Source organism: Zobellia galactanivorans, from assembly GCF_000973105.1.
GTDB lineage: Bacteria > Bacteroidota > Bacteroidia > Flavobacteriales > Flavobacteriaceae > Zobellia > Zobellia galactanivorans.
The window spans coordinates 3302420-3360090 of the sequence record NC_015844.1 but is presented as its reverse complement, the minus strand read 5'-3'; the positions used below and the strand labels follow the sequence as shown (position 1 = coordinate 3360090).

Here is a 57671-nt window from a genome sequence, read left to right as displayed (position 1 = left end):
AGCGGCTCGTTCATTCAATCGGAAATGGTCGTCAACGACAATACGCACACCTTTACTGGTGTTGCCCCGGGCGATTATATAGTGGTCACCAGCACTACGGATGGTTGTACCGACAGTCAGACCATCACCGTGGATGAAATTCCACAATTGCAACTGACCGCTGCAAACCAAGAGAATATTACGTGTACCGCAGGTGTTATCAACTTGACCCCTTCGGGCGGTACCACAGGCTATCAATATGCGATTTGGAGTAAGGACGGCATCGCAAATTACGCCGATGAAAACAGTATCCCCGATACGGATTTTACCGCTAACTCGAACTTTTTATTCGGTTACCGGGGAAGTCCCGCTGCATATTTCCCCAACGAAGATGGCGACTATGTTTTTATTGTTAAAGATGACAATGGATGTTATGGATTCTCCAATATCGTACATATGGACGATGTGGGAACCGTTAGTATTTCTGCCACTAACACCGATATTGTTTGTGCAGACTCATCTACCGCGGTCTTGACGATAAACGCTTCGGGCGGTACCCCTCCCTACCAATATAGTTTGGATGGAGGCACCACCTACCAAAACGAAAATTTCTTTAACGGCCTTGCTAGCGGCAACTATACGATTACTGTAAAGGATTCAAGCGGTACGGGCAGCAACGAATGTGTGGCTTCCATAGACTATGAAATCGTTCAACCGTTTAGACTTACAGCATCACCGGCTATCCTAGAAGACGCTTCTTGCAATCCTTCAGGGGCCTTGATCAAAATTTTAAATGCCAATGGAGGGCAATTGCCTTATGAATATAGTTTTGATGGAGGTAGTTCGTTTCAAGCTACGAACGAAAGAAGGCTTTCTTCGGGCACCTACCAATTGGTACTTAAAGATGCCTTGGGCTGTACCTTCAATATGGAAATCACCGTACCGAACAGTCCGACCGACCCCAGCTTCGACAGTGACGTCACCTATAACTGCGATGGTAACGGCGTTATTACCATAACCCCGTCGAACACCACGGACTTTGAATATACCTACCAAATCGACGGATCGGACAATTCGCCAGTTGACAGTAATATCTTCAGCAATGTAACCCCTGGTACGAAAACCGTTACCGTAGGCTACACAAGCACCTTGGCCGCCGGTCAAAGTACCTTGTTTTTCGAAGATTTTGGCACGGGTATAAGCACGGCCATCGGAGAAATCGGGCCTGGCTATTGTTTTGAACCGCAAAACGGTAGTGCAACCACCTGTAACCTTGGTCCTGCAGGCATTTTGGTCAACGGGGAATATACGGTCACCACAGCGGTTACCAACCCCAACACCTCATGGAGAACCCCTAACGACCATACCGGACTAACGGATGGCAGATTCATGGCCATAGGGGTAAGTACCTCAGCGGGCAGCAACAATATCTTATGGTCTAGGTCTGGATTGGAAGTCCTCCCCGACCAAGACATTACCATATCTTTTTACGCCTATAACCTATTAAAAACCGGTGCTTTGGGCAACGACCCTGAAATTCTTGTAGAGCTTGTAGATGCTTCAGGAACCCTTATTAGTAGCACCGCCACTACGGCAATTCCTAAAAATAACAATGCCGATGATTGGCATTTAAGGGAGGTTACCTTTAATCCTGGAGCAAACACTAGCGTTGGTGTGATATTACGCACCAACTTGGATAGCGACTATGGAAACTTCTTGGTCTTGGACGATATCCAGGCCTCCCAGATTCCTGAACTATGTGAAAAAACCCAAGACATCACGGTTTCCGTAGAAACAGGAAAAGCCTTTGAAGTGGCTATATTGGGAAGCACTAACCCTACTTGTAACGGCAATACAAACGGAAGCATCCGTTTTGAAGTCAACAATTTCGACCCTGCCTTCGGCTATGAATATTCTTTGGACGGGGGTACGAGTTGGATCGCCGAAACTACCTCCCCAATTACCACCCCTGCTACACTGGGCGATGGTACATATGGAATAATGGTTAGAAAAGTAGATGACAATTCATGTACGGCAACTTCGGCCACATCGATAACCCTGACCGCTCCAGCGGCCATAGTACCCAGCCTACAACAAACAGCAGAATATACATGCCTCAATACAGGAGCTACATTAGAAGCTTCGGCTACGGGTGGTACACCAGGTTATGAATATCAATTGGAAGATACTTCGGGCACCCCTGTTGTAAGCTATCAAACCAGCACCATCTTTAACAACGTGGCCGACGGCGATTACCTAATTCGTGTCAGGGACACCAATGGTTGTGAAGTACTTTCCACTGTTCCGGTAACGGTTTCCGCTCCCGAAACCATAGATTTCGATATCACCTATACCGAATGCTATGACGGTGCAAACAACGCTACCATTACCGTTGATGTCACCTCCGGTAATGGCGACTACACCTTCAGTCTAAACGGCGGCGGCTGGGTTACCCCGGCATCGGCTACCCCTACGACCTATACGTTCTCGGGCTTGGCCAACGGAACATACACTATTGATGTAGAGGATGCTTATAGCTGTGGACCTGTACAAAAAAGTGTTACCATTAGTCCGCAATTGACCGGCAACGCCACTTTACAATCGGACAAAACATGTACCGACGATGCCGAGATCAACCTCAACATCACCGGTGGTTCGGGAAGCTATACCTATGAATGGTCCACTTCAACGACGGGACCATGGGATGCTACCGGATTTACCGCAGATACTTTTTCTACAAGTACTGCAGGCACCTATTACTTTAGGGCCACCGACACCTCAACCCCTACGCCGTGTACATTTGTTACCAATGCCGTAACGGTTACGGAAGCCGTTTCCCCGGCAATAACAACTATTACCCCGACCCACCTAACCTGTAACGGAGACAATACCGGTGCCTTGGATATCGACATCGATACTTCCATAGGTTTGGCACCATACACCATCAATGTGTACAACACGACTACCTCAACGGATTATGGCGAGAATACCACGAGTTTGGCCGCAGGTGATTATACGATTACCGTAACCGATAGTAAAAATTGTACCATAACAGGAACTACGACTATTAATGAGCCAACTATTATAAATCCGAATATTGTATCTACCGATTTACAATGTACGCCTACTGGCACAGAGTTGGGTACGATTACTATCGATGCCACTGGAGGTACTGCAACGTATACCTATAGGGTCAATAATGCCGATTTTAGCGTTTCTGAAACTTACGACACTTCTTCGGGCACCAATGACCATACCTTTACCGGTCTGAATTTTGGAGAATATACGGTTACCGTAACCGACCATAATGGTTGTGAAACCGTGAGCTCGGTTACGATTGCCACGGGTCCGGATATTTTGATTACGACCCAAGGCGCCTCTGGTTGTACGCCCGGAAGTGGGGAAATGCTAGTGGAGGCCCAAGCTTCTACAGGCCCATTGGGAGCCGGTTCGTTCTATTTCGCCGTATTCCCGGCACCTCCGTATGATCCTAGCGATCCCGCTTGGTTCCCGGAAGATGCGGTATTGGACAACAGCTATAATTTTACTGGCTTAACACCGGGTGTAACCTATACCTTTATTGTACACGATACGGATACCAACTGTGAATACATGCAAGAAGCTACGGTTCCGGTTTCTACCAGTTCCAATTTAACTTCTACCATAGACAGTACAACACCGATTACGTGCTTCGGCAGTTCCGACGGAAAGGTTGAGTTTACCATTTCGGGTTACGATGCCACTACCGTTGGCTATGAAATTTTCCATTACGCCACAAATACAAGTACCGGAATAACCGGAAGTATTTCAGGTGCTGTCGGAGGCCCCGAAACCGAAATAAAAGACCTTCTGCCTCCCGGTGAATTCTATATTCTGTTCACGGAGACGGACGGGACCAATACCGGTTGTGTAAATACTTCGGACATCTTTGTAATCGAACAGGCCCCTACCCTATTGGAAGTTTCCGCTACGGCCACTAAAAACGCCAACTGTAACGAAGATGGTACCATTACGGCTTCGGGACGCTACGGGGTGGGTCCGTATGAATATCAATATTTACCCGATACGGCTACGGCCCCGACCACAACATCAAGCGGATGGGAAACCGGTACCGTGAAAAACGTTGCCGCAGGTGATTATATCGTCTATATTAAAGATGCCCATGACTGTATCCAGCACACTTCGGTTACCGTAGGCTTTGATACGGCCCCTGAAATTGATACGATCGTCATAAGCGACTATTGTGTAGCTGAAGGCAACTATTCCGTAGAAGTGACATTGACCACCCCAGATACCGCTCCGTACAACATAAGTGTGAACGGCGGTGCCCTACAAAGTGCCAATTTTGTTGGTGGGGTTTACACTGTTACGGGATTAAGTTCCTCCACTTCGCCACAATCCATTTCGATATCCGATGTAAATGGATGTGGTAATTCGGAAAACTTCGATATAGCGCCTAAATTCCAGGCTACGGCACAGATTACCAAGTTATTGGATTGTAGTGGCAGTCCGAATGCCGAAATTACGATTACCGCTTTTGACGGCTACGGTTCCTTTGAATATGAAGTTTCCGGACCGGTCAACCAAGCAAGAACGGCAATACCCGGTCCTGCGAATACCATTGTTTGGGATGGGGCTTCAAGCGCAGGAACGTATACCGTTTCCGTTTATGATACCAACACTCCTTTATGCAACCCAATTACATTCACCTTGGAAGTAGAAGATGCCGTTGTACCCAACTTTACGGCAACAGCGACAGATGTTACTTGTAATGGAGGTACTGACGGTGCAATAGCGATTACCGAAATAAATAATGGCATTAATCCTTTGTTATATACCTTAAGTCCCGCCAGCGCAACATTCAATACTACGACAAATAGTTTTGAAGGCCTTGCTGCCGGCACATATGACGTTCTTGCAACAGGAACAAATGGCTGCACAACAACCCGTACTATTGTGGTTGACGAACGCCCGGCCATTACTTTCGATACGCCAGTTGTAGATCAATTTGGCTGTACTTCCGATAATGCGGTCAACAATGCCCTAATCACCTTGGACGAGGCTTCCCTGTCAGGTGGCAGCAGCACCTATTCCCGTTACGAGTTTGAAGATGTTGCAACAGGTACTATTTTACAAAGTGGATTAAGCCCGACATATACCTATACGGATTTTGCCGGAGGTAGTATTATTGTCCGTGTATTCGATGATGCCGGGTGCTCTGCAGAACAAACTGTTACCATAAACGCCTACGATGCCTTGGTAGATGCTACCATCACCGTAGATAGGGACATAAGCTGTATCAACAGTGGCGAAGACATCAGTATAGATGTTAGCAGCACTTTTACCGACTTTACGTCCAACCCTGGCAACTATGAGTTCAGGCAATTACCATCTGCCACATACCAAGCTTCGAACCAGTTCTTGAATTTGGCCGTGGGCACCTATACCTTTGGTATTCGAAATATCACCACAGGATGCGAAATTACCCGAACCCATACTGTCGAAGAACCCAATACTTTTGATGTCGTCGTTGAAAAGCTATCCGATGTAGTCTGTCACGGCGATAACGGCAGCATACGATTGACCCTCGTAGACGCTACGTATACCACAGGATTCTCATACTATATCTACGACACCAATGACACCCCTGCGGACCGCTCAGACGACGGACCAGCGGTAATCACGGGTAGTTCGGTCAATGTAGGGCCTACCCCGGCCATTGCCGTACCTGCCGGAAATTATTTGGTAGAAGTGGTACAAGATGATTTACCAAATTGTAGTCAAGTCCGTTCGTTTACCATTACCACACCAAGCGCACCCATAACCTTGGCAACAATCGATACGGAAGACGTAGGTTGTACCAACGATCTTGGTAGTGCCAATATCGTACCCCTAGGAGGCGAAGCACCCTATGACATTATCTTGACCCATAATGCTTCAGGCACCTCGTACACGGCCAACCAAGTACATAGTTTCCTTTTCCAAGGATTGGGCGCCGGACAGTATACCGTGGAAGTAAGCGATAACTTAGGTTGTAACCCGACTTTCGCCAATGCCTTCGAACTCGTCGTACCCGACCCGATTACGGCTACCATTTCAAGTACGACCTTGCTGTGTATTGGCGATACGGATGCCTCCGTCACGGCTGCGGTAGCCCCAAGAAATGTAACCACAAATTACAGGTACATTCTCAACACCTATGCCGATGCCACAGGTACGACCCTATTGCAAACATCGAGTTCGCAAACCACCAGTACCTTCGACAACTTAAGGTCCGGTTTCTATAGTATCACCATTTTAGATGATATGAACTGTAGCTTTGAAACCGCTGTTGAAGAAATTGTCGAACCTACCGAAGTAGGGGGACAACTGGTTACGGCACAGCGATTGACCTGCCTGTCCGATGCCGAACTGCTATTGACGGCTTCGGGTGGTACCGCTCCCTACATGTGGAGTACGGATGGAACTACCTACAATGCCATGAACGAAACCAGTGGACCGAACAGTCATTTGTTCACCAACATAACACCTGGTGTTTATGAGTATTACATTCGCGATAGTTTTAATTGTGTCTCCGTACTGACCAACAGTGTTACCATTAATCCGATAGAACCGCTACAGGTTTCAATAGACGATTCGGCCGCTACGGTCAACTGTAACGGACAAAGCACGGCAGCCATCGAGGCCGAGGCCGAAGGCGGATTGGGCAATTACCAATACGCCCTTTTCTCCGATGCCGCACTTACCAACGAGATACGGGCGAACCAAACGTCAGGCCTGTTTACCGACCTGCCAATGGGAAGCTATTTCGTAAGGGTACAGAGCGAAGATTGCGAGCTGGTTTCCCAAGAAATCCGCATAGACGAGCCAGCGCCTTTAATGGTCAACACCGAAATTAACAATGTCACCTGTAACGGTGCCAATGACGGTAACATCGTGGTGAACATGACTGGCGGAACAGGTACCTATCAATATGCCATTTCCCCGAACTTGAGTCGGTTTAGCAATACCAATGTTTTTGAAGAACTGGCCCCAGGTGATTATACCATTATTGCACAAGACTCCAACGGTTGTTTTGAGGTAATCGACGCTACCATAACCGAACCAACGGTACTTGAAGTAACTGCTACCGCATCACCCGAGATATGTGTAGGCGAGGAAAATGGAGCCATTGAATTGACCATTACCGGTGGCACGGCCCCATATAGCACACGCTTGGCCACAGAAGCCGATTTTGTTCAAGACCGTACCAGTTTGACCGGTTTGGCGGCTGGATTCTATATCATCTATGTTCAAGACGCCCAAGGCTGTGAAGAGAATATCTCGGTAACCATAGACCAAGGAGTCAACCTAGGAGCTTTTGTACAACCCGTCTACGGATGTAACGGCAATACACCTAACAATTACGTGAATATAGTTCTTGATGATACGAGCATAGAAAAAGACGTGCTGTTCGGCCTAGACACCACCGATCCATCTGAAATGCAACTGAATCCGTTCTTTAGGGATCTCGCTCCTGGTTCCCATTACATTGCCATTTCACATGCGAACGGCTGTATGGCGACCTACGAATTTGAGGTAGAGTCGTTCGAGCCATTGAGCCTAACGGTAGAACAGACCAATATCAATGAGATTACCGCAACGGTTAACGGTGGTAGGGAAGGATATACCTATTATTTCGGTGACACCAACAATGGTTCCGATAATGTCTTCTATATTACCAAAACGGATACCTACTTGGTTACCGTAGTCGATGAAAACGGCTGCGAGACTACCGAAAGTATCTTTATGGAATTTATAGATATCGAGATTCCTAATTTCTTTACGCCTAACGGAGACGGTGCCAATGATATTTGGAAACCGAAAAACATTGAAATATTCCCGAATATCTTTATCAGCATCTATGATAGATACGGTCGTACCGTATACCGGTTCAAGGACAACCAAGATGGTTGGAGTGGAATTTACCAAGACTCGGAGCTTCCTTCTGGAGATTACTGGTACATCATTAAATTGAACGGTGAGGCCGACACAAGGGAATTCGTCGGACATTTCACCCTCTACCGATAAGCACAATCAACTAAAACAAAGACAGTTACAATAGTAGCTGCCTTTGTTTTTTTACCCTTAACAACTATAAACAAGGCTTTGACAACTAATATTTGCCAACATGCTACAATTTGAGTTGATTTGACAAACATTCATTCGCTAGCGCTTCAAAATGAGACTAAAGTTATTTTCGTTTATACTCTTTTTTATGGTGTCTGCCGCAGGGTTTTCACAGCTGAGCGACCTTCATTATCTGCCGCCATTAAAACAAGGTGGCAACAACCAAGCTGTTACGCAACAGAGCATTTATTTATCCACTCCGGAAACCACGGCATTTCCCGTTAACATATATCAAGGCACGTCTACCTCAACATACTCCTCTACTACCCTATCCAAAACTACACCTCAAGAAATCGTATTGGCCAATGGGGATAATAACATTACCATGATGGTAAATGATAGTACGGGAGTGGTTCTTACAGGTGGCGGATTACGATTGGAAGCTCCAGGCGGCCAAAAATTCTACGTGAACTACAGAGGTAGGTCCGGTTCACAAGCAACTTCCTTGACCAGTAAAGGAAGGCAGGCGATGGGAACCCATTTTAAGTGGGGGGGAACCCCGAATAAAGGAACTCAAGGAAGCCTGACAAATTCATTGGGAATAATGGCTACCGAAGATGGCACTACGGTAACAGTTTCAGGTTATGACCCAGGTTGTGAGTTTCGGTTAGGCAATGATAGAGACGGAATAACTGCCGATTCTTACACCATTAATTTAGACGCCAATGAATCTTTTGTCTTTGAGGCCTATGTTGGTGAAACTCCCGCAAATGCCGACGGCTGGTTAGGAGCTGACGTGATTTCCAATAACCCTATCGTTATTAGTAATGGGGGACTTAACACAAGTGTTAGGACCGGTTACTCGGGTAGGGATGCTGCAATTGACCAACCGGTACCCCAGAATAAACTGGGAAAGGAATATGTTTTTATTAGAGGAAACGGTACCAGTGAAACAGAAATACCAATTATTATCGGTACCCAAAACGGCACCAATATCTATGTCAACGGAAGTACCACCCCTATTGCCACTATAAATGATGGGGATTATTTTGAGATTCCCGAAAGCAATTACTCGGTTTCTTCCGCAGGAGGAAATATGTACGTAACTACCTCAAAGGATGCCTATGCCTATCAACTAATGGCAGGGGCAAGTGCTATTTACACCCAAGGCTTAAACTTTATCGCCCCCGTAAACTGTTTGTTACCCGATACGGTAGATAATATTACACATATAGAAGATGCCGCAGGAATAACCATGACAGGCGGGGTAACCCTAATTGCCTCTACTTCAACCCCAGATGCCAATATTACGGTAACGGATGGTAGTGGACCGGTCGTCCTACCCGCCCCTTCCACAGTTGCAGGAACAAGCTTGTGGAAAACCTATTATGTTGCCGGCTTAACCGGAGATGTAACCGTAGAATCAACGGGACCAATTGCTGTTGGATTTATTGGTTTTAGTGGTGCCAGAGGTATTGCCGGATATTTTTCAGGCTTTGATACCGTACCGGAAGTAGACTTACAAGTTACAGGTGGCGGTTGCTTGCCCAATGCAGAGGTGGTCGTTGTCGACCCCAATTTTGACGATTACCAATGGTTTGAAAACGGCGCTTTGATCGCAGGTGCAAATAGTGCCACATATACACCAACCAATGCAGGCGATTATTACGTACGGGTTACAAAAGGAGGCTGTTCCTATGATTCGCAACCTTTGACCGCTTACTATTGTGAGCCCGATATCATTCTAAGAAAAGATGCCGACCAAAATACGGTTACCGAAGGAGATACGGTCACTTTTACGATTACGGTCGAAACCTTAGGCATAGACCCGGTCACCAACCTAGTCTTGACCGATGTTTTACCCCCTGGCCTAGAGCTCATTTCCTCTTCCGTATCCAAAGGAACGTTCACTTATCCTGATTGGAATGTTGGAGGTATGACTTCCGGTGACCTAGAAACTTTGACTTTGGTCACTAGGGCCAGTTTAGCCAATATCTATATGACAACTGCGAACTATACGAATACGGTAAGCAATAGCCAAGACCAGGTCGACTCCAATATCACTACGGACGACCCTTCCGAAACCGTGACAGTGAACAGGAGTAGCCCCACTAACGTAATAACGAATAGAAAAATCACCTACCGCGTAAATAGAAATTAATATTTTTATGTAACATTCCATAAGGTATCTCGTCAAGTACTAAGTAATCCATCTAAAAAACACTTGACGTGAGCACCATTCTAAGCGTTAACCATCTCACCAAAAAATTCGGGTACCTGACCGCCGTCAAAGACCTTTCTTTTACGATTGAAAAAGGCAATGTCTACGGTATTCTAGGCCCTAACGGAAGTGGAAAGTCTACTACACTGGGCATTGTTCTCAACGTCGTGAACCGAACCGAAGGAAATTTCGAGTGGTTCGATGGTTCTTCAACGACCCACGAAGCCTTAAAAAGGGTCGGTGCCATCATTGAAAGACCTAATTTCTACCCGTATATGACAGCGGTCCAAAACCTAAAATTGGTCTGTAAAATAAAAGAGGTGGGTGAAGAAAAAATAGAGGAAAAGCTAGAACTTGTCGGATTGCTCGACCGTAAAGACAGTAAGTTCAGAACCTATTCCCTAGGAATGAAACAACGCTTGGCCATTGCCTCTGCCCTACTCAACGATCCCGAAATATTAATTCTCGACGAACCGACGAACGGACTCGACCCCCAAGGTATTCACCAAATACGGGAAATCATAAAGAAAATCGCTTCACAGGGCACGACCATTTTATTGGCATCGCACCTGCTTGACGAAGTCGAAAAGGTCTGTAGCCATGTTATCATCTTAAGAAAAGGAGAAAAATTATACTCCGGTCGTGTAGACGGCTTGTTAGCAAGTCACGGTTTTTTTGAACTAAAGACCCATGACCTCGACAAATTAAAAACCTACCTGGAAAAGCACGCAAGTTTCGGACAAATAAAATTGGAAAACGGCCACATCACCGCCTTTTTAAAAGAAGAGATGGATGCCGGCGAACTTAACAAAACCCTTTTTGACCAAGGTATTGTACTATCTCACCTAGTGAAAAGAAAAGAAAGCCTTGAAGAGCAATTCTTGACCTTGACCAAAAACCAATCCAACTAAAAGCCATGACTCGACTCTTACAAATAGAATTCATAAAATTGTGGAACAACAGGGCCAGCAAAATCTTAATCCTCTCCTACTTTGTACTTCTAAGTTCCATTGCCTTGGTCGCCGCGGTTAAATTCGATATCGGACCGATAAAGTTTCACTTGGCCGAACAGGGGATTTTCAACTTTCCCTACATATGGCACTTCAACGCTTTTATAACCGCATTTTTTAAATTGTTCCTGGCCATTGTCATCGTGTCCATGATGGCCAACGAATACAGCAACAAGACCATTAAACAGAACTTGATAGACGGACTTTCAAAAAAGGAATTCATTCTATCGAAGTTTCTCACCGTCATCTCCTTCGCCTTGGCATCAACGGTCTTTGTATTTGTAGTGTCCCTTATTTTAGGGCTTATCTATTCCGACTTTAACGAAATCGGCATTATCTTTTCGGGATTGGAGTTCCTCCTTGCATTTTTTGTTAAGCTGGTCGGTTTTTTCTCTTTCTGCCTCTTCTTGGGCATCTTGGTAAAAAGGTCGGCTTTTGCATTGGGGTTTCTAATCCTGTGGCAAGTATTTGAGACCTTTGTACGCGGCATCATCAGGTGGCGTTTTTTTGATGGGGAGACAACCGATTTTGTTATGGGCTTTTTTCCCCTAAATGCCATGTGGAACCTGATAAAGGAACCCTTCTCCCGATTGAGCGCCGTACAGACCGCCGTCAACCAAATGGGAGAGGAAATTGTTCTAAACTATCATGTACATTGGTACGAAATACTTATTGTGTTGGCATGGACGGCCATTTTTATTTACGGTTCTTATGCCCTTTTGAAAAAACGGGATTTATAAAAGCTAATTCTTAACGTTTTCTACCGGTAATCCAGTCGAAATAGGTCGTAGTTTTCTAGTATTTATTCCTTCGAATTATTGGCGACCCACCCTTTCGATTATATTCGACCTTGGAATATAATTGAACACGATGAAATTCTTCTTTACGGTAATTTTTATTTCAAGCTTTTTCCGCGGCATTTCCCAGCAAGCAAATGACTGTATCGATGCTATTGTTGTTTGTGGAAATAGCGATATTCCAGATTACATATCCCATTTCATTGTTGCTTGTCCCTTCAATCCCCATTCGTATTGAAGAAGTAAGCATTGAGGAATCCTTCGGCAACTATATCGTTGAGATAGAAGTACGTGAAGATGGAGACTACGAGTATTCCCTTGACGGGAAAAATTACCAAGACGAAAATAGGTTCAACAATGTAGAAACCGGGTTTTATACCATCGTGGTACGTGGTAAAAATGGGTGCGGTATCACAGAAAAGGAAATCTCGGTCATTGGATTCCCCAAGTGCATTACCCCCAATGGCGATGACACGAACGATAGATGGCAAATAACCGGTGTCATCACCCATTTTGAAAACCAGGCAATCCACATCTATGGTCGCTACGGCAAACTGGTAAAGCAAATTTACCCCAACTCTACTGGCTGGGATGGATCTATGAACGGCCAGCCCCTTCCGTCATCGGACTATTGGTTTAGGATCAACTTAGAGAATGGCAAAGAATTTAAAGGCCATTTTACCTTAAAGCAATAAAATGGACCACTCATAGAATTTATATAGAACAAATATTTCGGCTTTTATAATAGCTTTCCTTCAAGTAAATACTACCCTTCTAATTACGAAGTAGGCCTGGGAAATAACACCGAAAAATCACGAAAACTACCTGAAACCGATTATTGGTACTTGTTTCAAAGCTCCGATTCGGGCAAAACCTCTACAGGTCATTTTTCAGTACTCCGATAGATGCACGGAATATTTGAATTGAACCCCTTTAAATCACACTTCTTTTGTAATTTTAAGGAATGAAATTTAAAGTAGTCTCAGAGTTCAAACCGACGGGCGATCAACCCCAAGCCATAAAACAACTTGTTGAGGGAATGGAAACCGGTGAACGCTACCAAACCCTTTTAGGGGTGACCGGTTCGGGTAAAACGTTTACCGTGGCCAATGTTATTGAACAAGTACAGCGCCCTACCTTGGTGCTCGCCCATAACAAAACCTTGGCCGCCCAATTGTACTCGGAGTTCAAGCAATTTTTTCCAGAAAATGCGGTGGAGTATTTTGTTTCGTATTACGATTATTACCAACCGGAAGCTTTTATACCCTCGTCCGGACTGTACATCGAGAAAGATCTCTCCATCAATGAAGATATTGAAAAACTACGTTTGAGCGCCACCTCATCCTTGCTCTCAGGGCGTCGTGACGTTTTGGTCGTGGCCTCCGTCTCATGTCTGTACGGTATTGGAAACCCTGTGGAATTCCAAAAGAACGTCATCTCCATCAAAAAAGACCAAGTGATCGCCCGTACCAAGTTCCTACATCAATTGGTGCAGAGCCTATACTCAAGAACTACCGCCGATTTTCGAAACGGTAACTTTCGAGTAAAGGGCGACGTTGTGGATGTCTTCCCCAGCTATGCGGACCACGCCTTTCGCATTCATTTTTTCGGGGACGAAATCGAGGAAATAGAGGCTTTTGACCCGTTTAACAACAACGTAATCGAGGTTTATGAGACTTTGAATATCTACCCGGCCAATATGTTCGTTACTTCTCCTGATATCCTCCAAGGTGCTATTCATCAAATTCAGGAAGATATGGTAAAGCAGGTAGACTATTTTAAGGAAATAGGGAAACCACTTGAAGCAAAACGCCTTGAAGAACGCACAAGTTTTGATTTAGAAATGATTCGTGAACTGGGCTATTGTTCCGGAATAGAGAATTACTCCCGTTATTTGGACGGCCGAGAACCCGGAACCAGACCTTTCTGTTTACTCGATTACTTTCCCGACGATTACTTAATGGTCATCGACGAAAGTCATGTAACCATACCACAAGTACACGCCATGTACGGAGGTGACCGTTCAAGAAAGGTGAATTTAGTGGACTATGGTTTTAGGCTTCCCGCGGCCATGGACAACCGCCCTTTAAAATTTGAAGAGTTCGAGGCCTTACAAAACCAAGCCATATATGTGAGCGCAACCCCTGCGGATTACGAACTACAACTCTGTCAAGGGGTGTTTGTAGAACAAGTGATACGGCCAACGGGACTCTTAGACCCTATAATCGAGGTGAGGCCCAGCCAAAATCAAATCGATGATCTTGTAGAAGAGATTCAAGTACGTGTCGAAAAAGACGAACGTACCCTGGTTACCACCTTGACCAAAAGAATGGCCGAAGAGCTCGCCAAATACCTCACACGGATAAATGTTCGCTGTAGATACATCCACAGTGATGTAGATACCTTAGAGCGCGTAGAGATCATGCAAGACCTTAGGAAAGGTATTTTTGATGTATTGATCGGGGTGAACCTGCTTCGTGAAGGATTGGACCTACCGGAAGTTTCATTGGTAGCGATCCTAGATGCAGACAAAGAAGGTTTTCTACGTAGCAACCGATCACTGACCCAAACCGTGGGAAGGGCCGCAAGGAACCTTAACGGAAAGGCCATCATGTATGCCGATAAAATTACCGATAGCATGCAGCAGACGATTGACCAAACCAACTACCGAAGGGCAAAACAAATTGCCTACAATACAGAACATGGAATTACCCCAAAGGCCCTGAATAAAAGTTTGGATAGTGTGCTGGCAAAAAATTCCGTATCCACCTACCATTTTGAAAAAGAAGAAATGCGGGCCGCGGAACCCGACCTCGATTACCTGACCAAAGACCAAATCGAAAAAATGGTCCGTGAAAAAAGAAAGGCCATGGAAAAAGCCGCCAAAGAACTCGATTTTATACAAGCGGCAAAACTGAGGGACGAGATAAAATCACTGCAAGAACAAGTCTGATTTCCCTATAAAAAGCAAAATGTCACAAAAATTAAGCAAATTACATATAACCTTTACATAACAATCACTAAAAAACTGATTAAAAGATAGGTAACTACATTTTTTAGACAAGACTAAATCGTATTTTCCCTATAAAAATCCATTAATTTCACACCCTTTCCGATTCCGATTTTTATCCAAGAAAAACAGTTTGTATTTTTTGAATTCCCCCCTCCCATCCGAAGATAACAAGCGAGGAAAAAACGGTAATTTAGAACTAATTCCAACAGAAAAAAAGCCCTTTAGAAAAATCTAAAGGGCTTCTTCAACTAACCAACCAACTAAATAAAACCCAATCTAAATCGGAATTATGAAAGGTCAAACCACGAAGGTCGGACCCAACAAACCACCGTTTATTTTAGTTCAATAACACGCTTTGGTTTTGGCAAAGCTTCTTCTTTTTTGGGCAAGGTGATTTTTAATACCCCATCAATATACTCCGCCTTGATCGCTTCGGAATCGATAGTTTCCGGAAGGGTAAATGCCCTCTTAAAAGACGAAAACCTAAACTCACGACGGGTGTAATTCTCCTCATTTGTTTCTTCCTCCTTCTTGATCTCGGAAGAAATAGTCAATAAATCGGCATCTACTTCAATATTAAAATCCTCTTTTTTTCGACCAGGAACCATCAAATCGAGCTCAAAATTCTTTTCATTATCCTTAATATTTACTGCAGGTGAACTGGCCGCGACATTTTCCATACCCCCAAACCAGTCGGGTTTAAAAATATCGTTCATCAAAGAAGGAAAAACCAGGTTATTTCTTTTTACTATACTCATGACTTCAATGTTTTGTATTAGACTTTTAATTTGAACTGTTATAAACAATTCACGTACCAAGCCTCTTTAACTGACTTTTTGACATTTATTTAACATTTATAACGGTCAAATTGTCATTTTTAAACTAAAAACGCGTGTCAAATGGATAGGTTAGAAGGGTTACCTCCCATATTATATACCCGATAATTGCCTAGCGATTGTGGTCGGAAGTTTAATTTGTAATACCTTGTCAAAAATTTTTGACAATGGACAATAACGATGTTTTCAAAAAGCTTAGAGTAGCCCTCATGTTGCGCGATGATGAGATCGTAGACATCTTAAAACTTGTTGATTTCAACATTAGCAAGAGTGAATTGGGTGCTTTTTTCAGAAAAGAAGACCACCCCAATTACCGGGAGTGTGGGGATCAAGTTTTACGTAATTTCTTGAACGGACTAGTTATCCACTTAAGAGGAACGAAGGACAACCCAAAAAACCCTGGCGAGGTACTGATGAAGAAACCCGTAAAGCCCTTGAAACAGAAGCGCCCGGACTTCAAGACCCAACAGCAAAAACGGATAAACAAAGATATTACCAACGTAAAATACAAGAACAAAAAAAAATCCTGAGTCCGATAATTAATCGGGTCTCAGGATCCATATTTCTTCCAACAACACAGCTTAGCGGGCTATCCGCACCGGCAAAGTATAGGTCCTGCCTGCCTTATACCCTTGCACAACTACCTTTTTAGCCTCAAGTCTTTCTTCCACAAAGGCCTTTACAACCTCGTTATCGGAATCGATCGCCAATATTACGATCTCTTGACGTTCATTCAACGTAAAACTCACACTTGCAAGCTTATCGACCTCTTGGGCGGTCAATTCGTTGTCACTTAATAGCTCAGCTATTTGATAAGCCAGACTTCCTGAAGGTTTTTCACTCTCTTTCCCATTGGCAAAAAGACTACCGACCGATAGTAGCATTACAGCCACCCATAGTAAACTTAAATTTCTCATGATTTGTTGATTTAAATGATTGATGATATACCTTAAAGACGACGGAAGTATACGATCGTTACCCAAAAAACGGTTTTTAACGTTTTATTACCAAAAAACATCATCATGGGCTCATTTTTATTTAAGCGCTATTGGCAGTACCACCAAGCAATGGTCGATTATCCTTCAAAATCTATATGTCGGCTCATTTTCTCCTCCACCGATATAAACGACTCTATACCCCTTATCCCTTCTATAGTAAGTATAGATTCTTGGTAAAGGTTACGATAGTGGAGACTATCTTTTGCATGGACTTTAATGAATATATCGTACTTACCCGTACTATGGTGAATTTTTACCACCTCCCGAATTTTAGCAAGCTCTTCCATAACCGTTTTGTACAAAAAACTCTCACGTAGGTAAATCCCCAGAAAAACCGTCATTTTATACCCCATTTTACTATAGTCCAAACTCAGGGTAGCCCCCTTGATTACCCCCATATTCTTCATCTTTCGGGTTCTCATATGAACCGTTCCCGGAGAGATCCCGGCCCTTTTGGCAACCTCGGTATACGGCATCTGTGCGTCGTCGGACAACAAGGTCAATATTTTGTGATCTACTCCATCAAGTTTATCTCTCATTTGTAGTATTTTTCGCGGTTAGTATTTGCCTCATTTCAGGGCTCAAAGCCTGACAATCAACTTTATTGATTAAAAAATCTTTCAATTTAATTTACCAAATAGATGATTTTAGTAAAAATAGTTTAATGATTTAAAAAAAACAGTTATAATTCACTAATAAAAGGCGTTTTTTTATAGATATAATTAAAAATTGACCATGTCAAATTTTGGATGCCATAAAAGTGATTTCATAAGACAATTTCTACTAATTGATAGATTTTAAAACCACCGAAAAACAAAATCTGCCATATCGGTTAAAATTGGCCAAAAAATTATCGATTCGTTAGACAATACGTTTGTAACCTACTAAAAACCAGTATTTTCAAACCATTTCACATTTTTTTTTATCAAAAACTCACCCTAATATTGTCTTGTCGTTAGGTCACAGAAATTGACAATCGACACCGTTAAGTATCCGGAACTTTTCTTTTGATATGCATTTGACCACCGTTCCCCCATGAGTAGGGCAAGGTGAGGTCGGACAAATGAATACTGTTTAGTATCAACCAAAACACGTACTTATGAAGAAAGCTCTAATACTATCATTCCTCTTGTTAAACTGCATATATGTATCATTTGGCCAAGAGCAGACTATTACCGGTACGGTAATCGACGAAGAAGGTGTTGTACTACCCGGCACCGACATCATTATTAAAGGCACGACAAAAGGGGCCACTACAAATTTTGACGGGGAGTATACCATAGATGCCCCGGCCGATGCCATTCTTATATTCTCATCATTGGGTTACGGCACCAAGGAAATACCCATAAACGGACAGACCACATTAAACGTCACCTTGGTTATGGCAGCGGAACAACTACTTGAAACGATCGTAATCGGCTCAAGGGGACAACCCAGAACCAAGCTAGACACCCCGGTGCCAGTAGATGTCATCGACATAAAAAAAGACGCCATCAATATGCCACAGCAAGATCTTTCCCAAATGTTAGCGGCTTCGGCCCCTTCATTTACGGCATATACCAGCGGTGGAGGAGACCTTTCGTCTTTCGTTAGCCCACCAAGCCTCAGGGGATTGGCGCCTAACCAAATGTTAGTATTGGTTAACGGAAAGAGAAGGCACACCTCGGCCATCTTATCGGCATCACAGACCGGTACAGCTTCTAATGCCGTAGATATGAAATTTATACCTTCCATTGGCATTGACCATATTGAAATACTTAGGGATGGCGCTTCGGCCCAGTACGGCTCCGATGCCATTGCCGGGGTAATCAACGTAGTTACCAAAAAAGGAACCGGTGAATTTACGGGAACCCTTACCGTTGGAGGCTACCCGAACAAGTCCCCCGACTTTAGCGATTCTGACCTAACCGATGGGGAAAAAACCTTGAACAGATCCTCGGGCGATTGGGACGGATTCAACTTTCAATTCGACGGCAATTACGGTGTAGGTTTCGAAAACGGAGGCTTCTTTAACGCATCAGCTTTAATAAGCCAATCGGAACGTACCATACGCCCCACAGTTCTTGAGATAGACAGAGCCCCCCTTTACAGCGACAACTATTTGAACAATGAAACTACCGATGTTAGCGGTAGACCCGTAATAACCAACCCAGAACTTATTGCCGCCCAAGCAAACGGTGACGCCGCAGCAATTGGCTCATTAACAACTGTAGAAGGCCTCATGGCCGCAAGGGATATTGAACAGGTAGACGTCTCCACCTATTCGGGACAACCTGCAAAAACCCTCATCGGCTTTGGCTTCAACCTTGAAAATCCCTTGAGTGAAACCACGGATTTTTATGCTTTTGGAGACTTCGGCTACCAATACTCAGATGCCTACAGCTGCTTTTACAGAAGGGCCGGACAAGCAGACCGAACAAGTTACGACCTATACCCGAACGGATTTAGGCCACAGATTTACACCGACCAATACAATCTTTCCTTATCCATGGGTATCACAGGTAAACTAGGTGATTTCGATTTTGACCTGAGTAACAGTTTTGGTATGAACTCCGCCAAATACGGAATGTTCAATACCTGGAATGCCAGTATAGGAACAAGTTCCCCGACCGAAATGAACCTAGGTACGCACAGCTTCGCCCAAAACACCATCAACCTAGATTTCAATAATTATTACGATGATATTCTATCTGGGCTTAACGTGGCCTTTGGTGGGGAGTTAAGGGTAGAGAATTACTCCATAGTAGCCGGTCAAGAAGAAAGTTGGACAGCAGGCACCGCAGGCGTTGTAACAGCTACACAAGACAACCAAGCCCTCGTTGGTCCCGACGGTTTCCCCTTGGAAGACCTAAACGGAACCCCAATTGTTGACGGCTCTGGAAATGCGGTCGTACTTCCATATGCAGGGGTAAGCCAGGAATTGGTGAAAAACTACGCTTTGAACTGCCAGTGCTTCAGAGGTTTTGCTCCGGAAAACGAAAGTAACACCTACCGTTCCGTAATGGCAGCGTATTTAGATATGGAATTGGATGTTACGGAAGATTTCTTGATTTCAGGAGCCGTTCGTATGGAAAACTTTTCCGACTTCGGAAATGTAATGACCGGCAAAGTAGCTGCCCGCTATTCCATCGGCGATAATTTTGCCTTTAGAGGGTCTTTCAGTAGTGGCTTTAGGGCACCATCCCTTCAAGAATTAAACTATTCGCACAGTTATACCTTTTTCATCGGCCTACAACCATTTGATGGCACACTCTACCAAAACAGCAGTTCTGCCGCAAGAGCCTTAGGAGTAAACCAGTTACAGGAAGAACGATCAAGAAACTACAGCCTAGGCTTCACTACCAAAATCGGAAAACTGAACCTTACGGTCGATGCCTATAAAATTGACATATTCGATAGAATTTTCGAAACCGGGGAATTTGACGCAGGTCAAGCCCCCGTACTCTCCCCGATCATAGGTAGTGGTCTGGCCAGTTTTAGAATAAATGGCGGTGACATCAGCACTAAAGGGGTTGAAGCCGTAATGAACTACAACACCAATCTTGGAGCGGGACGATTAGGCGTAATACTATCGGGAACCTTTAGGGAGAACACATTCGAAGGCGTAAACCTACCTGACCTGAACACCAACCTAACCGACGAAGAATTGGCCGACAATTATGTCAACCGCAGCCTTATCGGTCAATTCGAAACCGGAACACCAAGTAGTAAAATTATTGGCACACTCAATTATTCCATTGGCAAGTTCTCGGCCATGTTAAGAGGTACACGCTTTGGCTCCGTTCAAACAAGAGACAACATCCAACGTACCTTACTTGATGGCAGCACTGGTTATGCCGACCAATTTTTTACACCTGAATTTACCACGGATATTGGTATCACTTACAACTTTACCGACAAAATCAGCTTTACCGTTGGAGGGAACAACATCTTTAACGAATATCCTGAAATCATAAGGTACGAGCTAAGAACCTTCAACCTGTATTCCAACTATCAGCAAGGATCATCAGGAGCCTACTACTTTGGGAGACTGAGCTTTACACTATAGTGACGAATATTTGGTAAAAATCTTAAAACAGAGAATTATGATAAAGTATATAAAAAACATTTTAGCAGCACTAGTGGTTACGGCAAGCTTGTTTTCATGTGAACAAGAAAGACTGGATCCTGTTCTCACTACTGCAGAAGGAGGTGGCACCTTGAACGAATACATGGCATACACGATTGAATCTACCGATCCGTCAGGGTCAAATGTAACTGGTAGAGTCGTTTTTTATAAAACTACTCTAGACCAGACATTGGTACAGGTTTCTCTAGACAGCCCGGAGTTCAGTGCACTCTATGACTCAACTGATCCTTTTGAAATTGTTTATCCTTCGGCAATTATGGGGGGAGCTGTTGGCACAGAAATTACAACAATGATGACCCTGTATGACGTCAAGATTTTTGCAGAACAATTTGACGAAGATGATACACAGTTGGATACAGATGACTATGATCGTGATGGAGATACCGAGGAATACCTTCCTCTCCTTAATTTTTATGCCGAATTTGAGGAAAACAAGTTTTATGTAATTGACGAAGCTGGTTTTTATGAAGGTATTTCGGAAATGGATTCTCATATCAACATATACGATGTTGATGGGACTACCATTATTGCGTCAGGTGATTTAGGCTTAAACGCAGAACCTGTGGAATCAAATTGAACTTAAACTTTTTAACTTAAAACACATATTATTATGAAAACATTAGACAGAAGAGCTTGGTTGAAACGAGGAGCACTTACAGCTGCCGGGGCAATAGCTGCACCGTATTTGAGTTATGGGGCATTTGGTAACGAGCCAGTGACCATAGATGCTCAAGGCAATCTTCCATATACTCCCTTTTTTAAAGAGTATTTGCCTTATGAAGTAGACAAACCTGTTGAACTTCTTGCAAAATTAAACGCCAATGAAAACCCTTACGGACCATCTCCTATGGCAGTTGATGCTATGCAAAAATATGCACCAAAAGGTAACAGATATGCCTGGAAGGAGTTATATACACTCATAGATAAAATTGCAGTATTAGAAGGAGTTGAAGCCGAAACTATTATGATGGGGCCTGGTTCTTCTGACCTTTTAGAAAAAACTGCGATGGTATTTTTCCAAAATGGAGGAAATATTGTTTCTGCGGACCCTTCATACATGTCATTGATAAAAGTAGCTGAAGCTACAGGAGCAACATGGAAGCCCATCAAACTAAAAGATGATTGGTCTCATGATTTACCAGCTATGGAAGCTGCCATCGACGCTGACACAAAATTGGTATACATCTGTAACCCGAACAATCCAACGGGAAGTATGACAGACCACGAAGAACTTATTGATTTTTGCTCTAGGGTTTCTGAAAAAGTTCCAATTTTTGTAGATGAAGCCTATTTAGGATTTTTAGATGATGCTGCTAAAAAAAGTATGGTATCTCTAATAAACGAAGGCAAGAATGTAATGATTGCACGTACTTTCTCTAAAATTCAAGGTATGGCCGGCTTACGTGTAGGTTACATGGTTGCTCAACCAGAAACATTGGCTATCATTCAAAAAATAACAAGAGGTGGTATGGGTATTTCATTACCATCAGTTTATGCTGCAATGGCAAGTATGGATGATATTGAATTTTCAAACAAAACAAGAAAATTGAATTCTGAATGTAGGGAGTATGTTTATTCTGTATTAGACGGAATGGGTTATAGCTATGTACCATCATCTACAAGTTTTATAATCTTTCCTATTGAAATGGAAGGAAAAGCATTCTTGGAGAAAATGACCGCAGAAGGTGTTGGCGTACGCGCCTTCAGCATTATGGACAAAAATTGGTGTCGTGTGAGCATGGGTACCATGGAAGAAATGAAACTCTTCACTACGGCCCTACAAAAGGTACTGGCATAATTTCAATGGCCAAGAGCCGAACGTAAAACCAACAGACTTGATGCTTTTATGCTCGGCTCCCAATAGGCCTTTCTCACTTACAGACTAAACAATAACCTTAAACTGCTTACTCATGAATTTCGCCCTTCAAAACACTTTAGAACTATTACTCATAATTGGTTTGGGCTTCCTACTACAAAAAAAGGTAGCGAAACAGGATTTAAAAGGGGTTAAAGTACTCATACTCAGTATAGCCCTGCCCGCTGTGATATTCGTTGCCTTATTAAAAATAAAACTTGACAGCTCACTTTTAATATTCCCTGTACTGGCCCTGGCATTCAACTTGATCATGCTGGCCGCATCAAAATACATACTCGGCATATCATTATCAAAAGAGCAAAGTGCAAAAAAGCGCACGATAATGATGTTGCTCCCCTCATTGGCACCCGGACTATCCTGCTTTCCTTTCTTGGCCATATACCTAGGTGACGATTCTTTGGCATTGGCGGCACTGGCCGATGTGGGCAATAAAATTTTCGTACTTATTATGCTCTATATGCTCGCCATGAACTGGTACCATCTTCGTTCGGCCCAAGAAGGCAAGCCTTCTACTTCAAATAAACTAAAAAGTCTAGGCCTTTCACTGCTCAAAGAACCCATCAACCTTGTCTTGATCGTTGGGCTCCTCCTTTTGGCTTTCGGGCTAAACCTCGATTCCCTACCACTTTTTCTAAAAAATACGGTGTTAAGCGTGAAGACACTCATGACGCCTTTGGTGTTATTGTTCATCGGCATGGCCGTACGTATAAAATCCGGTGAATTCGGACTCATCCTATCGCTTTTGGTACGCCGATCGGGCATTACCTTCCTTATCTCAGGTATATTCGTATTATTGCTTCCCACCTTAGCGGCCCCTCTGGTTCTTTTGTTGGTAGTATTCCCCCAAAGTGCCTGCAGCTTTTGGCCCTTTGCCCATATGAGCGCCGTTAGCAGCATGGAAGAGAACGACCAACAGACCGAACCGACCTTCGATATCAACTTTGCCGTAAACATTTTGGCCTGTTCCCTTCCCTTCTCCACTATTTTGGTAATCGGCATATTCTCGTTTAGCGAAGTATTTGTTAGCCCGCTTACCTTATTATTGATAGGAGCTGGTATGACCATAGTCTCGTTTCTTCCATACGCCATTAAAAAAGTCAAAAGAATCAAAAGTCCCGAAATATCAGGACAATACGGCACATATGTTGGTCTTAACACCAATCACAGGTCATCGGAAGAAAGTTAAAAAAAACTCTTTTAGCCCCAAATGGTTCGTTTTCCTTAATTTAAGTTATTTTCACTGGGGCCTTTTAAAAGTCGCCCCTGCATTATTTAGAGTCACATTTTAATCTTAAGCCCCCGTTCACTATGAAAATAGGCATCCCTAAAGAAATAAAAAACAATGAAAGCCGGGTGGGTATGACCCCCGCAGGTGTTTACGAACTTACCAAATACGGCCACACCGTATACATCCAATCCACTGCAGGCGAAGGCAGTGGATTTTTTGATAACGACTACAAGAAAGCCGGGGCCCTTATCTTAGACACCATAGGCCAAGTCTACGGCATCAGTGAGATGATCGTAAAAGTAAAGGAACCTACGGAGGTAGAGTACGCCTTGGTACAACCACAACAGATTGTATTCACCTATTTTCATTTTGCCTCTAGCGAAGCCTTGACCGAGGCCATGATCAAAAGCAAATCGATATGTATCGCCTACGAAACAGTGGAAGACGATGAAGGCACCCTACCCCTATTGACCCCCATGTCTGAAGTAGCCGGTAGAATGGCCATTCAACAAGGGGCCAAATACTTGGAGAAGCCCGTAAAGGGAAGAGGCGTTCTTTTAGGTGGTGTACCCGGTGTAGCCCCAGGCAGGGTACTGGTCCTCGGTGCAGGAATAGTCGGTATTCAGGCCGCAAAAATGGCGGCGGGACTTGGCGCCCACGTCACTATCTTGGATATCAACATGAAGCGTTTGCGTTACGTCAACGATGTAATGCCCCCTCATGTGGTCACCGAATTCTCGAACGAATTCAATATCAGAAAGCATATCAAGACCCACGACCTGATTATTGGCGGTGTATTGCTAAAAGGAGCGAAAGCCCCCAACTTGATTACCAAGGACATGCTAAAGGAAATGCGCCCAGGAACGGTTATTGTCGATGTGGCCGTAGACCAAGGAGGTTGTGTCGAGACCACGAAACCTACCACGCACGAAGACCCCATATATATTATAGATGATGTTGTACATTACTGTGTGGCCAATATGCCAGGAGCAGTGCCACATACCTCAACCATGGCCCTGACCAATGTAACCCTACCCTATGTCATTAAACTGGCCAACCTCGGATGGCAAAAGGCCACCGAAAAGGATGCCTGCCTACAAAAAGGCCTGAACATCGTAGAAGGGGAAATCGTTTATGACGAAATCAAGGAAGCCTTTCAAATCTAAACTTAGGAATACCCAATAAAAAAACGGCCACTCTAAGAGTGGCCGTTTACGTTTCCAAAGAATGGAAAACTATTTTTTCGCTACTTCTATCGGAATACGATAGACTACACCTTGTTCAAACGAACCCTTTGCAAGCCGCTCAAAATCAATTGCACTTCTAATATATTTATCCAATTGGGCATTATCGGTCTCAATGGATAAAATTCTCAAGTAATTGCCCTTGTCAACGGCCACACGTACTTCGGCCTTGGCACCTCTAATGTCATTTGGCACCTCGTATTCACCAAGCATCTGGTAAATTTGGGAAGTAAGTACCTTTGAGATTTTAGGTTTGTGTTCTACAGGGGTGTTGGCCATACCGTAATTGATACCCAACGCCATTACCAAGATTAAGGTATAAACTGCTTTTTTCATGATATTTTGGTTTGAAATGTAAAAATCCGTTCGCTAATTCAAATTAAAGATATCATAAAATAGAGCACGCATATTCACAATTTACCAAATTTTAACACTACAAAACATTAATGTCATAAAACAGGTGTAAAATCTAACGATATGTTAGGTTTTGGCACGACCTAAAGCTAGCTGATTCTTAAAAACGGTCGTATGTAAGCGCCAAGGAACGAAATGCAAGACATAAAAAAGGGGCGATATGAATATTCGCCCCTTTCCTTAAATTATATCGTATTGAATACTAACTCAAAACTTCCTTAACCTTATCGGCAGCTTCCTGAAACTGAACGGCCGAGTGTACGGCCAAACCAGAGTTGTCGATAATTTCCTTGGCAAGTTCCGCATTAGTACCTTGTAGTCTAACAATAATCGGCACTTTGATAGCGTCACCCATGTTCTTATATGCATCAACAACACCTTGTGCTACACGGTCACAACGAACGATACCTCCGAATATGTTGATAAGGATGGCTTTAACACCTTCGTCCTTTAAGATAATACGGAAAGCTTCCTCTACCCTTTTAGCATCGGCCGTACCACCAACATCCAAGAAGTTAGCGGGCTCACCACCTGCCATTTTGATCAAATCCATAGTTGCCATTGCCAATCCGGCTCCATTAACCATACAACCTACGTTTCCGTCAAGGTCAACATAGTTAAGGCCTACTGCACGGGCTTCTACTTCAATAGGGTTCTCTTCTCGCAAATCACGCATTTCGGCATATTGCTTTCTGCGGAAAAGCGCATTGTCATCGATAGACACTTTGGCATCTACGGCCATAATCTTATCATCCGATGTTTTTAACACAGGGTTGATTTCGAACATACTGGAGTCACTCTCTACATATGCTTTGTACAAGGCGGACACGAACTTTGTCATCTCTTTGAACGCCGTACCCGAAAGACCTAGGTTAAAGGCTATTTTTCGTGCCTGGAAAGGCAAAAGACCTGTAGCAGGATCAATCTCTTCGGTAAAAATAAGATGTGGAGTGCTCTCGGCCACCTCTTCGATATCCATTCCTCCCTCAGTAGAGTACATGATCATGTTTCTTCCGGTCCCCCTGTTCAAAAGTACGGACATATAGAACTCATTGGTTTCGCTATCACCTGGATAATAAACATCTTCGGCGACCAAAACTTGATGTACCTTTTTACCCGCTGCAGATGTCTGCGGGGTAACCAGGTTCATTCCAATAATGTTTCCTGCAATTTCTTCTACTTCCTTTAGGTTTTTGGCCAATTTTACACCTCCACCTTTACCACGGCCGCCCGCATGTACCTGGGCCTTTATTACGTGCCATCCGGTTCCGGTCTCTGCAGTCAATTGTTTTGCAGCCTCAACCGCTTCCTTTGAATTATGGGCCACTATACCGCGCTGAATGCGCACACCGAAACTGGCCAAAATCTCTTTTCCTTGGTACTCGTGAAGATTCATATATTAAGGTATATTTAGATTCGAAAGCAAAAATAGCAAACCCACGGCATTTAGACTAATGAATTATGGAGTTAGTTGCTTAACAATTTTTGAAGTTCCTAAGGAGTCGGATAAAATTCAGGTATATAACGAAGCAAAACACTTCGTTTAACTTCATGAATTTCAATTTAAAACTACGATTACAAATTGAAGTCCTTAAAATCCAATGGGTCGAAATTCTTGAAGTTCCCGTTCATTTCAATAGTTTTCTTCGTACGGTTCACCTCGTTCAACATAGCAATCGTAGACTCCAAATGCGATTGCATAAAAAGCATGCGGTCACTTTCCCTAGGCATTTGTAAAAGCTCGTATTCCTGCTCGAACGAGAGTCCCATTTTATGCACCAAGACATAACTGTTGAACTTCTCGAGAGGCAGGGGCGCATACGACACGTCCATAAGGTCGTACAATCGATATATCTGGTCCAGTACCGTTTTTTTTAAGGCCTTATCGGCATCGTTTACACTGTCAAGAAATTCTACGGTACCGCCAGCGTAGAGCTTGCCGGGCATCTGGTTCTCAAAACTCAATATTCGGAACACTTGACGACCGACACAGGTCACATCCATCTCCCCGTTGTCATAAGAGTTGACTATCTCCACCAATTGTACTTCGGTTCCATAGGTCATACCGTTATTGATATAAACCGGGATCCCAAAGGTCAAGGCCTCCTTCCTACAATCGGAAATAAGTTGTTTATACCGGTCTTCAAAAATATGCAGGGGTACGGTTTCCCCAGGAAAAAAAATGGATTGTAAAGGAAATAAGGGCAGTCTCATGATGCAAAATATTTAGGCTAAAAGTACAACTCAAATGAAGAATCACAAATAATAAAATTCAACACGTGTTTCAAAAATAACAATTTGTTGTATTTTTCATATTTGTGCTTGTTTTTTTGCTCATAACGCTTAATCGGGTTAAATTCGCACCAAATACTGAAGTATTATGAATCATACTGATTTGCTCAATATAGCAAAAACCTTTGGAGACCCCGTTTACGTTTACGATTCGGGAAAAATAATCTCTCAGTTTCAACGACTAACAAATGCTTTTGGAAGCGTAAAGAAACTAAAATTGAACTACGCGGCCAAGGCATTGTCCAATGTGGCCATACTCAAATTGATGAATAGTTTGGGTAGCGGACTTGACACTGTTTCCATTCAAGAGGTTCAATTGGGCCTACTTGCCGGTTTCAAACCTGAATCGATAATTTTTACGCCCAATGGGGTTTCCCTGGAAGAGATCGAAGAGGCCTCCAAACTTGGTGTCCGTATCAATATAGACAACCTTTCCATCTTAGAGCAATTCGGCAGCAAACATCCTAATGTACCCGTTTGTATTCGGATCAACCCCCATGTAATGGCGGGTGGTAACTCGAATATTTCCGTAGGCCATATTGATTCCAAATTCGGTATCAGCATTCACCAGATTCCGCACTTATTGCGCATTGTAGAGGTGACCAAAATGAACATCAACGGAATTCACATGCACACCGGAAGCGATATTCTTGATATCGATGTATTTTTATACGCTTCGGAAATCTTGTTTGAAACCGCCAAAAACTTCAAGAATTTAGATTTCATAGACTTCGGTAGCGGTTTTAAAGTACCCTACAAAGAAGGCGATATCGAGACCAACGTAGAGGAATTGGGCAAAAAACTAGGTTCGCGCTTCAATGAATTCTGCAAAGAGTACGGCAAAGAATTAACACTTGCCTTTGAACCCGGTAAGTTCTTGGTAAGCGAAGCGGGTCACTTTCTGGCCAAGGTCAATGTAGTGAAGCAAACGACCTCAACGGTTTTCGCCAGTATAGATTCTGGGTTCAACCATTTGATCCGTCCAATGCTATACGGGGCTACGCACCGTATCATCAACATATCCAATCCTACGGGCAGGGAGCGCTATTACTCTGTAGTAGGCTATATCTGTGAGACCGATACCTTTGCCAGCAACAGAAGGATCAACGAAATAAGCGAAGGCGACATTCTTTGTTTCAAGAATGCAGGAGCATATTGTTTTACCATGGCGAGCAACTACAACTCCAGATTCCGTCCGGCAGAAGTACTGTGGCACGAAGGCAAAGCGATCTTGATCCGAGAACGCGAAACCTTTGAAGACCTCGTCAAGCACCAAATCGACGTTAAAGACCTTTTCGCTCAGAAAAAGGAAAAGGCCCTGGCAAAATAAAGATCAGGTATTTTCGTTAGTTTTGGTATAGTTGTTAGACTAACCATTGAAAAAAGTAACATGAGAGTATCTGCCTTGAAAACCATCCTTTTTGTTTTTATGGGACTATCGGCCCTAACCCTGAGTGCGCAAGAAGTACAATGGTTAAGTTGGAACGAGGCTGCCGAATTGGTGGCTACCGAAAAAAATCCTAAGAAAATATTTATCGATGTCTATACCGACTGGTGCGGTTGGTGCAAGAAGATGGACAAAGATACCTTTCAAAATTCAGAGGTCGCTGCCTATATGGCGGAGAACTTTTACATGGTCAAACTTGATGGTGAGGGCAAAGAGCCCATAGAGTTCAAGGGAAAGACCTACAAGTTCGTTCCCTCTGGAAGAAAAGGCTATCACGAATTTGCAGCAGCCCTAATGCAGGGACGGTTGAGTTATCCGACTACGATTTTCCTTGACGAGGAAATGAACATGCTTTCGCCCGTGCCCGGATATCAAAAACCCGAGCCTTTCTTGAGTATTGCCAGATACTTTGGCGACAACATTTATAAAGAACAAGACTGGAAGACTTACGCCGGAGAAGGAAAGTAAAGAACCATAACGATAAGATTGTATAAAACCCGATACCACTTCAAACGGTATCGGGTTTTTTATGCCTTAAAACTTAGATACCCTATCTACTTGTATTCGTTTTTACTTTTGAGTACTTTCATTTTCCCATAGCAAATCGCGAATTTCAAAAGTTCATGAAAATATTCTTTATCGCAGCCCTTACCGGCTTATTCCTCTTTTCGTGCAAAGAGCCCAAAAACCATCTGCCCGAGTTGACAAACGGTGTTTCCTTGGAATTGGCAAATTACAGAAAAGACCAAGTTTCCGAGGTCGAGTACCGACTCAAGTTTCAAATTCCAGCAGAAAAGACGGCACCTATTACCTCCAAACTCCTTCTGAGCTTGCAAATTTCAAACCTAGACGCGCCTTTATATTTAGATTTCAAAGAAGAAAGCGACCATTTAAAATCGATTCAAGCCAATGGGCAGACCACTCCAGTCGTCCATCAAAAAGAGCACATCTCCATAGCTGCCAAGCACCTCAAACTTGGAAAAAATACCATAGAAATAGCATTTACGGCCGGCGAATCTTCACTGAACCGCAATGAAGACTACCTATATACACTCTTAGTACCCGACCGTGCGCGAACCCTCTTCCCGTGTTTTGACCAACCGAATATCAAGGCCACCTACTCCATGGAAATTACCGCACCCAAAGATTGGGCCGTGCTCTGCGGGGCGCCCGAAATCAAAAAAGAGGAAATTAACGGATTCAGCAAGCACTATTTTGGCCCGTCGGACCAAATGAGTACCTACCTATTTTCTTTTGTAGCCGGCAAATTCAAAACCACCCGCAAAAATCCGGGTAAATTCGACATGACTCTATTATACAGGGAAACCGACGATGACAAGGTCGCCTACAGCACCGATACGATCTTTCGTCTACACCAGCAATCCATATCCTTTTTAGAAGACTATACCCATCATCCATTTCCCTTCCAAAAACTCGACTTTGCCGCCATCCCCGGGTTTCAATACGGCGGAATGGAGCATGTAGGAGCAATTCAATACAAAGAAGAAGCCCTATTTCTCGACACGACTTCCACAAAAAACCAGAAACTGCGACGACTAAAACTTATAGCGCACGAAACCAGTCATATGTGGTTCGGCGATTTAGTCACCATGAACTGGTTCAACGATGTCTGGATGAAGGAAGTCTTTGCCAATTTTATTGCCGATAAAATAGCGAATCCGGCCTTTCCGGACATCAACCACGACCTTTCATTTATGACCACCCATTACCCTAGGGCCTACAGCGAAGACAGAACCCAGGGCTCAAACCCAATTCGCCAAAAACTCGACAACCTCAACAATGCAGGTTCATTATACGGAAGCATCATCTATAGCAAAGCCCCGATAATGATGCGACAGTTAGAGGCCCTTATAGGAAAAAAGGCTTTTCAGGAGGGGATACAGGAATATATTACAACTTACAAGAACAGCAATGCCGAATGGAGCGACCTTGTTCATATTCTTGACGGTAAATCGGACATAGACATTGAAGAATGGAGCGAAGTATGGGTGAACAGTCCTAGTCGCCCTATATTTCACGAACAAATTGTCTATGATGCCAACCAGAACATATCTTCCTTTGAAATAAGTCAGACCGCCGAAGACAACAGCTACCATGTATGGCCCCAAACCTTTGAACTGACCTTGGTCTATAAAGACAGTCTACAAAAGGTTTTAGTCGATATGAACGGAAGCAGTATCAACCTTCCCGAAGCCATAGGTAAGCCAAAACCCATATCGATCATTTACAACTCCAATGGCATGGGCTATGGGGTTTTTCCTATCCACAACACAAAAACCGACCTCACAATCGAAGATGACGTAGCCCGGGGCTATATGTATATCAATACTTATGAGAACACTTTAAACGGTGCCCTCTCCCCTACAACCTTACTGGATTTTTTCGGTCAAAAACTAGTTAGCGAAAAAAATGAGCTATTGGTCAATTTACTTTCCGGCTATACGACCACTATCTTCTGGAAGTACCTTAGCCCAGACGAAAGAACAAGGTACCAACCACGGCTTGCCGATCAACTTTGGTCGCAGTTGCAGTCTGAACTTCCGGCCAATATTAAAAAAAGTCTATTTTCAACTTTTGGCTCAGTGGCCTATTCCGAAGAATCGAAAGAACAATTGTACCAAGTTTGGCACAAAGACCTCCTTATACCCAACTTAAAGCTCAACCAAGACGATTATACAAAGATGGCAATGCGATTGGCCCTATTCGGCCATTCCGATTCTAAAAGCATTATAGAGCAGGCTAAAAAAGCCATCGACAATCCCGATAAACTGGCGGAGTTCAACTTCCTTCTCCCTTCCCTATCGAAAGACAAAACCGTTAGGAATCGTTTTTTCGACTCCCTTAAAGACGAGGGGAACCGACAGAAGGAATCTTGGGTCTTGCAGGCCTTGGCCTACCTGAACCACCCCTTGCGCGCAAAGGAAAGACTTGTAAATCTAAGGGCGAGCCTTGATCTATTGGAAGAGATTCAAAAAACAGGGGATATTTTCTTTCCGAAAGGATGGCTCAGCAACACCATCGGCAAACACACTTCTGCCGAAGCCTATATTATTTTAAAGGAATTCCTAAGTGACAACCCGAATTTAGAACCTACATTGTTGGGCAAGCTGATGCAAGCCTCTGACGATTTATACCGGGTACAGTCACGAAATAAAGAAGAAAAAGAATAAAGTTGCGGGGAGCGACCGCCCCCCGCATAAACTTACCTACTATAATTAGGCGATTCTTTGGTAATGGTCACATCATGAGGATGGCTTTCGTTAATACCACTAGCGGTAATCTTAACGAAACGACCGTTTTCTTTTAAGGCATTGATATCCTTTGCCCCGCAATACCCCATACCGGCACGAAGCCCCCCTACAAATTGATGGATACTTTCATAAAGTTCCCCTTTGTAAGGTACGCGACCTACGATACCTTCTGGTACCAGTTTTTTAATATCATCTTCCACATCTTGAAAGTAACGGTCTTTACTACCTTCTTTCATGGCTTCAACAGAGCCCATACCTCGGTACGATTTAAATTTTCGTCCTTCATAGATAATGGTTTCCCCAGGAGATTCTTTAGTTCCTGCCAATAGGGACCCTAACATAACCGTATCGGCACCGGCGGCGATAGCTTTTGGGATATCACCAGTATAACGGATTCCACCATCGGCAATTACCGGAACACCGGAGCCTTTGATGGCGGCGGAAACTTCGAGTACAGCCGAAAATTGAGGAAAACCTACCCCTGCAACTACACGGGTGGTACAAATGGAACCCGGTCCGATACCCACTTTTACGGCATCTGCCCCAGCTTCAACCAAATATTTGGCGGCCTCGCCCGTAGCAATATTACCTACGATAACATCAAGGTCCGGAAATTTCTTTTTTACTTCCTTTAAAACAGCCACCACACCTTTGGTATGGCCATGGGCCGTATCAATAACTACGGCATCTACACCTGCATTTACCAATGCCTCCGCCCGATCGACCGCATCGGGAGTTACCCCTATGGCAGCCGCTACGCGCAACCTTCCATACGTATCTTTATTGGCTATAGGTTTCTGGGTAAGTTTTGTGATATCCCTAAACGTGATAAGTCCCACTAACTTATTATCCTTATCGACTACCGGTAATTTTTCGATTTTATTCTCTTGAAGAATGTCTTCGGCCTGCTCCAATGAAGTACCCTCACTCACCGTAACCAAATTTTTAGAGGTCATTACCTCGGAAATCGGACGGTCGTTGTTTTTCTCAAAACGAAGGTCCCTATTGGTAACGATACCGATCAGTTTGCCTTCATCATCAACTATGGGGATACCACCGATACTATACTCCTTCATATTCGCCTTGGCATCACGCACAAAAGAATTCAAGGGCAATGTAACCGGATCGATAATCATTCCACTTTCAGCACGCTTTACCTTGCGTACCTTTACCGCTTGTTGCTCGATAGTCATATTCTTATGAAGCACCCCAATACCCCCTTCTTGGGCAATGGCAATGGCCATACGCGACTCGGTAACCGTATCCATGGCAGCCGAAACAACCGGGACATTGATCGTAATGTTACGCGTAAACTTGCTTTGAATATTTACCTCTCTAGGGAGGACTTCTGAAAAGGCGGGGACTAGGAGTACGTCATCATAAGTGAGACCTTCTCCAACGATTTTGTTTAGGTGGGCTTGCATAGCAATTAAAGATTTAATTGCGTGCAAATGTAGTGAAATTAATTTGTTATTCAGTCTATTGACCTAGGGGAATATGACTAAAACTATTTACTCGGAAATTGCCCACAGGCTTTGAGGTGATATCCCCATAAAACGAAAATGATCTTACCTTTTTTCGTACCCACATCCTGAAAAACCCCAAAATACCCCCTTGAAACCCTTTGCAAGCACCCTACAATTTGAACTGAAGCGTTGTATAAAATGTTCTCGGTTCGGATGGAATAATACCTGGCCCCGGGTAACCTGTAGCCCTTCGGGTAAAATATGAATTATCTAAAAGGTTATTGACGCCCGCTTCCAACTTCCATTTTTTATAGGTGTACGAGAGCGAGAAATCTAAAATATCATAGGCAGGAATCACCCCTTCTATCCCTCTTTGGTTATCATTTACGTCTTGTGGCGCATTGGTAGCATCGGTAAACTGATCGGCAAAATAAGTATACTGAAGGCTTCCCAAAAGGTTATCATAACCAAAGTTTAATCCCGTCTTAAGATTGACTTTTGGAATAAACTCCACTTCCTTGCCTTCTACATTGTTTCGTTCGGAAGAAAGGTATTCCGATTTAGTAATGGCCACATTGGCAAAGTAATTCAATTTCACTTTTTCCGATTGCGGAAAGAAGGTTTCCTTTAAGCTCCAGTTCGCAAAACTTTCCAAACCATAAATAAACGCGGTACCTATATTGCCTCTTGCCCTTAATAATCTTCCCGTTGAAACTTCTTCTCCGGCCGCGTTAACCTGGGTTTCCTCTTTTAATATTTCTCCTAGCCTATTATCATAATAGAGCCCATATATACTTATGTCATACGATAGCGCATCTTTAAATCTTCCCCTGGCACCAAAGTCTGCGGTAAAGCCATCTTCATCTGAAATATTTGAATCTACTTGAAAAGAAGGATTCACCACCCGTATATCACTGAAGGTTACGGAACGGTAGTTTTGCGAAAAATTCCCGTACAATTCTACACTAGGTGACAGCTTATATGTTGCTCCAAGTCCCAACAAAACAAAGGTTCTATCAAAAACCCTGTTATCCTCTATCTCCCTATTTAGCAATGGATTATCCGCCAAGTCTAAGGTAATCTCTTGGTAACCACCTATACTTTCTGTTTTAATATGCTCCAAACGAAACCCAGGAGTTAAAGCTAATTTATCTGAAAGGTTGAATATGTTCTCCCCAAACAAAGCCACATTGAAGTTCGGGAAATTGAACTGAGACTGTCTTTCGTAGTTTGGAAAACTGGCATCGGCAAAATTAAAATCGGCATCCGCAGCTGCAGAGCCCGGTCCTTGCCTTTGGTCATTATTTGTTTTATAAACTTTAGAACCTAATAAAAGGGCCGATTCGGTACCCGCCAAATTATACCTTGTCAACACCCTTGCTTCTGCACCCCAGTTGCTAAAATCATCGATTAACAATTCCCGTGGTCCAGTTGTAATATCATCTTGGGAAACCCTATTGGTACGAAAACCCAAGGCCCTGCGCGAGGCATTCAAACCGAAAACATTGAGACTAAAATCTGTCTTTGGGGAAAAGGCGTGATCCAAACGAAACGAATATAGTCTCCAATCTACTTCGAACCAGTTTCTATCACGATTACTAAACCTTGGGTCTTCATAAAATTGGGCATCGGTCAAACCACCCGGTTGCTTCGCTAAATAATGCAAGAAAGTAGTCTCTAAGCTTACTTTGGTTTTATTGGAAATCTCGTAAGCTAAATGTGTGAAATAGTTCTTGCTGTTAAAATTTGAATTCGGGCGGAAGCCATTTCCATCTTTATAGCTGAGATAAGTATAATAACTGAATTTACCCACCGTACCACTTAAACTATTGAAGCTTGTAAACAGATTGTACGAACCGACGGTCTGACGGGAAATAAGTTCTATCTCCTTATTCGGATTTGGTTTTTTAAACTTAAAATTGATCAAGCCCCCAAATTGAGACCCGTATTGCAAAGAAGCCGCACCACGTACTACTTGAATTTCCTCAAGCGCTTCCGCAGGTGGGGTATAATAACTTTCCGGGTAACCCAACACATCCGCACTAATATCATAACCGTTCTGGCGTGTATTGAAATTAGCCGTTCTATTAGGGTCCAACCCCCTACCTCCAATATTTAGCTGCAAACCGGCATCGCCATTATCATAAATATTTAGCCCCACAACCTGACTATAGATTTGTCTGGCATTGTTGGCCGCAAGGTTTCCGGTAAGGCCCTCCATAAGGACGACCTCTGTTTTTTTACCGGCATAAATAGCGGTGCCTTCCACCTTTTTTAATTGCTTTAAAGCGAATACCTTTTCCCTTCTTTCGGTCAGAACCACTTCTGAAAGTTCTTGTGATTTTATACGCTGGAGTTGAACACTGAGATTAAAAGCGGAATCAAAGGTCAATTCCTTTTCATATACATCATATTCAAAAGCGAAGACTACTACGGTGTACTTACCTCCGGTAATATTGGAAAACTCAAAATTACCATCGGCATCGGTAGTTTTTAGAAGTTGCACCTCTTTTAAATACACCTCTGCATCTTGAACAGGCTTCCCCTTTTCATCGGTTACGTTGCCCGAAATCGTAATCTGCGAAAAGCCGGAAAACGAGGTTAAGAATACTATGAATACGATACTAAATTCCCTTAATTTCATCAGTAAAAGGTATTATCCAACTTTTATGTTCAAACGACTCCCGCTCTTGGGCAAGGTCTACTTTTGGGTCGATGTAGGTAGTACTTAACCTTCCGTTCAAGGCCACGCGGCAATCGACGAATATTTGCACATTTTTGTGTCCATCTTTTTCAAAATGTCTTTTCAGATAGCGTGCATATTCTAATATAAAATCAGGTTGAAAAGACATTTGTTTTTCTTGAAAGGGTGTCAAAAAATCGGAATTATCGACATAAAACCACCTCCCCGAATCTTTGCTCACTACTTTGAACTGGGCATAGCCCGATTTTTCCATAAGCATCACCCGCCAAGAGAAACGATACCCCTCTTCCGTCCAAAACAATTCCCCTGGATACGCCAGGTAGCGCCAGGGCATCAGCAATTGCACCACAAAAAAAACGGCCATTAAAACCAATTTGGAATTCGTTTTAACATTCGAGGCGAAAACCAAGACCTGACCGTTATCAAAGCGATTTTTGTGTATTCGGAAAAGACCACTAACATAGCTCAAGAGCTTATGATGAAAAGATGAATCAAAGAATATTAATGTAGAGACTATCATGACATATGGAAACATGCCTATAGGGAAGAGCACCCGTGTCGTTACATGAAAGACAACCACCATTAAAAAAGCAAAAGGGCGTGTCTTTTTGTACAATAACAGGAATGGAATGGCCAAATCATAACTGGCCCCGAACCAACTAAAAGCATATTGCACCCATTCTTCGTGCAAAAACTGTCCTAAAAGCGGGGTATCGAATTTAGAGGGCAACCAAATTTTCAAGGGCATGGCCTTAAAAAGCCAATCGGAGTTTAGCTTGGCCAATCCCGCGTAAAAATAAACGATGCCCAGCATGAGCTTTATACCATTGACCGTCCAAGCCGGAATCTTCTGAAAGGCTTTTTTAGGGTTTAGCTTGGCATCCAAAGAAAAATAGGCGTTGGCCGGAAGAAAAATCATCAAAAAACCAACGAGGCTAATAAAATAGTAATGGTTGAGATAGGTGGTCTTATCCATCAACTCTATATAGGTAAAGCTGAGAAAAAACATAATAATCGCCATTCTATACCTATAACCCAGTGCCACAAAGATGGCCGAGAGTCCACAGATAATAAATATGAGATAGGTATAAGCTCCCAAGGGTTTTACCCACTCAAAGCCATAATATGAGAAGAAGAGTTTGGGCTGTATATATAATTTTTCGATCCATCCGTAGCTCCAAAACCTTACAATACTAAGCAACATCATCACACCAAATAAAATGCGAAAGACCGCCAAAGGGGCGGCCTCTATAGGGGCTGTAATATGTTTGCTTATGAAACGGTTCATTTTCTAGTCGCCATCCGCATCAACAAAGTCAATACTTACGCTCATGGCCGAAACCATATCCACTTTGAACAAAGGAACAATGCGTTGTACCTCGTCATACGCCAAAAGCATATTTGTGGGCGGCACATTATCTTCAAGTTCTTCACGAAAAGGAGCCAAGGCTTCCACTTTAGTCTTAGCCAAGTCGAACTGTTCGTTGATTAGCTTTGTTAAATCTTCACCATCCTTAACCTCGTTCAACGCATCCAAGTAAGACGCCAGGCTTTCGCCAGATGTCGTTTTTCCATAATGTACGCCATTGAAAAAATCCTGTACAGCCTCAAACCCTTCTATAAAAAGTTCGTTAGAAACATCGGCTTTGTAATAGGCCTCAACATTTTGTGGAAGTACACTTTCCGAAAAAGCACCTATAGGAATTCCCATTTTACCTGCTCTCAAATATTTCTCGTAGTAAAAAATATAATCGTTGATAAACCGGTCTACCGATGCGGTCGAAGACGCACCGTCGTTTGCCACAAAAGTATCCCTATATCCTGAATCCCACTCCGCAAGTACCCCAGATGTGAGACTTGACATATCGGCAATAATGGCTTCTGTATAAGCAATCAGCTTCTCTTTTTCCTCTCCATTATATTTTGCCACGATATCCGTATCGGTATCGCCCAAGCCGTTAATTAAATAATCTAAAGCAGGGAAGCCTTTGGCATTTCTGTTGGAAGCAAGGCCAAGATCGTAACTTTCCGAAGCTATAAAACCCTCTATTTTTTCGGCATCGGTAGGATAAATATTCATATTCAGGCGAAACCCAACCGTTTCGGCAGGACCTATCTCGAACATAGAAACCCTTTGCCACATTTTATAGGCAGATAACCATGATTCCCTAAAGGCTACAAGGTTGGTTTCGGTAGCATCGGCTTTGAAAGTATCAAATGCCGTTTGCAAACCCGACATTTCATTAGAAAAAGCTTCATAGGAAGGTTTAATAATATTGTCGGCCCAGTTCGCCAACATGGGTCCTCGTTCAAAACTGACCGGTTCCGGATCTACGTCATCCGATGTACCTCCCCCACTATTATCCGAGCTGCAGGCCCATATCATTGTGGCCACGGTAAATAGGGCAAAAAACCTCCTCATAGCTTATTTTTATTTATTCTAATTAAGCAAAAGTATAAAAAGCAGCCTGTTATCACCTAACAGATACTGCTTTTTTTTAAAACACTTAAATTTTAATATTGGCCCTCGCCATTAGTCAGCGGCCTGGGCCACGGTAAATCCGAAGCGTTCGGCGATATCTTCCGAAATCTCATCGATGGTTTCCGCTTTTAAATCCCACAAGCCATTGGCGCCATCATCCATCAATTCTTCCAAAAGCTCATCAGATTCGGCTTTTGAAAAATAAGGGGCGTCCGTACCCGGCTTTCGCGTAAAACGCAAACTATAGATAAAACCATAGGCTTCGGACAATGCGTGAAAAGCACTTGCGTAATTAGGCACCTCATCTGCTAAAGTCGCTTTTGCACGCTGCATATAAAACACCCCCCTAACAGCAGGTACCAATGATATTTTCTCTCGAATAATCTCAGCTTGGGCATCACGTACCCCATAATCTCCCGCTACAATGGCAGCACGCCCTAATTTAAAAGCTTGAAATATATCATCGGCTATTCCGGCGAAATCGGCATCCTCTTCAAGTTTCCCTATGTATTCGTTCAAAAAACTATCGGCTCCCAGATCGGCATTGGGATCAGAAGCATCGGCATTCAAGCCATATACATAACCATAGGCCTCATCCCATTTATGTTCCATATTGGTATAAGACTTGCCCTCCAATACCGTTCCGGCATCGTTATCGGTACGATTGGAAGATTCATCCAATACCGTTGGACTCAAGTAGTTGTTAAGCGCCTGGTCGGTCATCAGGGCCCCTATCAAGCCTTTGGCGAACAATTGGTTGTACTCAAGACCTTTTGCGTTTACATAACGTATTTTTTCACCGTCGGCCAATTGACCTGCAATTCCCGCAGCCGCGGAAACATTCCAATTGGCAAAAACTTCATTTACCTGGCCTTCTATCCATGACTCAAAATCGGCGCGGATAAGGGTTTGGTCCGTAGTATTGGCATAAAAATAATCTACAGAAGCCGCCGTCTTACTACGTAAATTTTTATCCGAAGCATTTAAATCAGCATCCTCAAAATCGGCCGCACCATCATCATGGGCGAACATGGCCTTCAAACTTTCGGCCGTATTACTTTCATCCAAAAAATTGGTCAAAAGCTCATGGGCCATTTTAATACGCGTGGTCTGACCACTGAAACTTACGGTAGACTCGCCATCGCGCTCAAAAGAATAACTAACCGGATTATCGATTGTTATAGTTTCGTCCATTCCTGACGCATCATCATCTGAACTACACGATGTAAGGACTATTGCCGAACTAAGGGCCAATGTAAACAGGGCTTTTTTCATTATGAAGGATATATGTTTATTTAGACTTGATTTAAATTGAGTGGCAAAGCTAACACATGGAGCTTGTCTGTGCAAAATAATTTTTATTTATTCTAAATAATAACACCCTCATTGCCTTTGCCGCTCCTAGAGGAATAAAATAGGGGATAAAAATTTGGGGTATTTTCACTCTATTTATAATTAATCTAAATAAAAATACTATTTTTGATTCAGAATTTAAGGCGCATACCCCTCCCTACCCCCAAGGAGAGGATAGGCTTGATCAAAGTAGCGTATAACATAAAATGTTCACCCCAAAATATCTAAAAATTACACTATGGACGACATTACCCCCATATACCACAACCCCTTTGGCGTTGCATTTCAATGGAAAAGAAACTCGATAAAAGACACCAGTAAGATACAGATCGTCTTTAGGGACACAGGTCTCTTATTGACCGAAAAAGAACTCGTACAGTTTCAAAAGAACATTGAGTGTACGATGAACAGCAATGCCCTTTGCAAGGATTGCCAACAACATGAAACCTGTAGGTCGCTACTTTTAGACACCCCCGCACCACAGATTACCTTGGCCATGAACCTAAAAGAATTGAACGCCGTGCACGACTTGGTCGAAGGCACCCTATTTCAGCTTAATTTGGATAGTTACCTGAACCGAATGTGTGGAGGGAACGAGAACTAGTGATACTGCGAAAACAACTCGGTAGCCTTATTGTATGCAGCTTCAAAAACCATCCAATTGACTCCGCTATCTACCTTTTCCGCGGTAAAATACGAAAGCATCTGCTCGGTAGGCATGTTTCCGGTAAGTTCATCTTTGGCCATCGGGCAACCTCCGAAGCCCTGAATCGCCCCATCGAACCTACGGCAACCCGATTTGTAGGCGGCATCTACCTTTTCATGCCACCGACTCGGTGTAGTATGCAAATGGGCACCAAATTCAATATCGGGATACTTGGGAATCAAATTTGAAAACAGGTACTTGATAACCTCTGGGGTAGACGAACCTACGGTATCGGAAAGCGAGAGTATCTTAGCCCCCATGGCACTCAATTTTTCGGTCCATTCCCCTACTATATCCACATCCCACGGATCTCCATAAGGATTACCAAAACCCATTGATATATACGTCACCACTTCTTTTCCCGAAGCGTCGGCAATATTTAATATTTCTTGGAGTATTTCTACCGACTGATCTATGGTTTTATGCGTATTACGCATCTGAAAATTCTCGGATATAGAAAAAGGATACCCCAAATATTGAATCTCGGGGTGCTGCGACGCCTCTTGGGCCCCTCTAACGTTAGCCACGATACTCAACAATTTACTCTGGGTCTTCGACAAGTCCAATTGCGATAATACCTCGGCGGTATCAACCATTTGTGGAATGGCCTTGGGGGACACAAAACTCCCGAAATCTATGGTATCGAAACCACAACCCAGCAAAGCCTGAATGTACTTTACCTTTTCGCCGGTAGGAATAAAAGGCTTGATACCTTGCATGGCATCCCTAGGACATTCGATTACCTTCACCTTTTCCATCATGTGCTTACATTTCTTATGAGGCAGCAGAAACCACTCATAAAACTAATCAAAATTAGCATTATTTATCCGATACCAGAATATAGACCGCAATACCAATAAAGACAATGATTTGTAGCCATTTCAGATAAATTCCCATTTTGGGTTTTGATGTAAAATACGACGAAATACTCCCCGAAAGCACCGCTATTAAGCTGAAAACTATAAAGGAAACGAACATAAAGACCAGCCCCAGCACATAGAACTGAACTACGGTACTCATATCATCGCTAAAGAGAAAACCGGGAAAGAAGGCCAAAAAGAAAATAGCAACCTTGGGGTTTAATACATTCATGATAAACCCCTGCCTAAATAGCTCCCAGAGCCCTTTTTTAGGTACCGAACCTTCGGTCAAACTTAGCGAGCCACTACTTTTAAACACCTTGTACGCCAGATAAAAGAGGTAAATGGCCCCCAACAATTTAATTCCAAAAAAGAGGGTATCACTTTCCTTGATCACCATTGACACCCCAAAGGCCAACAAACTCGTATGCACCAGACAACCCGACATGAGTCCCGCCGTAGTAGCCAATCCGTGTTTTTTACCATTGACCAGACTTTGCATCAATACATAAATATTATCAGGACCCGGCGAAATGGACAAGGCCATGGTGGCCAACATAAAAGTATAGAGCGTTTCGTAATTCATTTTTAAATTATTCAGTATCACTGTTCGTTCCCGAACCAATAAATACACGATTTTTGGGGCGATTCCGGCAACGCGCCGCTAAAGTAACGACTCTTTTTTATATCTTACCGACCGTTTAGTTTTTTTGAGAGGCTTCCCTCCTGTCTTTCCTTAGGTTATACGTATGTAGCATTATTGCCTTTTTTAGTATAAAGTATGTATTGAATTACAGAGAAACGACTATATCATGAAACAAAGTTACCTTACACTCACCTTATGTCTCATTTTGTTCGCCTTACTTTCTATGGCCTTCAAAAATAGGACCGCCCACCAAACCGATCAATCTATCAGCATGCAAGAAGACAGTCTGCTACGTCATGTAGTTTTATTCAAATTCAAACCCGAAACCACGAAAGAAGACATCAAAAAAGTTGAGGAGGCATTTACTGCCCTACCCTCTAAAATTCCACAAATCGTGGGATATGAGTGGGGCCTGAACAACAGTCCTGAAGGATTAAACCAAGGATTTACCCATTGTTTCTTCCTTACCTTCAACAGCGAGGAAGACCGTGCCGTTTATTTGCCCCACCCCGACCATAAAGCCTTTGGCGACATTTTGGGACCGCACTTAGACGATGTGCTCGTTGTAGATTATTGGGCCAAATAAGATCAGTATTACCTTAAAGTCCAAATAAATTTTATTGCCTCTGCTTTTTAAGAATGGCTTTATTGATTCGTTTTATCAAGGCCGGTCCTTCGTAGATAAAACCGGTATACAATTGAACAAGGTCTGCCCCAGCTTCTAATTTTTCGAGTGCATCCTCTTCGGAATGTATTCCGCCCACACCTATTATAGGGAAAGCTTTGTTGCTTCTTTCCGCTAAGAACCGAATCACTTCGGTGCTTCTTTTGGTCAATGGTTTTCCACTCAAGCCACCCGTTTCACTAACGAGCGAAGCATCCGATTTTAGATGTTCTCGCCCAATGGTCGTATTGGTCGCAATAACACCATCTATTTTAGTATCGCCAACAATAGCGATAATATCCAAAAGCTGGTCGTCCGTAAGGTCTGGGGCAATCTTCAATAGAATCGGCCTTTCCTTTGCTTGTTTCTGCCGTGCCAGTTTTGTGTTTTCGGATTTCAGTTCCAGCAAAAGGGCGGTCAAAGGTGCTTTATCTTGAAGCTCGCGTAGGCCAGGCGTATTAGGTGAACTTACATTGACCACAAAGTAATCGACGTGATCAAAAAGCGCGTCAAAACAGATAAGGTAATCTGAAACCGCATTTTCATTGGGTGTAAGCTTATTTTTTCCAATATTGCCTCCAATGAGTACTTTGTGTTTCTTTTTCAATCGCCCTACGGCATCGGCAACCCCCATATTGTTAAACCCCATACGGTTGACAATCGCCTGATCGGGCTTCAGCCTGAACAATCTCTTTTTAGGATTTCCCTCTTGGGGTTTGGGCGTTAAGGTTCCTATCTCAACAAAACCAAATCCAAAATTGGACAACTCATTGTAGAGCTTGGCATCTTTATCGAAACCCGCCGCCAGACCTACCGGATTTTTGAACCGAATTCCAAAGACTTCCTTTTCCAGACGTGGGTCCTCTATTTTATAGATGGCCTCGAACAGGCTTGAAAAACCAATTTTACAAAGAAAACGGACTAGAGAAAAGGTAAGGTGATGGGCTTTTTCGGCATCTAGCAAAAAAAGTAAGGGCTGAAGAATAGACTTATACATGAGGGTATATAGAATTTGCGCAAAAATACAAACTTACCCCCTAGTACAGGCATAACTTACTACTATTTTTATATGTCGGGACATGGAACATGTCTTAAAAAAAGACGTGCCCCGCCTCTTAGATTCTTAATCTTCCCCTTCAGGGATTTCATAATTTTTAGGAATTACCTTGATAGGTATCCTTATAGCTTCATTACAGAGTCGAAGATAACGCTCATACTGTTTTGAATTGAAGAGCGACAAGAGTTTTTTATCACTGTCGTAGGCCGCCTGTACCAGCTGTTGCTGCAATACCTTGTATTTTTCCGCCAATTTAATGAGGTCTTCTTCGCTGCTTTGCGGATGTTCGGCCAACAGCTTTTCTATTTGCCCTTCAATATCCTTGGTCTGCACCTCCAGTTCGCCTTGTAGGGCTTCCATAGTGCTTATTTGCTCTTCGTTCAATTGAAAAATAGTTTTGATGGCCTCATTGTTCTTTCCACCTATATCCAATGTGCAATTTTGGGCATTTACCGATGTAAAAAGCATCAAAAATACCATTGAACCGTATAATTTTCGCAACATATACCTCTTTTTAAAATTTGAATCCATTTATATAAACACCATTTTAAGTGAAAAATTATACTTCTTCTATGTATGACACCCCTAAATAAAAAGAAAGACCGTTCTTTCGAACGGCCTTTCCCTATATTATTCCTTCTTTTCAATACTCTACTTCAAAGCGAAGCTTACACGGGCAAACAAGAACCGTCCTCCAATACCGAACTGTTGCGCCCTACGCGACCAATCGAATCGGCCATCACTACGGTTATTGTATTGATCTTCGGCCCTATCGGGGTAGATATCCAATAAGTTATTGGCCCCTATGGTCAAGGTCAAGGCATCGGTAGCCTTATACCCAATGGAAAGGTCGGTCACCACCTTGGTTCCAAAAACCTGTTGGTTGGCTATGACCGTAGTCGCTTCGGTAACCTCCCCAAAGTATACGTTTCTTAAGAACATGATCCATTTATCGGAGGTAAGGCTGTTGGAAAGGTTGATTTTCGTACGTGGTACGGCCTCTTCCAGATACACTCTACTATCTTCTGGAAAATAAGTATTAACAAGACCCGCATCTTCTAACACTTTTGATGAATTAATATCACCTATTTGATTCGTTTTAGATAAGGTACCCGCCAAATCCGATTTCAATCTCCAGTTATCACTTAAGTTGGCCGTATGCGTAAGCACTACATCCAATCCACGAGATTCGGTATTTATCGCATTTGCAAAGAAGGAAGCAGCTGTAGCATTTGCCTGACTTAGCAAATTATCCAATTCAGTTCCTGTACCCGGGCCTTCAAATTGACCTGTATACACTACCCTATCATTAATTTCCACATAATATCCATCTACAGTCAAGGTTAGGTTTGCATCTGGAATCTTGGCCGTAAAACCAACACTTATACTACTTGAAGTTTCTTCCTTCAATTCAGGAATACCCAAAAGTTTAGCGGCCCTACTATCATTGGCAAAGGTACCTACTTCTTGTGGGTCGCCATTCTGATCAAAAATAGTAGATGTAGAGTTGAAGTTTATCTGATGTAAGGAAGGAGCCCTAAAACCCGTATTCCCTGCAGCCCTAAGGTTTATATTATCATTGACCTTATAACGTGTTGCCAATTTAAAATTGATAGTAGAACCAAAATCGCTATAATTCTCAAAACGTGTAGCAAAACTAGCAACGAATTTTTCTGAAAAATCCGCTTCTAAATCAATGTAACCGGCAACACTACTTCTTCCTCTAGACAATTCATTCGACGGTCCAAAACCAGGAAAAACCTGTGATCCACCAGGTCTAGATTCCCCGAAGAAATCCGTTGGTACACGTACATCCGAATTTGGATTTGGTATTGTTTTTTCCTCTCCATCCAACACGGGAACACCAGCAGCATCCCTAACAATATCATCATAAGGATTGTTTATATTCCCCGTACCATCATATTGCCCATAAGAAGCTGGTTCCCCAGCCACTATATCGTAATTTTCGACACGGTATTCCGCTCCAAAAGCCACATTCAATCCAGACAACGCATCTTCAAAAAAGCGGGTTACGTCTAAATTGGCCGTATTCTGCGCAAAAGAAAATCCCCCTGCATCAAAAAGGGTAGGTGATGCATTTTGCATGGATGCATTAAAGGTATTTCCGATGGAATACAGAAAAGAGTTCTTTCCGTAGGTATTGCTCAAGTCCACATCCCATTCATTGATCTTTCCTTTAATACCCACCGATAGCGACCTGTCTTTAATAGTTGAATTGATTTCTGGTAAAAATCCGTTCATATATGCAAGTGTATATGTCCTGCTTTGATTGGGCAAACGATAAAAACCTGCTGAATTACCCGTTCTTGAACTGATACCGGCAAAAGAATATACCTCAGTTCCGCTATCATCTAAAGGCAAGGAAAAGTTGGCAAAAATTCGTCCCCCACGTAAAGCCGACTGACCAACTCTCATGTTATAATCACTACGTTTCTGGTTTCTTTCGGTAAGTTCCGAATCAGTAACATCGTTAGAAAGCGGATTATAAAATATAATATTGCCATCATCATCTTTCTTTGTTGGGGTATGCAATTCAGATGAAGAGAATCCATTTATAATATCCCTATCATTTTGGTCAAAATAAGGTAAATTTTGAGACAATCTAACTACATCGGCATCCTGCAGATCAGCAATATCTAAATTCTCCCCTAATGCTAGCCTTTCTATAGAGTTATACGCATTAAAAATTCCACCTTCCCACTCCTTCATCCTACTATAATCTTGACGTACGTCAAAATCACCAGAAAAGTTCAAGAAACCTCCGTTCTCACCTAAGGGAACACCATAACTAGCAGCTATGTTGGTCGTAGCCCCATCTACACCGCCTGTTTGATCATTGGCGTTCTTGGAAAAATTAGCACCAGAGGTAACCGACATGTTCAATTCGTTCACACTCTTGTTCAAAACGATATTGATTACCCCCGCTATGGCATCAGAACCATATTGGGCAGCTGCCCCATCCCTTAAAACTTCAATACGCTGAATGGCGGCTGCCGGTATAGCATTTAAATCGGTACCCACACTACCACGTCCGAAAGTTCCGTTTACATTGATCAAAGAAGAGGTATGTCTTCTTTTACCATTGATCAGTACCAAAACCTGATCAGGACCCAAACCTCTTAATGAAGCCGGATCAACGTGATCCGTACCATCTGAAATAGTCTGGGTGTTTGAAGTAAAAGAAGGTGCTACATAATTCAAGATCTGATTTAAGTTCACCTGTGGGGCAACACTGTTCAGTTCCTTCATACTAATTACATCTACCGGAACCATACTCTCGGTAGCCGTTCTGTTCGGGTTACGCGACCCCACGATAATAACCTCCGACAAGGCTACTCCCGAAGATAATTGGATCTTCATTGTACCCGACTGGGCCGTTACCTCTTTGGTCTCATAACCGATGTAAGAAATAACCAGCTTATCGCCAACCTCCGCATTGATCGTAAACAATCCGTCAAAATCGGTGGTGGAACCTGTCGTCGTTCCTTTGACCACTACGGATGCACCGGGCAGTGGGCCATCTTCATCTGAAACCGTACCTGTGATTTGAGCACTTCCAATAGCTATGCATCCAAAAAACAGCACATAGCATAAAAAATACATTCTTTTCATAATTGATTATTTGAGTTAATTCTACCATAAGTTAGGCATTTTCCAACATTCACGTAAGAAATTCACTAAAAATATAGTCTTAAAACAGGCTTCGTTTGTATCTAGTAAACCCAATTTTGTACTTTTGATTCAAAAACATTTTAGATGCAGCATATCATCGATCGCTTTTTGAAGTATGTAAAAATCGATACTCAAAGCGACCCCAAATCAAAGACCACGCCCAGCACCGAAAAACAATGGCATTTAGCAGACTTACTCGTCGAAGAATTACTGGAAATTGGCATGGAGGAAGTTTCCATCGACAACAACGCCTACATTACGGCCACCTTACCGAGTAATCTCAACATTGAAGTACCTACCATAGGCTTTATATCGCATTTTGACACTTCTCCCGATTTTACGGCTACAAATGTCAATCCGCAAATTATCGAGGATTACGACGGCAAGGACATTGTACTGAACGCCCACGAAAACATTGTACTCTCTCCCGATTATTTCGAGGATTTACTGCAGTACAAGGGCCAAACCCTCATCACTACGGACGGAACCACCCTTTTGGGCGCCGATGACAAGGCCGGAATCACCGAAATTGTCACGGCCATGGAATACCTTATCAACCATCCGGAAATAAAACATGGAAAAATCAGGGTCGGTTTTACCCCCGATGAAGAAATCGGTCGTGGGGCACATCATTTTGACGTTGAAAAATTTGATGCCGATTGGGCCTATACCATGGACGGAAGCCAGATTGGCGAACTAGAATTTGAAAATTTCAATGCGGCCAGTGCCAAGGTGATAATAAAAGGAAAGAGCGTACATCCGGGATACGCCAAAAACAAAATGGTAAACGCCATAAGCATCGCCAGCGAATTTCTCGAGATCTTACCCCCGGAAGAAACCCCTCAAAACACCGAGGGACGCGAAGGCTTCTTTCACGTACACCACATTCAAGGCTCAATAGAACATGCCGAATTTGAGCTTATCGTACGTGACCATGACAAAGACCATTTTGAAAAGAGAAAACAACTACTTCGCAATATCACCGATAAATTAAATTCAATTCACGGCAATTGCATTACCCTCGAATTAAAAGATCAGTATTTTAATATGAGGGAAAAAGTAGAACCGGTATACCACATCGTAGAAATAGCCAAGGAGGCCATGGAAGCCATGCGCGTAACGCCCATCATCAAACCCATACGTGGTGGCACCGATGGCTCACAGCTCAGCTATATGGGGCTCCCATGCCCCAATATTTTTGCCGGCGGGCACAACTTTCACGGAAAATACGAATATATTCCCGTAGAGAGCATGATAAAGGCCACCGAGGTCATCATCAAAATCTGTGAACTGGTAGCCAAAAAAGCCGTATAACCACAAAGCTTATCTTAGGGAAGTCAACTTACTGCACTTCCCTAATGGATATAGCCGAAAAAAGTAGAAGCCTACTACACCGAAGCACATCATTTAAAAACGGTGTCGCCCTCTTGTGCCAACTCGTTTTGAAAACCGATTTAGAGGAAACCCATAAATGGAATTTTCCGACTTATACCTTGGACAAAAAAATGTGTTGGCCATTTGCAAGTTCAAACACCACTTCGGCATCTGGTTCTTTAACGGGGTCTTTTTAAACGACCCCGAAAACCTTCTTGAAACTGCACAAAAAGGAAAGCCCCTAGCCATGTTCCATTAAAGGTTTTTTTTCGGAAAAGGAAATAAACCCCACTACAAGCAGCGTGAAGACGCCACATACATTACAGAAACCCTACGTGAAAAAACAAAACTAAATCGACTTGACAAGATTTTGCCGATGATTAGCAAAGACAAAGGCTTGAATGACCTGTTCCGGTAAAAACATCCTAGCCCTTCCCTATTTTATATGTGGAAGCCCTATGGTTTAGAGCATAGGTAGTTTCCAGCCATTTTGATAGTTGGCCGTAATCAACTTATTGGCCTCCTCTTCCTTAAACTTTCCGGAAGCCTCGTCCCAATAGATCCGGTTGCCCGTCTTAAAGGCTACGTTGCCCATATGCGATACCAAAGCGGCATCATAGCCAACTTTAATAGGGGCATTCAATTTAGAACCATCGCGACTCTTTACTGCATCTATAAAATTTGCCGTATGCAAATCCAATCCACTGGAATTGCCCTTGTCATAGGAGACAGCTTCCATTTTAGGGGTACCTTTCTTGCCCCATCCGGCAAATTCTTCCTCAGGTATCACTTCCCAACCGTTCCGATCAACGACCAAAGTGCCGTTATTACCAATAAAGGCTATACCGTGGTTACGTCCATAATTCCCCCCATCAATACCCGTAGCATGTTCCCAAAGAATTGAAAAGCCATCGTATTCAAAAACGGTCTGTAAGGTATCCGGGGTTTCGGAAGCATCGTTCGGATAGGCGAATTTTCCTCCTAGGGCCATTACCGACTTAGGCGTACCCGCCTTCATTCCATATAAAGCATAATCCAACAGGTGCACGCCCCAATCGGTCATTAGGCCGCCCGCATAATCCCAAAACCATCGAAAATTGAAATGAAAGCGGTTTGCGTTGAAGGCGCGCTCCGGTGCCGGTCCCAACCACATTTTATAGTTTACGCCTTCCGGCGCGGCAGAATCGGCTACGACGGGCACAGGTTTCATCCAACCCTGGTAGGCCCAAGCTTTTGCCAAACGTATATTGCCCAATTTGCCCGAATGCACAAAATTAATGGCATCGACAAAATGGGGCTGACTACGCTGCCATTGTCCGATCTGCACCATTCGGTCACTAGCGCTAACGTAGTTTAGCATTATATTCGACTCTTGAATGGAATTGGCTATAGGCTTTTCACAATAGACATCTTTTCCCGCCATCAAGGCATCGGTCAACTGCAGGCAATGCCAATGGTCCGGCGTACCTATAATGACCACGTCAATGTCTTTATTCTCAAGTAGCTTACGATAATCGCGATACCACAACGGCTTTTTAATCCCTGCCTTTCCGAGGTCTTCCGTCCTAGCCTTAAGAACAGCTTCATCTACGTCGCAGAGTGCCATCACATTGGTCTCGCTTATTTTCAACATAGACGTCAAATCGCTAAACCCCATACCCTTGCAGCCAATAAGCCCTACATTGATTTGATCGTTCGGCCCCACCTTTTTACGGAGCGTGGCCAACAGCTCCATGGGAAATAAAAATGCCGCGCCCGAACCTGCCAAGGCCAAGGAACTTTTCTTTATAAAATTTCGTCTATTATGGTACATCGATTTTGGTTGTTTTGTTCAAGAGATGAATATACTAATTTACCCTAGCATAACGACCAAAAAAAACACCGCTAATTGCTTAGCGGTGTTTAATATGTACTACAATGTACGTTTACTTCTTTTCGGGAGCGTTCAGTTTTTTGCTCAGTTCCATTGAAATCGCAGAACGATCAAATTTTAATTTACCGGCCATGGTTTCAAGAATACACGAAGAATCGCTATCGTTCAAATCCATAATCTTACCGTGCAAACCACTTTTAGTAATTACCCTATCGCCTCTTTTTAATTCAGCCGCGAATTTCTTTTCATCTTTCTGACGCTTCATTTGCGGGCGTATCATAAAGAAATACGCTACCACAAAAATCAATATCATCGGAAGAAACTGTCCTATATCACCCATATTTATTTAGTATCTAATCTATTATTATTTGGTTGGTCCTACCGGAGCCGCCCCTTTAGGGTTAACAAAAGCTTTGATTCGCAATTGCTCGGTTCCTTTTTCGGTATTGGCATTTACAGTAATCGTTTTGGTAACCTGGTTCTGGCCCGATCCGTTGAACTTCACTACCAATTCCCCTTGTTCTCCCGGTGCGATAGGATCTTTTGGTGGATTTGGAACCGTACAACCACAAGAACTGGTGGCACTGGTTATGATCAACGGGGCATTACCCGTATTTTTAAAAGTAAAAATGGTTTCTTGTGGTGTACCTTGTTCAATGGTACCAAAGTCATGCTCAGCTTTCTCAAACTCCATTACCGGAACCTGCTTACTGGCTTCATCGCGCTGTGCAGCCTCGGTAACATTATCTGATTTTACTTTACTCGACGCATTTTCTTTACAAGAAACGAACGCCAAAAGTGAAAATATACTTAAGGCAAAAATTGTTTTTTTCATATCTCTAACTTTAGTTTAAAGGCAAAATTAATCATTTATTTTAAATGAGACCCCTACCCATTTTGTTAAGCTTTCCATCCTTTTTGTATTCTTTTACAAGGTTGTCTAAAATTCCATTGATAAAAATACTGCTCTTAGGGGTAGAATACTCCTTGGCGATTTCCAAAAATTCGTTAATCGTTACTTTTTCAGGTATGGACGGAAAGTTTAGAAGTTCGCATATGGCCATTTTTAAAAGTATGGCATCCATATCGGCAATACGGTCCTTGTCCCAATTGGGCGTCTTGCCCTCTATCTCTTTGGTCAACTCGGCATCTTTGAGCAAGGTCTTCCGCAAGAGTTTTTTGGCAAAATCCAAATCTTCTTGATCCTTCAGCAAGCGAGGCAAGAAATACGAGGTGGGATGGTCGGGCCTGACCTTTCTTAGCATTTTAAGGATAAAAGTGTTTACAATAGGAATATCATCTACCCAAGTAAGATTGTTATCCTCAAAATAGTCGTAAATCTTTTCATCAGGGGCTATGACATCTTTGAACAAGGTAACGACGAACTCTTTATCTTCGGCCCAATTACTGCCTTCAGCCGACATATAGTCTTCATAGGTTGAACTCGCTACAATATTGTTGTAAATGATTTTTACGTACTCTTCGTTCAAATACCAATTTTCGAGCTTGCGTTTTTTCAGCTCTGCCTTCAACGGTTCGTTATTGACGATTTGGGAAAGCAATCGGTTATTTACAAATTTCTTTTGATCGGGAAAGGTATCGGAAGCCGTGGCCAAATATTTCTTTGACGAAATCTTCAATTGCTCGGCCCCTCTTTGGTGAATTTCTATAATAAGGCTCATCATAAGTAGATAGAGCGTGTACATATTATCTATGCTAAACCGCAGAAATTTTTCTTGTTTCTCTAAAGACTCATCTTTAGATTGGGTAATGGCATAAATACATTGCATCACTTTTACCCGTATATGTCTTCGTGTTAGCATTTTAAAGAACTTTTTTGGAATAGTATTGGTTTGACTCTCACGCCGCAAAAATAAGAATAAAGCCCAAAAGACTACTATACAAACCGATGAAACGACAGCTTCATTTCACTTTAATGTTTTCAGACCTCCGCAAAACCTTGCTATTAAGCCCCTTGAAGCCTGATTATTTTTAAAACTTACCGTAAATTTAACGTATATAAAATATCGGGGCCGACGGGCGTAAATCGATATCGAGGCAATATCTTATGGTATTTATAACATTTCGTTTATACCCAAACCACTATCTTTGGCCAATTACATATTTCTTAGCCGAAACCTTTCATGAAGGAACTTGCACACCTAAATAAATACTTTAAAAAATACTGGTCGAAATTATTGGTCGGATTGTTCATTACCATCATTGCCCGGGTGCTTCAACTGGTCATGCCCCGATACGTCAAAGAATCGATTACGGTCATCGAGGATTTCATGAACGATAAGATCTCGGAACCGACCGCCAAGGATTTCCTTCTTGAATATATACTGATCATTGTGGGTGCCGCCCTCTTATCGGGCTTCTTTACCTTTTTAATGCGGCAGACGATAATTAACGTTTCGCGCTATATCGAGTACGACCTTAAAAACGAAATTTTCGACCACTATCAATTTCTAAGTCTAAATTTCTACAAGAAGAACCGCACCGGCGACCTGATGAACCGTATCAGCGAAGATGTAAACCAAGTGCGAATGTATACCGGACCGGCACTGATGTACGGCATAAACACCCTGACGCTCTTTGCCTGTATCATCCCGATCATGTTCATGACGGCCCCGAAACTCGCCGCCTATACCTTAATACCCTTGCCGATATTGTCGGTACTTATCTATTACATCAGCAAGGTAATCCATGAACGCAGTACGGTTGTTCAGCAATACCTCTCTACCCTTTCAACCTTTACCCAAGAAGTATTTTCGGGGGTTTCGGTCATCAAGGCATATGCCTTGGAACCGAACATCAATAACGACCTCAGCTCCCTTGCCCTTGAAGGAAAAAACAAGAGTATGGATTTGGCAAAGGTCAATGCTTGGTTCTTCCCCCTAATGGTCTTACTCATCGGTATTAGTAACATTTTCGTTATTTATATAGGAGGAAAGCAATATATAAACGGGGAAATAGCCTCTTCCGGGGTTATTGCAGAGTTCATTCTCTACGTAAACATGCTTACTTGGCCGGTAGCCATTATCGGTTGGTTGACCTCTATCGTACAAAGGGCGGAAGCCTCACAAAAAAGGATCAACGAATTTTTAAAAGAATCACCTGATATCAAGAATACCGTACTCGAAGAAACGCCCGTAAAGGGAAAAATCGAATTCAGAAATGTAAGCTTTACTTATGAAGACACTGAAATTACGGCCCTCAAGAATATTTCTTTCACCATAAACGAAGGGGAAACGGTAGCCATATTAGGAAAGACGGGGTCAGGAAAGTCGACTATTCTAGACCTTGTGGCCCGACTTTACGATGTGACCTCTGGTGAAATCTTAATAGACGACACCCCCATAGAGCAATTGAACATAAACAGTTTACGCCAAGCCATCGGTGCGGTACCCCAAGACGCCTTCTTATTTTCAGACTCCATAAAGAACAATATTAAATTCGGCAAGGAAGACGCTACCGACGAAGAGGTTATCAATGCGGCCAAAGCTGCGGTAGTACATGAAAACATCGTAGGTTTCACCAAGGGCTACGACACCGTATTGGGCGAAAGGGGCATCACCCTGAGCGGCGGACAGAAACAGAGGGTCTCTATTGCGCGTGCCCTCTTAAAAAAACCCGAAATATATCTTTTTGACGATTGTCTTTCAGCAGTTGACACAGAAACTGAAGAAGAAATTCTGAACAATCTGAAAAAAGCGTCAAAAAATCGTACCACCCTTATTGTCAGCCATCGTGTTTCTTCGGCGAAAAACGCCGATAAGGTCTTGGTTCTTTCCAATGGAGAACTTCTTCAAGAAGGCAACCATAGTGATTTAAACAGTGTTGACGGATATTATAAAGATCTGTACTTCACTCAACTTTCAGAGAAAGAAAACTAAAAAATTGTTGTCGTATTGGCTTTTTTTTTACATTTTTGAAAGATTAACACTATTAACTAGACACTAAACGCGATGAACGAAAAAGATTCAATGGACCAGGAGGAAATTCATTCCAAAGTATTACGGGCAGGTAGACGCACATATTTTTTTGATGTAAGAAGTACCAAGGCAGGAGATTATTACTTAACGATTACAGAGAGTAAAAAATTTACTCACGACGATGGCTCTTTCCACTACAAGAAACACAAAATATACTTATACAAGGAAGATTTTCAAGCCTTTAAGGACAATGTAGAGGAAATGATGAATTTCATTATCGAGGAAAAGGGCTCAGAAGTAATCTCCGAACGTCACCAAAAAGATTTCAAAAAAGAAGAAGAAATTGTCACCAACGGAGAAATGAAGCCTTCGAGCACCGAAAGTTTTACGGATGTAAGCTTTGACGATATTTAAAAAGACTTGCAACCTAAATAAAAAAACGACCACAACATGTGGTCGTTTTTTTATACCTATACCTAGGGGCCTAATTCAATTCCTTCTAACATAGGCCCAGTTATATACGAACAAGGCCAAAATTACGGCCAAGGCCACCAGACTATTACAAAACAGGGCGATACACGTAAACAAGAGTGCATAGTATACAGGATAGGCCAATAAGGAAAATCCAAATCGGAGCGTTCCCATAAACTCAGGTTCCCAAACCTTTGGCTTGGCCCATTTACGCCAGAGTAAGATAACCGGAAAGTTCAGTACTTCAAAAATAGCATCGGCCACGACCCGTAACGGTCCTTTTTTCCTTACTTGATCCGATACCTTTACAGATGGATCCAATCCTTCTATCACCTTGTTCGTTTCAAAAGGATCTAAAAAATCGACGTCCATGCGGTTCAACTGCCCCGCTATGTTTTCATAATTATCGAAGTCCTCTATATGTGTCGTCAGTTGTTTCAACCTATCGGAAACTTTTCCCTTCACCCTATTCACTGAAGCTTGCACATCCTTAGGGTCATACAAGGTATTGACCAAGATATTCTTATCGTAGTAAAGGGCTACCTTATCGGGAAAACTAGAATTGCCCCTATAGTTTAGCCCCACGGGCACAATATAGAGTTCCGTTTCGGGCAATCTTTCGACGGCATTGAACAAAATTCGCGTAAAGCCCTTGCTCAAGGGCCTTACGCGGCGTTTAATGTTATGGTTGGCCTCGGGAAACATAACAATGGCATGATTGTCTTTAAATATTTCCGCACATTGGTCAAAGACGGCCTGGTTATTTTTAAGGGCTTCCCTCCCATCCCGTATACGGTAGATAGGAATCATTCTTAAATACGCAAAGAATTTTTTCAAGGTCGGCTTGGTAAAGACATCGGATCGTGTCAAGAAGAAAGGCTTACGATTACAGTCAACAGCAATCAGCAATACATCCAGCAAGGCACCTTGGTGATTGGGCAAAAACAACACCGCTTTGTCCTTGGGCACGTTCTCGAGTCCAGAAACCCTTATTTTTCCATAGTACAAATACAATCCGGACTTGATCCAGACCTTTAGTAATCGATAGCCAATATTTTTCAAGTCAGTTTTTCTGTTTTAATTGGTTTATAACCCCAAAAAGCGGCCAGCAAAAGACCGGACACCAAATGCCAAATTCCCCAAAAGGCAGCCAAGAGCGCCATTCCGCCAAGACCATCAAAAAAGGAGAAAATCAAAAGAAGTCCCAATCCCGAATTCTGAATACCCGTTTCAATAGTAATAGAACGCACATTTTTTTCCGATAGGCCCATAAGCTTGGCAAACGAAAAACCCGTTAAAAATGCCAATACATTATGCAATGCCACGATCCAAAAAACGTACATTATATAGTCGTAAAATACCGCTCGGTTATTATACAAGGCCAAAAATACCAATAGTATAAAAAATATCAGCGATACCGTTTTAAGAACTTTCCCCATTTTTTTTGCTAAAACAGGTTTTATATGGTTCAACCAAATACCCAAGACCAAGGGCAGGCCCAATAAAAGCGAGACCAACC

At 42.9% G+C, this 57671-nt stretch carries 43 protein-coding genes (2 of these 43 running past the window's edge); 21 read left to right on the top strand and 22 right to left on the bottom strand.

Features of this window, described 5'->3' with window-relative positions; translation table 11 throughout:
- The 6 genes from ZOBGAL_RS13665 to uvrB form a co-directional block, all read left to right on the top strand.
- On the top strand, nt 1-8049 hold the 3' portion of the coding sequence (locus ZOBGAL_RS13665) for a T9SS type B sorting domain-containing protein (RefSeq protein ID WP_046287498.1). It extends 4254 nt beyond the left edge of the window; 8049 of the gene's 12303 nt are visible here — the last part of the coding sequence; its start codon lies off the left edge, out of view; its stop codon occupies nt 8047-8049.
- 151 nt (nt 8050-8200) lie between these two features.
- Nucleotides 8201-10249 (top strand): DUF11 domain-containing protein, encoded by a 2049-nt coding sequence (locus ZOBGAL_RS13660; RefSeq protein WP_046287497.1) that lies wholly within the window; start codon nt 8201-8203, stop codon nt 10247-10249.
- Between the two features lie 68 nt (nt 10250-10317).
- The gene (locus tag ZOBGAL_RS13655) at nt 10318-11220 is read left to right on the top strand and encodes an ABC transporter ATP-binding protein (RefSeq protein ID WP_013994223.1); all 903 of its coding nucleotides are present in this window, start codon (nt 10318-10320) and stop codon (nt 11218-11220) included.
- A gap of 5 nt (nt 11221-11225) precedes the next feature.
- Nucleotides 11226-12059, top strand: coding sequence for an ABC transporter permease (locus ZOBGAL_RS13650; RefSeq protein ID WP_013994222.1), 834 nt, complete (start codon nt 11226-11228; stop codon nt 12057-12059).
- Between the two features lie 206 nt (nt 12060-12265).
- On the top strand, nt 12266-12811 hold the full coding sequence (locus tag ZOBGAL_RS13645; RefSeq protein WP_046287496.1) for a T9SS type B sorting domain-containing protein: 546 nt from the start codon (nt 12266-12268) through the stop codon (nt 12809-12811).
- A 269-nt stretch (nt 12812-13080) separates the two neighbouring features.
- A complete protein-coding gene (gene uvrB, locus ZOBGAL_RS13640; RefSeq protein WP_013994220.1) occupies nt 13081-15069 on the top strand; it encodes an excinuclease ABC subunit UvrB in 1989 nt (662 codons plus the stop codon).
- Nucleotides 15070-15461: 392 nt separating this feature from the next.
- On the opposite strand, the gene ZOBGAL_RS13635 is transcribed toward uvrB, so the two are convergent.
- Nucleotides 15462-15887 carry an Hsp20/alpha crystallin family protein gene (locus tag ZOBGAL_RS13635; protein WP_013994218.1) on the bottom strand — a complete coding sequence of 142 codons (426 nt, stop codon included), beginning with the start codon at nt 15885-15887 and terminating at the stop codon, nt 15462-15464.
- A 245-nt stretch (nt 15888-16132) separates the two neighbouring features.
- On the opposite strand from ZOBGAL_RS13635, the gene ZOBGAL_RS13630 reads away from it, so the two are divergent.
- Entirely contained in the window at nt 16133-16495 is a 363-nt protein-coding gene (locus tag ZOBGAL_RS13630) for a DUF1456 family protein (protein ID WP_013994217.1), read from the top strand.
- A gap of 51 nt (nt 16496-16546) precedes the next feature.
- Here the strand turns inward: ZOBGAL_RS13630 and ZOBGAL_RS13625 are convergent, their stop codons facing one another.
- Nucleotides 16547-16882: a hypothetical protein gene (locus ZOBGAL_RS13625; RefSeq protein WP_052725558.1), complete on the bottom strand. Its 336-nt coding sequence runs from the start codon at nt 16880-16882 to the stop codon at nt 16547-16549.
- 158 nt (nt 16883-17040) lie between these two features.
- Entirely contained in the window at nt 17041-17502 is a 462-nt protein-coding gene (locus ZOBGAL_RS13620; protein ID WP_013994215.1) for an Lrp/AsnC family transcriptional regulator, read from the bottom strand.
- A gap of 560 nt (nt 17503-18062) precedes the next feature.
- On the opposite strand from ZOBGAL_RS13620, the gene ZOBGAL_RS13615 reads away from it, so the two are divergent.
- The 5 genes from ZOBGAL_RS13615 (at nt 18063) to ald (ending at nt 25362) form a co-directional block, all read left to right on the top strand.
- Nucleotides 18063-21011, top strand: coding sequence for a TonB-dependent receptor (locus tag ZOBGAL_RS13615; protein ID WP_013994214.1), 2949 nt, complete (start codon nt 18063-18065; stop codon nt 21009-21011).
- A 37-nt stretch (nt 21012-21048) separates the two neighbouring features.
- Nucleotides 21049-21669, top strand: a complete 621-nt coding sequence (locus ZOBGAL_RS13610; RefSeq protein ID WP_013994213.1) for a hypothetical protein — start codon at nt 21049-21051, stop codon at nt 21667-21669.
- A 33-nt stretch (nt 21670-21702) separates the two neighbouring features.
- Nucleotides 21703-22890, top strand: coding sequence for a pyridoxal phosphate-dependent aminotransferase (locus tag ZOBGAL_RS13605; RefSeq protein ID WP_013994212.1), 1188 nt, complete (start codon nt 21703-21705; stop codon nt 22888-22890).
- A 112-nt stretch (nt 22891-23002) separates the two neighbouring features.
- Nucleotides 23003-24154: an AEC family transporter gene (locus ZOBGAL_RS13600; protein WP_013994211.1), complete on the top strand. Its 1152-nt coding sequence runs from the start codon at nt 23003-23005 to the stop codon at nt 24152-24154.
- Nucleotides 24155-24276: 122 nt separating this feature from the next.
- Complete coding sequence (gene ald / locus ZOBGAL_RS13595) at nt 24277-25362, top strand: alanine dehydrogenase (protein ID WP_013994210.1); 1086 nt, start codon at nt 24277-24279, stop codon at nt 25360-25362.
- Nucleotides 25363-25431: 69 nt separating this feature from the next.
- On the opposite strand, the gene ZOBGAL_RS13590 is transcribed toward ald, so the two are convergent.
- From ZOBGAL_RS13590 to ZOBGAL_RS13580, 3 genes are all read right to left on the bottom strand, one after another.
- Nucleotides 25432-25776 (bottom strand): hypothetical protein, encoded by a 345-nt coding sequence (locus ZOBGAL_RS13590; RefSeq protein WP_013994209.1) that lies wholly within the window; start codon nt 25774-25776, stop codon nt 25432-25434.
- A gap of 280 nt (nt 25777-26056) precedes the next feature.
- Complete coding sequence (gene sucC, locus ZOBGAL_RS13585) at nt 26057-27250, bottom strand: ADP-forming succinate--CoA ligase subunit beta (protein WP_013994208.1); 1194 nt, start codon at nt 27248-27250, stop codon at nt 26057-26059.
- 179 nt (nt 27251-27429) lie between these two features.
- Nucleotides 27430-28068 (bottom strand): LON peptidase substrate-binding domain-containing protein, encoded by a 639-nt coding sequence (locus tag ZOBGAL_RS13580; RefSeq protein ID WP_013994207.1) that lies wholly within the window; start codon nt 28066-28068, stop codon nt 27430-27432.
- Between the two features lie 166 nt (nt 28069-28234).
- Between ZOBGAL_RS13580 and lysA the strand changes: the two genes are divergently transcribed.
- The 3 genes from lysA to ZOBGAL_RS13565 all read left to right on the top strand — a co-directional run bounded on the left by lysA (nt 28235) and on the right by ZOBGAL_RS13565 (nt 32784).
- Nucleotides 28235-29476: a diaminopimelate decarboxylase gene (gene lysA / locus ZOBGAL_RS13575; RefSeq protein WP_013994206.1), complete on the top strand. Its 1242-nt coding sequence runs from the start codon at nt 28235-28237 to the stop codon at nt 29474-29476.
- Nucleotides 29477-29536: 60 nt separating this feature from the next.
- Nucleotides 29537-30061 carry a thioredoxin family protein gene (locus ZOBGAL_RS13570; protein WP_013994205.1) on the top strand — a complete coding sequence of 175 codons (525 nt, stop codon included), beginning with the start codon at nt 29537-29539 and terminating at the stop codon, nt 30059-30061.
- 155 nt (nt 30062-30216) lie between these two features.
- Nucleotides 30217-32784 (top strand): M1 family metallopeptidase, encoded by a 2568-nt coding sequence (locus ZOBGAL_RS13565; RefSeq protein WP_013994204.1) that lies wholly within the window; start codon nt 30217-30219, stop codon nt 32782-32784.
- Between the two features lie 32 nt (nt 32785-32816).
- Here ZOBGAL_RS13565 and guaB read toward each other — a convergent pair whose 3' ends face one another.
- The 5 genes from guaB to ZOBGAL_RS13540 all read right to left on the bottom strand — a co-directional run bounded on the left by guaB (nt 32817) and on the right by ZOBGAL_RS13540 (nt 40792).
- A complete protein-coding gene (gene guaB, locus ZOBGAL_RS13560; RefSeq protein WP_013994203.1) occupies nt 32817-34289 on the bottom strand; it encodes an IMP dehydrogenase in 1473 nt (490 codons plus the stop codon).
- 211 nt (nt 34290-34500) lie between these two features.
- Complete coding sequence (locus tag ZOBGAL_RS13555; protein WP_013994201.1) at nt 34501-36975, bottom strand: TonB-dependent receptor domain-containing protein; 2475 nt, start codon at nt 36973-36975, stop codon at nt 34501-34503.
- Nucleotides 36956-38323 (bottom strand): HTTM domain-containing protein, encoded by a 1368-nt coding sequence (locus ZOBGAL_RS13550; protein ID WP_013994200.1) that lies wholly within the window; start codon nt 38321-38323, stop codon nt 36956-36958. Before ZOBGAL_RS13550 ends, ZOBGAL_RS13555 begins: the two co-directional genes overlap by 20 nt.
- Nucleotides 38324-38326: 3 nt before the next feature.
- Nucleotides 38327-39457 carry an imelysin family protein gene (locus ZOBGAL_RS13545; RefSeq protein ID WP_013994199.1) on the bottom strand — a complete coding sequence of 377 codons (1131 nt, stop codon included), beginning with the start codon at nt 39455-39457 and terminating at the stop codon, nt 38327-38329.
- A gap of 111 nt (nt 39458-39568) precedes the next feature.
- Complete coding sequence (locus ZOBGAL_RS13540; protein WP_013994198.1) at nt 39569-40792, bottom strand: DUF4856 domain-containing protein; 1224 nt, start codon at nt 40790-40792, stop codon at nt 39569-39571.
- Nucleotides 40793-41108: 316 nt separating this feature from the next.
- On the opposite strand from ZOBGAL_RS13540, the gene ZOBGAL_RS13535 reads away from it, so the two are divergent.
- On the top strand, nt 41109-41474 hold the full coding sequence (locus ZOBGAL_RS13535) for a hypothetical protein (protein ID WP_013994197.1): 366 nt from the start codon (nt 41109-41111) through the stop codon (nt 41472-41474).
- On the opposite strand, the gene ZOBGAL_RS13530 is transcribed toward ZOBGAL_RS13535, so the two are convergent.
- Nucleotides 41471-42337, bottom strand: coding sequence for a hydroxymethylglutaryl-CoA lyase (locus ZOBGAL_RS13530; protein ID WP_013994196.1), 867 nt, complete (start codon nt 42335-42337; stop codon nt 41471-41473). The genes ZOBGAL_RS13535 and ZOBGAL_RS13530 overlap by 4 nt on opposite strands.
- A 58-nt stretch (nt 42338-42395) precedes the next feature.
- Entirely contained in the window at nt 42396-43022 is a 627-nt protein-coding gene (locus ZOBGAL_RS13525) for a LysE family translocator (RefSeq protein WP_013994195.1), read from the bottom strand.
- 226 nt (nt 43023-43248) lie between these two features.
- Between ZOBGAL_RS13525 and ZOBGAL_RS13520 the strand changes: the two genes are divergently transcribed.
- A complete protein-coding gene (locus ZOBGAL_RS13520; RefSeq protein WP_013994194.1) occupies nt 43249-43668 on the top strand; it encodes a Dabb family protein in 420 nt (139 codons plus the stop codon).
- Between the two features lie 31 nt (nt 43669-43699).
- Here ZOBGAL_RS13520 and ZOBGAL_RS13515 read toward each other — a convergent pair whose 3' ends face one another.
- From ZOBGAL_RS13515 to ZOBGAL_RS13505, 3 genes are all read right to left on the bottom strand, one after another.
- Entirely contained in the window at nt 43700-44743 is a 1044-nt protein-coding gene (locus tag ZOBGAL_RS13515; protein ID WP_013994193.1) for a quinone-dependent dihydroorotate dehydrogenase, read from the bottom strand.
- Nucleotides 44744-44869: 126 nt separating this feature from the next.
- Nucleotides 44870-45307 (bottom strand): hypothetical protein, encoded by a 438-nt coding sequence (locus tag ZOBGAL_RS13510; protein ID WP_123772367.1) that lies wholly within the window; start codon nt 45305-45307, stop codon nt 44870-44872.
- Between the two features lie 147 nt (nt 45308-45454).
- Complete coding sequence (locus ZOBGAL_RS13505; RefSeq protein WP_013994191.1) at nt 45455-48436, bottom strand: TonB-dependent receptor; 2982 nt, start codon at nt 48434-48436, stop codon at nt 45455-45457.
- Nucleotides 48437-48580: 144 nt separating this feature from the next.
- On the opposite strand from ZOBGAL_RS13505, the gene pepT reads away from it, so the two are divergent.
- Together pepT and ZOBGAL_RS23810 are read left to right on the top strand one after the other, a co-directional pair.
- Nucleotides 48581-49810, top strand: a complete 1230-nt coding sequence (pepT, locus tag ZOBGAL_RS13500) for a peptidase T (RefSeq protein WP_013994190.1) — start codon at nt 48581-48583, stop codon at nt 49808-49810.
- A 157-nt stretch (nt 49811-49967) separates the two neighbouring features.
- A complete protein-coding gene (locus tag ZOBGAL_RS23810; RefSeq protein WP_231854762.1) occupies nt 49968-50129 on the top strand; it encodes a DUF1801 domain-containing protein in 162 nt (53 codons plus the stop codon).
- A gap of 204 nt (nt 50130-50333) precedes the next feature.
- On the opposite strand, the gene ZOBGAL_RS13490 is transcribed toward ZOBGAL_RS23810, so the two are convergent.
- The 4 genes from ZOBGAL_RS13490 to nusB all read right to left on the bottom strand — a co-directional run bounded on the left by ZOBGAL_RS13490 (nt 50334) and on the right by nusB (nt 53566).
- On the bottom strand, nt 50334-51683 hold the full coding sequence (locus ZOBGAL_RS13490) for a Gfo/Idh/MocA family protein (protein ID WP_013994188.1): 1350 nt from the start codon (nt 51681-51683) through the stop codon (nt 50334-50336).
- 112 nt (nt 51684-51795) lie between these two features.
- Nucleotides 51796-52083, bottom strand: a complete 288-nt coding sequence (yajC, locus tag ZOBGAL_RS13485; RefSeq protein ID WP_013994187.1) for a preprotein translocase subunit YajC — start codon at nt 52081-52083, stop codon at nt 51796-51798.
- Nucleotides 52084-52107: 24 nt separating this feature from the next.
- The gene (locus tag ZOBGAL_RS13480; protein ID WP_013994186.1) at nt 52108-52578 is read right to left on the bottom strand and encodes a DUF1573 domain-containing protein; all 471 of its coding nucleotides are present in this window, start codon (nt 52576-52578) and stop codon (nt 52108-52110) included.
- 40 nt (nt 52579-52618) lie between these two features.
- Nucleotides 52619-53566, bottom strand: a complete 948-nt coding sequence (gene nusB / locus ZOBGAL_RS13475) for a transcription antitermination factor NusB (protein WP_046287494.1) — start codon at nt 53564-53566, stop codon at nt 52619-52621.
- A gap of 321 nt (nt 53567-53887) precedes the next feature.
- Between nusB and ZOBGAL_RS13470 the strand changes: the two genes are divergently transcribed.
- Nucleotides 53888-55642 (top strand): ABC transporter ATP-binding protein, encoded by a 1755-nt coding sequence (locus ZOBGAL_RS13470; RefSeq protein ID WP_013994184.1) that lies wholly within the window; start codon nt 53888-53890, stop codon nt 55640-55642.
- Between the two features lie 72 nt (nt 55643-55714).
- The gene (locus tag ZOBGAL_RS13465; protein WP_013994183.1) at nt 55715-56095 is read left to right on the top strand and encodes a PUR family DNA/RNA-binding protein; all 381 of its coding nucleotides are present in this window, start codon (nt 55715-55717) and stop codon (nt 56093-56095) included.
- A 75-nt stretch (nt 56096-56170) separates the two neighbouring features.
- Here the strand turns inward: ZOBGAL_RS13465 and ZOBGAL_RS22745 are convergent, their stop codons facing one another.
- Nucleotides 56171-57214, bottom strand: coding sequence for a lysophospholipid acyltransferase family protein (locus tag ZOBGAL_RS22745; RefSeq protein WP_013994182.1), 1044 nt, complete (start codon nt 57212-57214; stop codon nt 56171-56173).
- Nucleotides 57211-57671, bottom strand: the 3' portion of a protein-coding gene (locus ZOBGAL_RS13455; protein ID WP_013994181.1) for a bile acid:sodium symporter family protein. Its footprint extends 460 nt past the window's final position; 461 of the gene's 921 nt are visible here — the last part of the coding sequence; the start codon falls outside the window, past its right edge — the gene reads right to left on this strand; it ends in the stop codon at nt 57211-57213. The genes ZOBGAL_RS22745 and ZOBGAL_RS13455 overlap by 4 nt, the downstream gene beginning before the upstream one ends.

Excerpts from the sequence above, each read along its gene's own strand:
- ZOBGAL_RS13660 (WP_046287497.1), top strand. The coding sequence starts at position 8,201 with ATGAGACTAAAGTTATTTTCGTTTATACTCTTTTTTATGGTGTCTGCC.
- ZOBGAL_RS13650 (WP_013994222.1), top strand. The coding sequence starts at position 11,226 with ATGACTCGACTCTTACAAATAGAATTCATAAAATTGTGGAACAACAGG.
- ZOBGAL_RS13645 (WP_046287496.1), top strand. The coding sequence starts at position 12,266 with ATGCTATTGTTGTTTGTGGAAATAGCGATATTCCAGATTACATATCCC.
- uvrB (WP_013994220.1), top strand. The coding sequence starts at position 13,081 with ATGAAATTTAAAGTAGTCTCAGAGTTCAAACCGACGGGCGATCAACCC.
- ZOBGAL_RS13635 (WP_013994218.1), bottom strand. The coding sequence starts at position 15,887 with ATGAGTATAGTAAAAAGAAATAACCTGGTTTTTCCTTCTTTGATGAAC.
- ZOBGAL_RS13630 (WP_013994217.1), top strand. The coding sequence starts at position 16,133 with ATGGACAATAACGATGTTTTCAAAAAGCTTAGAGTAGCCCTCATGTTG.
- ZOBGAL_RS13625 (WP_052725558.1), bottom strand. The coding sequence starts at position 16,882 with ATGAGAAATTTAAGTTTACTATGGGTGGCTGTAATGCTACTATCGGTC.
- ZOBGAL_RS13620 (WP_013994215.1), bottom strand. The coding sequence starts at position 17,502 with ATGAGAGATAAACTTGATGGAGTAGATCACAAAATATTGACCTTGTTG.
- ZOBGAL_RS13615 (WP_013994214.1), top strand. The coding sequence starts at position 18,063 with ATGAAGAAAGCTCTAATACTATCATTCCTCTTGTTAAACTGCATATAT.
- ZOBGAL_RS13610 (WP_013994213.1), top strand. The coding sequence starts at position 21,049 with ATGATAAAGTATATAAAAAACATTTTAGCAGCACTAGTGGTTACGGCA.
- ZOBGAL_RS13605 (WP_013994212.1), top strand. The coding sequence starts at position 21,703 with ATGAAAACATTAGACAGAAGAGCTTGGTTGAAACGAGGAGCACTTACA.
- ZOBGAL_RS13600 (WP_013994211.1), top strand. The coding sequence starts at position 23,003 with ATGAATTTCGCCCTTCAAAACACTTTAGAACTATTACTCATAATTGGT.
- ald (WP_013994210.1), top strand. The coding sequence starts at position 24,277 with ATGAAAATAGGCATCCCTAAAGAAATAAAAAACAATGAAAGCCGGGTG.
- ZOBGAL_RS13590 (WP_013994209.1), bottom strand. The coding sequence starts at position 25,776 with ATGAAAAAAGCAGTTTATACCTTAATCTTGGTAATGGCGTTGGGTATC.
- sucC (WP_013994208.1), bottom strand. The coding sequence starts at position 27,250 with ATGAATCTTCACGAGTACCAAGGAAAAGAGATTTTGGCCAGTTTCGGT.
- ZOBGAL_RS13580 (WP_013994207.1), bottom strand. The coding sequence starts at position 28,068 with ATGAGACTGCCCTTATTTCCTTTACAATCCATTTTTTTTCCTGGGGAA.
- lysA (WP_013994206.1), top strand. The coding sequence starts at position 28,235 with ATGAATCATACTGATTTGCTCAATATAGCAAAAACCTTTGGAGACCCC.
- ZOBGAL_RS13570 (WP_013994205.1), top strand. The coding sequence starts at position 29,537 with ATGAGAGTATCTGCCTTGAAAACCATCCTTTTTGTTTTTATGGGACTA.
- ZOBGAL_RS13565 (WP_013994204.1), top strand. The coding sequence starts at position 30,217 with ATGAAAATATTCTTTATCGCAGCCCTTACCGGCTTATTCCTCTTTTCG.
- guaB (WP_013994203.1), bottom strand. The coding sequence starts at position 34,289 with ATGCAAGCCCACCTAAACAAAATCGTTGGAGAAGGTCTCACTTATGAT.
- ZOBGAL_RS13555 (WP_013994201.1), bottom strand. The coding sequence starts at position 36,975 with ATGAAATTAAGGGAATTTAGTATCGTATTCATAGTATTCTTAACCTCG.
- ZOBGAL_RS13550 (WP_013994200.1), bottom strand. The coding sequence starts at position 38,323 with ATGAACCGTTTCATAAGCAAACATATTACAGCCCCTATAGAGGCCGCC.
- ZOBGAL_RS13545 (WP_013994199.1), bottom strand. The coding sequence starts at position 39,457 with ATGAGGAGGTTTTTTGCCCTATTTACCGTGGCCACAATGATATGGGCC.
- ZOBGAL_RS13540 (WP_013994198.1), bottom strand. The coding sequence starts at position 40,792 with ATGAAAAAAGCCCTGTTTACATTGGCCCTTAGTTCGGCAATAGTCCTT.
- ZOBGAL_RS13535 (WP_013994197.1), top strand. The coding sequence starts at position 41,109 with ATGGACGACATTACCCCCATATACCACAACCCCTTTGGCGTTGCATTT.
- ZOBGAL_RS13530 (WP_013994196.1), bottom strand. The coding sequence starts at position 42,337 with ATGATGGAAAAGGTGAAGGTAATCGAATGTCCTAGGGATGCCATGCAA.
- ZOBGAL_RS13525 (WP_013994195.1), bottom strand. The coding sequence starts at position 43,022 with ATGAATTACGAAACGCTCTATACTTTTATGTTGGCCACCATGGCCTTG.
- ZOBGAL_RS13520 (WP_013994194.1), top strand. The coding sequence starts at position 43,249 with ATGAAACAAAGTTACCTTACACTCACCTTATGTCTCATTTTGTTCGCC.
- ZOBGAL_RS13515 (WP_013994193.1), bottom strand. The coding sequence starts at position 44,743 with ATGTATAAGTCTATTCTTCAGCCCTTACTTTTTTTGCTAGATGCCGAA.
- ZOBGAL_RS13510 (WP_123772367.1), bottom strand. The coding sequence starts at position 45,307 with ATGTTGCGAAAATTATACGGTTCAATGGTATTTTTGATGCTTTTTACA.
- ZOBGAL_RS13505 (WP_013994191.1), bottom strand. The coding sequence starts at position 48,436 with ATGAAAAGAATGTATTTTTTATGCTATGTGCTGTTTTTTGGATGCATA.
- pepT (WP_013994190.1), top strand. The coding sequence starts at position 48,581 with ATGCAGCATATCATCGATCGCTTTTTGAAGTATGTAAAAATCGATACT.
- ZOBGAL_RS23810 (WP_231854762.1), top strand. The coding sequence starts at position 49,968 with ATGGAATTTTCCGACTTATACCTTGGACAAAAAAATGTGTTGGCCATT.
- ZOBGAL_RS13490 (WP_013994188.1), bottom strand. The coding sequence starts at position 51,683 with ATGTACCATAATAGACGAAATTTTATAAAGAAAAGTTCCTTGGCCTTG.
- yajC (WP_013994187.1), bottom strand. The coding sequence starts at position 52,083 with ATGGGTGATATAGGACAGTTTCTTCCGATGATATTGATTTTTGTGGTA.
- ZOBGAL_RS13480 (WP_013994186.1), bottom strand. The coding sequence starts at position 52,578 with ATGAAAAAAACAATTTTTGCCTTAAGTATATTTTCACTTTTGGCGTTC.
- nusB (WP_046287494.1), bottom strand. The coding sequence starts at position 53,566 with ATGCTAACACGAAGACATATACGGGTAAAAGTGATGCAATGTATTTAT.
- ZOBGAL_RS13470 (WP_013994184.1), top strand. The coding sequence starts at position 53,888 with ATGAAGGAACTTGCACACCTAAATAAATACTTTAAAAAATACTGGTCG.
- ZOBGAL_RS13465 (WP_013994183.1), top strand. The coding sequence starts at position 55,715 with ATGAACGAAAAAGATTCAATGGACCAGGAGGAAATTCATTCCAAAGTA.